Origin of the sequence: Lactobacillus sp. ESL0230 (assembly GCF_003692805.1) — a bacterium.
Taxonomy (GTDB): domain Bacteria; phylum Bacillota; class Bacilli; order Lactobacillales; family Lactobacillaceae; genus Lactobacillus; species Lactobacillus bombicola.
Genome location: NZ_REHI01000006.1, coordinates 519,042 through 576,712 on the forward strand (window position 1 = coordinate 519,042; position 57,671 = coordinate 576,712).

A 57,671-nucleotide genomic window follows, 5' to 3' on the forward strand; every position below is an offset into this window, starting at 1 on the left:
TGATCACCATAGGCTTTAATAACTTCTGAATCCAAATCAATTTGAATTCCATTGGTACCCTTAGCAATCATGATTTGAATATCTGATGATTCCAAGGTGCCTGCTACACCAATTGTTTTAATTTCCATTAATATTTATTCCTTCCTTAATTCTAGCTTGTAGGACTTCTTTTTGACGATAAATAAATTGCATTGTTTGCGGTGGTACAAAGTTTGAAATGGCTGTCAAATTATCTTCCTTAATTAATTGTCGCACACGGGTTGCAGTTATTACTTTTCCGTTAATCTGAAATCGATTAACAATTCTAACATCTACTAAGGGACTTAGCTTATTTGTTAAGCTTTGGTTATAAAAGTTAGTTGTTCTTGAGAATGGTTCCGTCCCTAAGTAACGGCGCTTAATTGCTAACTGAGGTGCAATAAAATTTTTAAAAACTAAAGCATCAATATCTGTTTGGGTTGTAATTAAATCAGCCGAAGATTTTAAAAAGTATGCGGGGAAAGTTGATTGTGAAACCATATAATCACCACCGCTTACTACTAAAACATTTTTCAAATCGCTAGTTCCGCTTTTGACCAACTGCATTCGTTCTTTTGTTTTAAACAAGGAAAGATCAGTCGCTACAACAAATACATAAACTAAGTCATTTTCTTGACTAGCCAGCTGAACTAACTTTCTATGTCCCAAAGTAAATGGGTTGGCATTCATGACAATTGCTGCCACTTGTTTATTAGATTGATCTTCAATTTTAGGTATTGCAGTTATAAAGTCGTTGATATCTGGAGTACCACTTTCTAAAAAGGCAGCATGTTCAGTATGTGCTAATTCGGAAAAACCTAAATGTGAAAAACTAGTAGCATATTTTGCTTTTGTAAATACAAAACTATGAAATACTTTCTGATCAAATAAGTAGTGCTGCAAGGCAGTTACCATCTGATTAAAGCGTGCACCGGGGACGGCGTCTTGATTACACACCGCAATATACTTTAAAACATTGTTTGCAATGCTACCCGTGCCAACCAGCTGACCATTTTCATCAATTAGGGCTAAAGTATGATCAATTGCCGCTATTTCACGCAGGCCAAAATCAGTTATACCCATTTTTAACAAAAAATTTTGCCATTTTTTCTTTGTCGCTGGATTATTCAAATATAAATCCACTACTTTATCCATTAAGTCACTTCCTTTTCAACCAAAAAATTAAGTACTTCTTCATACATAACATTGGGTTGCTCAGCTTGAATAATGTGTCCACATTCAGGAATAATTTTAGCGCTAATTTGAGAATTGAGTTCAGTCATTTTATAAGCAAAATGATAATTAAAGAAAGGGGAATTTTTTCCAGCTAAAACTAACATTGGAATTTTCAAATTAACTAACACATCGCGCCAATCTTGTTCCGCATGATTAATTCGACACAAATAATTACTTTTTGGAAAATAAGGATATTTTTGTGCAAAATGATGTGCTTTTTCAAACATCACATCGTCTATTTGAGCATAAATACCACTACCAAAATCAAGCTTTAAGTAATCAGGAAAGTTAGCCCATGTTAAATCTTTAAAACCAAACTTCCAAGTTGAATCATTAATCATCTTGGGTGGCTGGTCTAAATCAATTAGTGCATTTAATCTATCAGAACCATAGATAGAAATATACGCCCAGAAATTGGCAGCTCCCATTGAATTGCCAATGCCAATAATATGGGATAAATCTAACTTTTGAATTAACTCAGCTAAATCTGCTGCATGCCGACTAATTCGTTGCCCTTGAAAAGTTCTTGCAGACTTACCTTGATTACGTGGATCAATAATAATAATTCTAAATTTTGACTGAAACCGTTCCAATGCTTTTTCCCAAAGTAAAGCAGATCCACCGATACCTGGAATAGCTAATAATGGTTGTTTATCTGCTTGAGTATCATAATAATGAATTCTTATACCATCATTGGTTATTAAATCTGCTTGATGAATCATCTACCACATTCCAATCATTTTCATCCAAAGTGTCCCAATTCCACCAAAAATAACCAAATAAATAATGCCTAAAATAAAGTTATACTTCCACCATTCACCTTGCTTAATATAGCCAGTAGTAGCTAAAATCGAAGCGGGACCGTTGGCATAGTGAGTAGTCGACGCATTAATTGCACCAGTAAATGCTAATAACATTGCAGCTAAGGCCAACGGAGTACCAGTTGCAACAGCTACTGACAAAAACGGTAAGTATAAAGCAGTCATATGGGCAGTACCACTAGCAAAGAAGTAATGCGTATAAAACATTAATACAATTAAAATGGCTAAGACAATACCCCAACTAATGCCATGCAATCCACTTTGAATAGTTTTAGAGAACCAGTCAATAAAGCCAAATGAAATCAACTTACTAGCCATAAAAACCAATATTGAAAGCCAAATTAAAATATTCCATGCTCCAGTTTGATTTAAAGCATCTTTCATTGTCAAAACACCGGTTAAAAGCAGTAATCCGACTGCTAAAAAAGCAATGAAAGTTGAATCTAATTGGGGAATATCAAAAATTCCAGATAAAACCCATAAAATAATAGCCAGTAAAAAAACAATTGACATAATTTTCTCAGGCTTAGTAATCGCTCCCATTTTTTGCAAACGATCGTCAGCCCATTTTTTGGCGTTAGGCGTTTCTTTAACTTCTGGTGGGAAAATTTTATAGATAACTATCGGAATTACAGCAGTGGCAATTAATACTGGAACAATAGCTGCTGTGAACCAGCCAATCCAAGTCATCGTATAACCTTTTTGCGACGCCATCTGTGAAGCCACCATATTAGGCGCCGCACCGGTAATGAACAACGCAGTTGATAAGATGTTGGCATGAAAAGCGGTAAAACTTAAATAAGCTCCGATTTTCTTACGAGAAGAATCATTAGGTAGAGAATCATAATCTTTAGAGATTGATTCGGTAACTGGCCAGACTACTCCACCAGTTCGTGCACTATTGGAAGGGATTAATGCCCCAAGAATTAATTCTAAAACAGTTATTGCATATCCGATACCGATTGAGCGCTTACCAAAGCGTCGAATCATCCAATAAGCAATCCGATTCCCTAACCCCGTCTTACTAATACCATATGCCATAATAAAAGCCATCGCAATCAGCCAAGAAGCTGAATTACTAAATGCACTCAATATTCCGGAAGTAACCACTCCTGTTTTAGGATTTACTTCATCTTTAATTGGGGCTAAACCAGCCAAAACAGTTACAATCAAGCCCAATAATGTTGTCCCCCCAATTGGTAAGGGCTTAGTAATACAACCTATAATTGTCGCCACAAAAACGGCAAACATTTCCCAAGCTTGAACAGACAATCCAGCTGGTCTTAGTGGCGTGCAGCACCACAGAGCAATACCAATTATTAGTGGCAAAATAAAACCTTTATAATTTACTTTTTCTAACGTCTTCATCATTATTCCCTTTTAGTTACGGGCGATAAATATCGTCAATAATTTTATAATCTTTATTCTTTAATTTTTCATCAAGCCAATCTATATTTCCGGTGCCATTATGAAAGCTAGCAGCCTTGGCCTCATCCTCTTGATGAAATTCTTCTACTATAGGTAAAAGTTCTGCTGCTTTTTCGCGAGCAATCTTAACAACACCATCTGCATCCCCTAGCATTAAGTCACCCGGATTAACACTAATATTTCCACAAGAAATTGGAACATTTATTTCGCCTGGGCCCTCTTTATATGGTCCATTTGGTGTTGTACTAACGGCATAAATAGGCAAGTCCCAATTGCGCAAACTATCAATGTCACGTATTGGTCCGTCGACAACAACTCCTGCTACATGTCTTTGGTCACGTAGCCAAGTCATCATTACTTCGCCAATAACAGCTCGAGTATTATCGCCTTCATTATCAATCACAATAATGTCACCTTCATGACAATATTTTAAAGCGGCGTAAATTGTCAAATTATCTCCAGGACGATTATGAACTGTAAAAGCTGGCCCACACATTTCTGCTTTAGGCTTAGACATTAATTTGATTCGCGGAGCCATTGCTCCTCTTCGATTCATACAATCTGCTACATTAGATGATGGTAATTTTTTATATTTTTCAATGAGATTTTTGTCCGGTAGCTCTCTTTTCAAAAATATTCTTTTTCCAACTTGCATACTTATGCCTTCTTTATGCTTAATCTACCTTAATATCGACCAAAATTTCATGCATTTTATCAGCCGAATTAATCATTTTCTTAATTTCGCGATCTGACAAATTTGCTTCAATTACGTGACTAATTCCTGAACCGTCAATTGCAGTTGGCGTTCCTAAATATAATTCATGTTGGATGCCATATTCACCGTTAATTGGTGCTGACAATGGTAAAACAATTGCATGGTTATCTAAAATTGCACTAACAATTTGAGCCAACATCATGGCAATTCCATAGAAAGTAGCGCCCTTATTTTCAATGATTTTGCCACCCTTTTGCCGAATATCAGTTTCAATTTCGCTTAAAACTTGATCATTTATTGCACTGTACTGGCGTAAAGACTTGCCCGCTACCGTTGATTCATCAAAGTTTTCAAATGATGTGTCTCCGTGTTCACCAAGCACCATTGAATTAACACTAGCGATGGGAACACTTAATTTTTGGGCCAACTCTACTTGTAAACGAGCTGAGTCAAGTGAAGTTCCCGTTCCAATAACTTTATTTTTCGGAAAACCAGATAATTTTTGGGTTAAAGTGGTCAAAATGTCTACCGGGTTAGCCGACACAACAAAAATTCCATTAAAGCCAGAAGCTACAACCGGTTCAATGATGCTCTTTAAAATAGCAGCATTCTTATTAACAAGATCTAATCTAGTCTCGCCAGGTTTGCGGGGAATTCCTGCAGTAATTACAACGACATCTGCATCTTTTGCATCAGAATATTCTCCAGGATGAATATTACAGTCACCAACAAAGGGGGTAATATCTTCAAGATCCATAGAATCGCCAACTGGACGTTCTTTAACAACATCGGCAATAATTAATTCATTAACATGTGTCTGTTGTAGTAAGTCATTGGCAAAAGTTGACCCAACTGCCCCATCACCAACGAGTAACACTTTTCTATTCATAGTTGTTTCCTTTCAATTTATGAAAAAATGTAATCCTTTACATATTTAATTATAGAATTGAATTATTCTATTTGCAATATTCAAAATAAATTATTTAAATTTAAATTTTTTAAAATTTAAAAATATTTTTAAAACTTAGATAAATAAAAAAGTTAATTACTTAGTTTACTTAAACCCAGCAATTAACTTTTATTCTTTATTTTTTATTGCGAACAAATTTAGTCATCTGCATTCCTGCTTGACGTCCAAATACGACTGTTTCTGCGACAGAGTTTCCCCCAATTCGGTTATTGCCATGAAGGCCACCAGAAACTTCACCAGCAGCATATAAACCATTAATCACATTTCCATTAGTATCCAAAACTTCAGTCTTAGAATTAATATGGATTCCACCCATTGTATAGTGAATAGCTGGATTAATATGAATGGCAAAAAATGGACCCTGATTAATCGCGCGCTCCATGCCAGTTGTTCTACTATATTCTTTGTCGACTTTGCTATCTACAGCTGTATTCCAAGTTTTAACAGTTGCTTCTAAATTAGAACTAGCAACACCAATTGCTTGAGCAAGATCAGTTAAACTTGTACCGTGTTCAACTAAGCCAATATGATCATAAAACTCTACCGCGGTAAAATTATTGCGAATACTTTGATCAAAAATCAGGTAAGCACCATTTTCATTCAAAGCTGTAATAGCATTAGAAACAATTTTTCGCGTATCCATTTCATTAACAAATCGCTTACCCGATTTATTGACTAAAATTGCACCCTCACCACGTAGGCCTTCGCCAATTAAATACACGTGATCAGTGTCAGTTTGAGCTGTAGGATGAACCTGAATAAGATCCATCTGTTCCAATTGGGCATCAACCTGATTAGCTAGTTTTAGTCCATCTCCAGTTGCGCCTGGTTGGTTTGTTGTCTTGTAATCAACTAAATCTGGGCGGTATTTTTTAATTAATTCCTTTGAAGAACCAAAACCACCAGAAGCAAGTAAAACTGCCTTAGTTTTAACAGTCTTAACCCCATCTGCAGTTTTAATTTCAACGCTATCCACATTTTTATTTTTATCTTGTAATAATTTTATTACCTCAGCATTATTGAACACTGGAATTTTTGCTTGTTGAACTTGTTTTAAGGCATTAGTAATTAAATAATTACCGACTGGTGCCATTGATGCCGGGCGATGAGCTCTTTTTTTACTCATTCCACCAGTAATAGTTAAGTTAGTTAGCTCAATTCCATGGTTTAAAAGCCAGTCAATAGCTGCTGCTGAATGATCGACAAAATAACGCAATAACTCTTGATCATTCATAAGGCCGCCGCCTTTAAGCGTTTCTTGATAGAAATCTTCTTTATCGTCAATAATTCCTTCAGCTAGTTGAACTAAGCTCTCAGATGCATTCATACCTGAAGAAGCGCGCATTGTATTACCACCTAAAGCAGTATTTTTCTCAAAAACTGCAACTTGCAAGCCTAATTCATGGGCTTGAATGGCTGCAGTTAACCCGGCACCACCAGTACCGACAATAACTGCGTCATAATAATTAGCGATTTCAGTACTTTGATTAGGGGTAAAGACAAATTTTGCCATTTAAATTATTCTCCTCTTGTATTTCACTAGTCTTCTGGTTTAGTACGATCAATGTGAGTCATTTGCATGTAATCCATCCATTCATCATACTGCTTTTCTGAAACTTTACCACTCTTAAGGGTAGCTTCTTTTAGAGTAATACCCTCTTGATCAGCCGCCTGTGCAATTTTAGCGGCAGCATGATAACCAATGTGGGGGGATAAAGCTGTAACGGTCATTAATGAATTTTCCAGTAACTCATCCATCTTTTCCGAATTTACAGTCAAGCCAGCAATCATCTTATCAGCAAAACCAGTAATTGTTCCTGTCAAAATATCACAACTATCCAGAAAAGCAGCAATCATCACTGTTTTGTAAACGTTCATCTCAAAATTACCTTGTGCGGCAGTGAAGGTAATCGTAGTATCATTACCAAAAACTTTAGCAGCCGCCATCGTAACTGCCTCTGCTTGAGTAGGATTAACCTTACCGGGCATGATTGATGAACCAGGTTCATTAGCGGGAATATTTAGTTCGTGATATCCAGCGCGCGGACCTGATGCCAAGAAACGAATATCTTGTGCAATTTTAAACATGTCGTCGGCCAAAGTCTTAAGGGCCCCATGAACCACTGCAATACCAGAATGATGTGCCAACCCCCAAAACTTATTTGTTTCAACTTTGAATTCATGCCCATAAATTTTAGATAACTTAGTAGCAATTTTTTCAGTCATGCCTGCTGCTGCATTCAAGCCAGTGCCTACAGCAGTACCGCCGATTGCTAATTCGTAAAGTGTGGGCTTCAATTTCTGAATATAAGTCAGATCATGCTTTAATGCAGAAATATAACCCGATACTTCTTGACCAAAAGTAATTGGAGTTGCATCTTGCAAGTGGGTACGCCCTACTTTAACTGTCTGCCAGTATTTGTCTTGCTTAATTTTTAATTCAGCAATTAAATGTTGCACAGCCGGCTCCAACTTATCAAGGGCCTCAACTGCCACAATATTCATAGCTGTTGGGAAAGTATCATTTGATGACTGGCCGCGATTTACGTCATCGTTGGGTAGAATATTTAAACCAGGATGTAATTTATTAGCTAAATTAGCTACAACCTCATTTACATTCATATTACTCTGAGTGCCTGACCCAGTTTGCAAAACGTGCAATGGAAAATCTTTACGTAAATCAGTGTCATTCAAGGCAAGCAATTGATTGATTGCTTCTTCAATTGCTTCACCTTTTTCTTTTGGCTCATCACCAACTTCAACATTTGACTCTACAGCGGCTTTTTTCAAATTTAAAAAAGCACGGATAATCGCTAAGGGCATTAATTCCCCACTTGGAAAGTTGTGGCGGCTTCTTTCAGTTTGTGGCCCCCATAAAGCATCTTGAGGAATTTTAACTGGTCCAATTGTGTCACTTTCAATACGATATTCTGCTTCGCTCATTGTAATTCTCCTTACTATTAAAAATTATCATGACTTATCTTCATGAATATCATACCTGTTATATTTTTTTATTTCAATATTTAAAAATAATTGCTATTTATTTAAATTTTTAAAAATTCAGCATTGATTGCAACAATAACTGTTGACAGTGACATTAAAATTGCGCCTACCGCTGGCGGTAAAACTAAGCCCCATGGTGCTAAAATTCCAGCAGCTAAGGGTAAGGCAATGATATTATAACCTGCGCCCCACCAGAGATTTTGAATTGTTTTGGTTTGCGTTTTCTGCGCTAAGTCCAAGAAACTAATGATTGCTTCTGGCTCACTATTGACTAAAATCACATCAGCAGAATCAACCGCAACATCAGTCCCAGTCCCAATCGCTACTCCAATATCAGCCTTAGCTAAACTAGGAGCATCATTGATGCCATCGCCCACCATCATAACCTTATTACCTGCAGATTGTAGTTTTTTAACTACCTTTTCTTTATCTTGAGGCAAAAGTTCAGCATAAACTTGGTCAATTCCAAGTTGAAGAGCTATATTATCAGCTACTTTTTGATTGTCACCAGTTAGCATTACTGGGGTGATTTGACGTTCTTTAATTTGCTTAATTAAAGTAAAAGCTGATGCTTTAATCTGATCCCCCACTGCTATATAACCTAAAAGTTGACTATCTTGTATAAGATAACTAATTGTATCTTTATCAGCTGCTAGCTTAGGGAAATTACTGACTTGTTTGCGTGCTGCTTTTTCATTAACTAGTTGATAAGTGTGCTGCTCAATAGTTCCACTGACGCCTGCACCTGTCATGTTCTGACTATTAGTTAATGGCAGTAGGTTTATCTTTTTAGATTGAGCATAATGTAAAATACTTTGAGCTAAAGGATGAGTTGAATCCTGTTCTAGCGATGCCATAATGGTCAAGACTTGGTTAGAATCAAGTTTATTAGTTAAACTAGCATAGTGCCGAACTTGAAACTTTCCTTGAGTTAATGTTCCCGTTTTATCTAGCAATAAATAATTAATTTGGGAACTTAAACTTATTGCATTATGATTGCGAATAAGTAGACCATGTTTAGCACCAAGAGCAGTACTCTTAGCATTTACCAATGGGATAGCCAGTCCCAAGGCATGTGGACAGGCAATTACTAACACGGTCACCATCCGCTCTAATCCACTAGCGATTCCTTGAAAACTAGTCCAAACAATCAAAGCCAAAAGTCCAATTATTAATGCAGCATAAAATAACCAACCTGAAACTTGATCTGCCTTAGTCTGCAATTTCGATTTATCTGCCTGTGAAGACTGAACTAACTTATTGACACTAGCCAGAAAACCAGAATTAGCCGTCTGGGTAACTTTGATAGTCAGTGTACCTGAGCCATTGATTGAACCACCAATTACTCGCTGCCCCTTTTGCTTGGTGATTTGCTTTGCTTCACCGGTAACTAAAGACTCATCAGCAGTACTCGAACCACTGATAATTATGCCATCTAAAGGAATACTTTCACCAGGTTTTACAATGATTGTTGCTTGTTTTTGAACATCGGTAATCTTGATTTCTTCAATTTGATTGCTTGTTTGTACATGTACTTTATCTGGCAATAACTTTGCTAAGTCATGAACTGAACTACTAGCCTTCATCACAGAAGTCATTTCAATCCAATGACCTAAGAGCATAATCAAAATCAAAGTTGCTAATTCCCAAAAAAAGTCCATTACCTTCATTTGACTGTGTACCAAATTATTTTGAATAAAGGCGTATACGCTATAAAGATACGCAGTGACAATCCCTAAGGAAATTAGCGTCATCATCTCTGGCTTTTTTTGCTTTAATTCCGCATAAGCTCCTCGTAAAAATATTTCTCCCCCATACCAAAATAAAATAGTAGCAAAAATAACCACTAGCCAATCTGAACCCGGAAAAGAGAATTGAAATGGCAACTTAAATCCCATTGCTGGCGATAACAATAAAATTGGTAGTGCTAAAATAAAAGACCACCAAAATTTTTGCTTTAAATTTCCCATCTGCATCATCTGACCACCATGCATCATCATCTTATGGTCACTCATCGCTTGCTGAGAATCATTTTTCATTTGCATGTTATCTTTTTGATCTGCTTGCTTTAGGTGCTGTTCATGCCCCATATCCATATTTTTCATATTTGTGTCCTATCCTTTTTGATCAATCCTATCTATAACTAGTTACCTTTAATTTACGTTGCTTGGTAAATGTTGTCAAAGAAGAGGCTCAAATTATAAAAATGTTATTTTTTAGTTTTACCTATTTTGCGTAATTGTCAGGATATAATTTTAATTACGTCTAGATTTGTTTATTAACAATCATATGTGCAAGAAAAATAAGCCAAATAAAAAAGATGAAATATTTTCATCTTTAAATTAATATCTATTTTTGCTAATTTTAAATTTAATTTATGCTATCTGATAGCCTAATCATTTAATCACTATTTTTGTACCATGAACTTGATTAACTCCCAGTAATTGCGCTACTTGATTACAGTTATCAACGGTAATTCCTCCTCCTGGCAAAATCGTTATTTGCCCCTTTGACCAAGTAATCAATTCGCTCAAATGGGCAAGATGAGTTTCAATTGGCTCCGTTAGTGGTCCACCGTGAGTTAAAATCCTTTTCACACCATGATTTGCCAACCAATCTAAGCTTGAATGTTGCTGTGCCAATTGTAGTTGGTCAAATGCCATATGCATAACCACTTCTAAATTCAGTTCCTGAGCTAAAGTAATTAATTTTTGCATCTGTTCGCAATTAAGTACCCCTGACTCTTTCAAACAACCAAAGGTGACCGCATCAGCATCTAACAAGGCAGCTAGTTGCAAATCATTAATCATTATATTTAACTCCGTTTCATTATAGACAAAATCACCACTACGTGGTCTAATCATAACTACAACTGCTACGCCATGTTGGTGCGCATATAATATTGCTTGTTTCATCACACCAAATGATGGTGTAAGTCCACCTTGAGCTAAATCACTGTTAAGTTCAATTCTTGTTGCACCAGCAGCAATCATTTGGGGAATAGCAGTAAAATTTTCAACGCAAGCTTCTTTTAGCATAATTAATCCTTTCAGTTTAGCCTCATTAGATAGGTGAATTTCTCCTAACCTATGAGTGATTAGTTACTTACTCATTAGTTTTATAATTTTTTATTTTAGTATATTAAGTTAAATAAGGCTATTTTTCTGATAAAAAATCTCTAACAAATGTAGTGCAACGAAAAGGTTAGACATTTTATTATTTATCTATCTTGATAATCCGCTAAATTAATTACCTGATCATACTTGTCTAAATCAGCAATTTGATAATGATGAATTACCTCTACGAAGGTTAAATTTGAATGCAATAATATCTGATGAATTGCGGCTGAAGTCGCTTGATCAAGTGAAGCATTGATTTCATCAAGTAATAAAATTGGACGTTTCGATAAAATTGCTCTTGCTAATTCAATTCTCGCTAACTGTCCACCAGATAGCTTGTCGGCATTATCCCCTAATTGATAATCAAATCCTTTTTCTTCTACCATAGTATTTAACTCTAGTTGCTCACAAACTTGTTTAACTTCGGTCACAGGTAATTTTTCACCTAAGGTTAAATTAAACCAAAGTGTATCAGCAAAAATAACTGGTGCTTGACTGGAATATGCAAATAGATTAGATATTTGATCAGCTTTGACTTCTTGATTATCAAGCAAAATATTTGATGCTTTCCCAAATTTATTAGACATCAGAAAATAGAGCAAAGTAGACTTACCACTGCCAGAAGGCCCAATAACTGCTATCTTTTCTCCAGGATTAATAATTAAATTAAGCCCACTGAAAAGTTGCTTTTTATCCCTTACCAGACAGATATTTTGCCAATTGACTTGTTTATGGAAAGTATATTTGGCTGCTGATTCCTTGGTAGCTGCCAGATCTAAATAATAATTAACCTTTTTTACAATATCTTGAGTCGTTGATAAGTGATTGCGCTCTTCCAAAATTTGCATAAGCGGATTAATAAATGAATTTGATAATTGAACAATTGCAAACAGAACACCCATCGTTGTTTGCCCGTGTAATACCATTAGCCCACCTAAATAGGCTGGAATGACAAATGTACCATAAATTCCTACAAAGCCTACAACTGTATGAATATTATTACTCAATAAATTCATCTTACACAGAGCTTGTTCTAATCTTGAAACTTTTGGTAAATTTTCATTAACAGCATTGGCTTGCTTGTGATATAACTTTAATGAATCCGTTCCTGCTAAGATATTTTTTATTTGACTAACATACTTACTATTGGCTTCAGTCCACTGCTTTGAAGCTTTACGTATTGGCTTTTGTAATAAAGCTGAAACTAGTATTGGAAGCGTAGAACCGATTAGAAAAAATACCGTCAAAATCATATTAATATATATTGAATAAATTAATGAAATTACCACCGTCACAAAATAAAAGGTAATATTAATTTCAGCATTAAACCGATTAGTTTCTAATAATTTAAAATCATTGGTTAAAAAACCTAAAGCTGAAGCATTATCTTCTTTAGAAGTTTCTAACATTCCTGCGAGAATTTTAGTTCTCAAAAGGGTATTGACTTCCCTAACAGCATCATTTTTTAAATAATTATAGCCTAACTCGGCTACTAAAACGATTAAGAATAAAATTAGCGCAACTAAAAACATATGAGGTAGCTCATGCAAATTTTTGTCTGCTAATGCATTTGTCATAGTTTCTAACACATAAGCCATCACAATGTTTTGCGTACTAGCAATTATTCCAAGTATTATAAGTGCTGCAAGCTTCCATTTAGTATAATATCTAACAATCATAATTGCTCCTTGCTTAATATTAATAATTGCTTATTAATCATTACTACATAATTAATTTTCGGTATTCACTAGCTCCTACCCATTGCTCAGGAGCAGAAAAAATAAGTTGTTCTAAATTATGGTAAAAATCTTTCCGATAATTAAAAGTACCTTCTTTAAAACTAATAATAGGTTGGTCATTAGAAATTCTTGTAAACATCGACACCTAAGCAATAGATAATTTTCTAATCATATCTTCTAATCTATAAGAATAAATATATCTATTCCCCATAAAGGATAAAGTCCTTCATTTTTTTAGCCAAAATAGCTACTCTAGACGCATGTAAAAAATCATGTCCTGTTGCATCATCACACATTTTTTCTTTTGCAAATTTTATTATATTTTCTATTTTAGTCATTTTTTCTATTTTAGTCATTTTTTTTATCTCTTAAAATTATTGTTGTACAAAATATCAAAACTATTATCGATAAAAAGAACAAAACTTTAAAGTTAATCTTTAGGCCAGCTAATGTTCCATTTATAAAATTAAAATAATCGTTTTGTGTAAATGTTAAAATTGAGGCTGCTATTGCTGTTCCCATTGCTCCAGAATATGATTGTGCAGTCATATAGATTACATTGCCGTCATTGGTCGATTGAATAGGTAAATTTGCTAAGCTTCTTGTCATAATATTACTATACGACAAACCCAATCCAAACATAAAAATTGAATAAATTATAATCAGATTAATTGGTGCAACTGATATAATATTTGCTAATAGAAAAGAGACGCAAATAAGTCCTTCTCCTAACAAGATTGGAAAATTATGATTTAATTTATCATAAATTATTCCAGCAACTGCTGACATTATGGCATCAATTACTGCTGCTGGTAATACAAGCAAGCCCGTTTTTGCCGTTGATAAATGAAATATTATTTCTAAAACATTCGGCATTAAATATGACATGCTTAATGACATTAACTGTAGTAGAAAAAAAGAAATCAGAAATATATCAAATTGTCGATTTTTAAACAAAGATATATCAATAATATAATTTTTATTATTTTTTTCAAAATAAATAAAGAGAATACAACAAATAATAGCAATTAACAATAAAAAAATACGATAATTACTTTTACTTGCTGTACTAACTATTAATAATAGTGTAGTTATTAATAAACCAGTTAACGTAATACCACCACGATAGTCAAAAGAAATACTAAAAACGTTAAATTTTTGCGTAATACTAAATTCACCTAATAACCAAATAACTAATATTATAGGTATTATTAGTATAAATAAAGTTTGCCAACTATAATACTTTAAAACAATTCCACCATAAACTGGACCAATTGCAGGGGCAAAAGCAATTACTAAACTTCCTAGTCCCATAAAAAAGCCTACTTTCTTTTTAGGAGATTGCTCTAAATAATTGAAAACATTAATGGTAAGCCAATACCATCAGCAATTCCTTGGATAATTCGACCACATAGAAGCAAGAAAAAGCTTGAAGTAACTCCTGCTAAAACTGTTCCAATAAAAAAACTAATTATTGCTACTCTAAACAACGTAATTGCACGAAATCGTTTTCTCAAATATGCTCCGAAGGGTATAATTACAGTAGAAACTAACATGTAACCAGTTGTTAACCACTGAACTGTGCTAGCGGGAATTTTAAACTTTACCATTAATTTTGGAAAAGCAATATTAAGCGCTGTTTCAATTACAATACCCAAAAAACTTAGTGTTCCAATTGCGACAATTGACATAATTAATTTTTGATTTTTTTTCAATAAAATCTACTCTCCTTTTTATCACTTATTTTCCACAACATATTGTACTTTAACTATAATAAAAACACAATATGTTGAAGGAGTTATTGCTTTTAGTCTTTAGCATGATTATCAATCCGGTTTCTTTTTCAGCACAAAAAAGCAAAAAAATAAATCAAGTCTTTTCCAAAAGAAGTACTTGATCTATCTTTTTGTCTAAAAATTAAATTTCTTTTACATTTTCTACTATTAATTTAAGCCAGTAGCTTGTTCTTTTCTCGTAAAGTAAACGAAACCACCAAACATAAATACAATACTTAGTGATAGTATTTGCAGTTTACTGTACCATGGTTATATTCGGCTTAAAGGTAGCTGTTGCTATGACAGGTACACCATTTTTAACAACAGGTAATCCAGTACTTGGTCCATTAACTTACCTCTAACAGAATAAGTTTGACCTAGTATTAAATCAGTTACCGTATTTAGCGGTTTAGCTACAACATCCTTAACACACGTTTGAAAAAGAAAAAAAGTTATTGTTTAAACTTAGTTTTCTATTGAACTATAATGGGTATAATTATTATTTCTATTTATGAGGTGAAATACATGAAATTAAGTAAAAAAATCTTTCTTGGATCTATTGCTGGTATTTTAATTTTGGGGGCTGGATTCTCGGTGTCACAACAACTTAAATCTACCCCTATTACTGCAGCAACAACATCTAACAATAACACTCTAAAATTAGTTCATGGTGCATATGTCTATAATAAAAAAGGTAGGCGTCTTAAAAAATATTGTGGCAGCTGGTCTAACACTCACTTACGCAAAGGAACTAATGTACAATATTCCGGCACAATCCAACCAATTGAAAAAGACAGCAAGCAATACTATCTACTAAATGATGACAACTACAATCAATCATGGTTACCTTATAAAAAAATCAAGGGTAAATATTATTACAGCATTGGTCACGGTGGTTACATTAATGCGGCTAACGTTAACGAAATTGACGGTCAACCACTTTAACTTGTGATATATAAATTTTATTTCTCATAATTTTCTTCATAAACAAAAGCTTACAGTATTATATTTATAATTATACTAATAAAATTAAAAAAAGTTAAAATTTTGAAAAGACAAAATAATTATTGACATTTTTTTAAAAGCGCTTTAATATAAAATTTGTGTTTCGAAAACTATATATAGTCATAAAATTTTTGTATATTTTAATTGATGGAAATTATAGCAGTAAAAAATAGCAGTAAAAAGTATATAAATATATATGCTTATTTGGTTATTAAATCATTAAACAGATTAGGAATTTAATATGTTTGAAAACAAATTATCTAATAAGTTGGCTTTTTTTCTTTGTGGTTTGATGCAAATATTTATAGGAATAATATTTCTATTCATTGAAAGCAAAAAGTATCATTTTGTATATTTTATGATTTTTATTTTATGTGCAATTTTATTTTTCTTTGCGTCCTTTTCTCCTAGGATATCATTTAAAAAGAATGCAAAAAAAGATGAAATGACTGCGATAGACATTGGAGATCAAATTTTAGGAATAATTTCCTGTCTTCTTGGGTTAATTACAATAATTATAATAAAAGATCCTTATTCCGGCTTACTTGCAATAGATTTTGGATTCTGTTTATTAATCCTACCTCCAGTTAAGAAATGAATAATTACAAAACTCTTAATCAAGAAGAACTAGTTGACATTACTGGTGGAAACAAGTGGGGTAATAAATGGAATAATGCATTAAGCGGTGCAGCTGCAGGTTTGGGTGCATGCAAATGGCTAGCAGAAGGAATTGGTCCTTGGGGATTAGCCGCATGTGCTGCTGTTGGTGCAGGAATAGGATATATGGGATAATCAATTATAATTAACAAAAAGTACACGTAAAAGTATTTTTGTGTGCTTTTATTGATGTAAAGGTTAAAAATATGTTTGAAAATAAACTAACCAATAGTCAAGCAATGAGAATTTTTGGTTTAGTTCAAATTTTGATTGGAATCATTTTCTTATTTACAGTAAATAAATATATATGCTTTGTTCTTTTTGGAAGTTTTTTAATAATCGGAAGTTTTTTTGAGATTTTTTCTTTTTCTAACCACTGTAAATATACTAAAAAAGTAAAAAAAGAAGATATGACTAGCTATCAAAAAGGATTGCAATTAATAGGAATTGTCTTGTTTTTTAGTGGACTAATTTATTTATTTTTCAATTATAATAATATAAGTGATTCTTTAATTCCCATAGACGCAGGAATTTTATTTATGATTGAACCACCAAATAATTTTAAACATAAGACTAATAAGTAATACAAGCAACTTTATTATAATATGCCTTAATTTATTTATAGTATTAAATATCGAAAGCGCTTTATCAATTTAGGAGTTAAAAATGAAAAAATTAATTAAATATTTAATTATGAGTGCTTTCACTTTACTTTTAGCACTTTCTATCTTTCCTTCACATCAAGTCTCTGCTGAAGAAACAGCATATCCTAATCGTCAAATCGCAGTAGATCGCTATCTTAGAAATATTAAACGAACTAAGCAAATTACTTCAACATGGTCAAAAATTTATAGTCTGTCTAATTAAGAGTTTTAAAAATAATTAAATGTCTATCACGATAGTGATGATCGTCGACCTTGAAGTCAATTGTGACTTAACCATTAGCACTTGTTGGTATAAAAGTCTTAGAATATTCTACTTTTTCACCATATATTAAGAACAGCACTATTTATATCCTATCCATAACAATACCTTGCAAAGTATAGGTTTTTCCAGGAATTGATTCCTTATAAGAAACTGTATCTTGGATAATTTTCCCAGCTGTTGGTTGTAATTACTTACTACTAGTTTATTTATTATTGTTCAATGCTCTCAATTACATCGTTCGGACATACTTCAATAATATGTAAGCCTGTACTTAATTGAAAATTTGTAAGTAAATGAAAAAATAATTTACAATAAGTTTTGGAAATGGATTAAACGACATTTCAATTCTTAAAGCTACTAATTTAACTTTTAAAATGAAAAAAGTAAAGCATTAGTACAAACAAGATTATTAATGAAATAAAAGAACTAAGTAAAAAACATGACTACTCACCATATGCTGATTAATATATTATCAGAGTGACCTAGCCATAAAGATATTAAAAACCGATCTGTCCAATTATTAGGCAGATCGGTTTTGTTCTCTAATTTTTCCCTTTCATTTTAAAATTAAATATTATTAACAAATATATCAGCTGATATTAAACCAAAGACTTACTATCTTCGATTCGCTTATATAATAAAATTAATTTAATGATATTTGCGGAAAATTAATGGCAAATTAATGACAAATTGTGGTATAACATTTTTGATAGATAATCATGATTAGGAGGTATATATCATGAAAAACAAAAAAATGATTGGGACTTTTTTAGCAGCCACATCATTAGCTTTAGGTTTAAGTGTTTCTACTACACAGGTTCATGCCGAAAAATATTATTGGATACGAAACTATTCATACTCTGCTAGACCGTATCATGCCAAAGATCCTCAAGCGAGTGTAGCCGTTTGGAACTGGAATCATACACATAAGTTACATGATTTAATTAATTTTCCCCATACAACTTGGTATGCGACTTCTTCAGTAACCATGCGCCATGGCTCTACTAAGGCTGTCTATTATAAAGTTATTAGTGGCAATAAAAAGCATAGTGGTTATATTTGGCGTGGCTTTTTAACAAAGGGTGCCTATGTTTACTCAGATGATACAGATGGTAGTATAGATGTGCATGATCCAGCTGAGAAATATTACGATCCGGTGCCTCCGGTAACGTATACAGGAAAAAAATATATTGACAGTAGTTTGAATAATCAACTTTCTGCTTTATTCACTGGCGCCGAACCGGATAAGCAAGTACAGTTAGCAGCCGATTTAGCTAATAGAAATGGAGATCATTTATCTACATCACTTCAAAAACTTCAAAATGATATATTAGGTACTGAAAATTCTGCTAACATCATAAAAATTGTTAATAATACGAAATATGAAGGTACTACTGCTGGGTTACTTCAATTTGAAAAAGAGCAAATAAATCAGCAACTAGCTGCGCAAGGCAAGACAATCTCTGATTTTGCGAATTATAAAGTTGGTTCATATGTTTTTCCAAGTAATAATAAAAATTACGGTCGCTTTATTGTGTTCTTAAGCCCAAAAGATGCTGTCTTGCCTAAATTAGGAGATGTTTACTATGATCCGATTGACACAGGGATTGCTATTCCCGCTAATTTAATTGATAATAATTTAAATAATCAAATAGCGGATTTGTTCCCTGGTACAATTAAGGATAGTCAAGTACAATTTGGTGCTAATTTAGCAAGTGTCGCTTTTCAAGAAGGTGATGCTACCAGTGAAAGAGATTATGTATTAGATCATATCGTTGGTAAAGGTAATCATGATAATTACTTTGAATCTGTTGAAAGATATACTGGCTCTCCAGATGGTCTTGTTGAATTTGAAAAAGAGCAGTTAAAGTATAAGTTAGCACTAAGGGGAAAAACATTTTCAGATTTTAAAGGCTATAAGATTGGTGCTTATGTAGTACCGCAAAGTAAAAATGAATTTGAAAGTAGACAATATGGGGAGGTTTTAGTAGTCTTAGTTCCACCGAAGGCAAAACTGCCTGCAGTACCTCCTAAACATACTTTTAACGTAAATGATGTAAATTAAAATTAAAAAATCAATTCTAACGAAACTTAGAATTGATTTTTTTAGTGTATAAGCTATTTTTTAAGATTATTTAAAAAGCAACGGTTACCAAATCTACCCAATACCTTCTTTCATTAACTTTAAGCTCTACTCTTACAGTAGACTCACAGTTGGCATAAACAGAAGTCAATTACATTGTAAATGATAGATATATTTTGCTTCTAGTTTTATCCTTAAAAACATAGCCACTGAATAAAGCAATACTTACTTCATTACGGTTGCTAGTAGTTTCAATTAGATGATGTAATGCTGAGGGGACGATTCTAAGGAGCTTTTTATTAACTTACATTGATAACTATTCTTAGAATCGCGATTCTATATTTAAAGCAAAAATTTTATTAAGCGAATACAAAGCTGTGAGAAATCACATGCTAGTTACAAGATTTATTTCTCACAAAAAAGGGCGCTTTACCTGCGTCCTTCATTCTTTTCTTTATACCTAGCAATATTCATTTTCAAAATTGAAACTGCCATAAGTAACTGCTAACTTCAAGATTTTACATCTGCTGAATATTGAACCTAAAAATATTTAGCAACTATTGCTCCTATATCAGATAAAGATTGTCTTTCACCAATGAGTTTATTATATATACGGCTTAAATTTTCTTGTATGACAAAAGGTGAACCGCTTTCCAAGTCGAAGTAACCTTATCACTTAAGGGCTTAATTATTCCAAACCAGTTACAACTACCCTATTCAATTATTTTGCACTACCCATTCACTTACGTAGTTAGCTATTTTTTCCAAATATTCATTTCTTTTGTTCATACTACTATGATCAATATTACCAAAATTTTTCCATACTCGATTTTTAAATTTAAGCTGCTTAAGTGTACTATTAATAAAAACTTTTTTAATAGCATTGCCACAAAACATCTTCAAATAAAATGTCGGAGAAGTCGAGGTTGTAAGAACTAACGTCTTTTTTATATTGTTAAGGTTTCCTATTAACCCAGTACTGCCTACATTGTAAGCAAAGTCCTTCTTCATTACTTTATCTATGAAGCCTTTTATAATAGCTGGCGTATCATTCCACCATATTGGAAAAATAAATATAACTTTATCTGTATTTTTGATAATTTTCTGGTACTTACTAACTAAAGGATCAATTGTTTTTCCAACACTAAATAAAGATAACTCTTTAGCAGAATATGTTGGATCAAATTTATCATTATATAAATCTATAATTGTATAATCTTCTTTATTATCTCTCATCGCTTTTATAACTTTATTAAGTATTGCATGGTTAAAGCTTTTTGTGTAAGGATGTGCGTATATTATTGTTGTTGTCATTACTTTATCTCTCTTGTCTTAAATTTATTAGATATTCTTGATTGTTTCCAAGCACTTTCCACTTTTTTAAGTTGTTCAACATTCTCTTCAGAAGATTTGTCATCTAAATCTGTGCCCAATACTTCTAAATTTTCATTATCATATAAAATCGTAATATTTTTATCAAAAGATACACCGTCTTTATTGTTTTTCACTTGAAATGTAAACGTATCAAAAAACAAAAGTAAATATTCATTTATAAAAGCACCTCTACTTACCAAAAAAATCCAGCTATTGTAGCTAGACCTACATTAGATGTCTTAGCAAAATAGAATATATTTAAGGTTATAACCAACTAACGCATTAATAAAATTGCTCTATTAAACAATCAAATATCGACTGATGTTCTTAAATTCACATGATTCAATTGTTTTCTATTCATAATACCATTATCAAGGTCAACAGCTTGTATTAGGTTACTTTCCCTATTTTAGATATTTTATTATCTGTTTAAACTATAATTATAATCCTGCTTTTTTTGGTTTAGTAAAAGCTGATACATGAACTTAGAAGTTGTAGATTTTATTTTACTTCTTTATTATTTAAAGTAATATTATCAACTACAGCACCAGGACATAAAGGTTAATTTAAACAAATAATATTTTCTTTTTTAACTTGTAATATTTTATCCTTTACAAGATATACCATATTGGCCAGATATTTCCTTTACTAACGTTGCTTTCCCTATTCCTGAGTCTACAAATGATAATGCACATCCAAAATATTCGGCGATACCCAACTAAGAGCCTTGTATAGTTGAAATTACTTTTGTTTAACCATCTTTTTCATAAACTCCCCCTTTCAATTTGAATATTTAGTCATGAAAAAAGCGCTCCTAATAGTTAAATTAATGTCTAACTATTATGGAGCACTTCAAAGACTGAAATTTTTCAATTAATTACCACATACCAATAACTTTAGTCCATAAAAGACCGCCACCAAGCCAGATAATGTTAAGAATTATTCCGATAATTGCACTAAGCCGCCACCAGTCTTTATTTGAAACATAACCAGTTGATGATAAGAGTGCAGCCGGACCAGCGGAATAACTGGTAGTTGACAAGTATAATGACCCATCTAGCGCCAACATTAATGCGGCCATAATTGGAGGTACACCAGCACCGATCGCAATTGAAAGAAAGCCAGCATATAAGGCTGAAATTTGAGTGGAAACACTAGGAAATAAATAATGTAAATAGAAATAAGCTAAATACAAAATTACTAAAACCCAGACCCAATTCATACCATTTAACATGCTTCCCAAAGTTTTTGAGAACCATGGGAAAAAGCCAAGTTGCATTAATTTTTGTGACATTAACATAATAATTGAAAGCCAAGTCAAAATATTCCATGCAAAGCTTTGACCAAGAATGTCTTTAACATTAATAACACCACAAATTAATAATAAAGCCACGGCAATAAAACTAACTAAAGTAGCATCAATACCAAATTTAGGACCAATTAACCAAAGCGCTACTGCTAAAATAAAAACTACGGCCATAATTTTTTCAGCTAAGGTCATTTTGCCTAGTTCTTTTAACTTATTATCTGCCCAAGCATGCGCATTAGGAGTTTCTTTGATTTTGGGCGGATAAATTTTATACAAAATAAACGGGATAACCAATAAAGAAATGATTCCTGGTACAATTGCTGCTAAGAACCACTGCATCCAAGAAATTTCAATATTTTGCGTCTTCGCAATTCCTAAAGCTACCATGTTTCCAGCCAATCCAGTCAAAAACATCGTTGACGTAACAATATTAACTTCATATTCATTAAAAACCAAGTAAGATCCCATATCTGCTTGGGTTCCCTTTTTTGGGTCTGATCCCATCTCTTTAGAAAGGTTGTCAATAATTGGATACATAATACCATTGACTCTAGCATTATTACTTGGAATTCCAATGGCGAGCACTGTTTCAACCATGGATAAGGCATAAGCCAAACCTAATGTTCGCTTACCAAAAGTTTTAACAAAGAAATAAGCAATTCTTTTTCCTAAACCTGATTTAATAAAACCAGCTGCCATGAACATACACATTGCTACCATCCATGCAGTTGAATTCCCAAAGCCAGCAGTGACTTCTTCCATTTTAAAAATGCCGGTTAAGGTGGCAATTACAATAGCAATAATTGTAGTAGCCATCATAGGCAATGGCTTAGTGATGCACGCCACAATCGTTGCAATAAAAATTGCAAACAAGTGCCATGCCTGAATATTAATAGCTGTTGGTCTGATAGGCGTTAAAAGCCATAACCCTAAGCCTAATACAAGTGGTAAAATCCACTTTTTCCATTCAAATTTATCTAACATTTTCTCTACTTTCTATTTAAAATTAGCGTATTATCAAGTATAAATTAATGCTTTTGCATATTATTAATTGCTTGCTTAACTGCCTCTTTAAAGGCAGCACTAGTCGTACTTGCGCCACTGACTACATCAACATCAGTTGTTTGCTTCTCTAGCATTTCCTTAGTCAATACTGGAATCGCTTTACCACCCAGCGAAGGTGTTTCTTTCTGTTGCAAAGTTTCAATCTGGGTCAGCTGCTTACCATTAGCTGTAACTCTAACCACTATTGGTACATCATTAATCCCGTTTTCACTAATACCAATGCCTTGATTTTCGCCAGCTTCATAATCAGTTGCCAAAGCATGGGCATCGGATTTGAGCTCAGGATTTGCTGAAGCGCCAGTAACCACATCAACTGCAGGTAGCTTACGCTTTACTAAAGCAGCATTTTCACCAGCAATCTTGCCTGAAATTAACAAATCCGCAATGCTATTTGCACCAACATACTTGGTCGCAAATATGTCGCCAAGTTCACCAGCTTCATATAAGTGTGGTATTACGTTATTTTGCAAGTCAAGCACTTCACATTTTTCATTTCGCCGTGCTCCACCATGAGTATGTAAAATATTATGTCTAATTGGAATTGCATAATATGGTCCTGCACCAAAGGCACGCATCGTTTCAAGCTTGCGATTGAGGAACATATCACGTTTTTGTTTTTCAACCAGATAATTAAAATCGGCAACTGCTTCAGTTAGTTTAGGGGCAGCAATCTTTTCCGCTAATTCTGTAAGCGAATCTGCTTTGACTGCATACGAAATTAATTGCTTAATCTGATCGGCTTGAGCTGAATCATCATTGGCTAACTGATGATATTGTTTTTCATCCATTACAATGTGCGGATGATTCTGATTAGGAAGCATAATCCAGTTGCCATGATTATACTTGTAACCATGACGATCTTCTTCGTCTTCACGGTAATAACGAGTACCATCATCACCGGCAACAAAAATGCTCCCATTAAACAAGCTCTTCCAATTAATCATATACGCAAATTTTTCACGTGGCTTACCTTCATTTAAGGAAAAACCATGTGAATCGTAATTAGACATATGCCATAATCTTGCTCCAGCTTCAATTGCTAAATCGATTCCTTTACCCTGATTATAAAGTGTACCGATTGGCGCTAATGATCCCTGGCCCAAAAAAGTTTGCACCATATCTTGGTTATTCTCAAAGCCACCACAAGCTAAAACAACCCCGTTGCGAGCTGCAACATTACGCTTGATTCCGCTGTGTTTAATTTGTACTCCTAAAATAGTCTTAGTTTCTGGATCCTGAATCAAATGCTCTGCTGGACTTGAGAACCAAATATCTATTTGATCAAGACGTTCATATACTTTTTTACGTAATAATTTCCAAAATCCACCATTATACATTCCTGTAGTCATACTTTGCGAACGCATAGTTTCAGCATGATTATATTCAGGATATTCACCTTTAGGTCGGCGTCCTGTATATTGAGCTTCAATATCAAAGTATTTTTTAGCATATTCCTTCATTTGCAAAACATTGTTTACAAAAGTATCCAAGTCTTTAGGATCATACTTAAAAGGATAATAAGTTTGCTTATAATATTCGCGCAAGTCATCGAAGTTATCACTCCATGCAAAAGCCCCACCTGCATAACGGGTATTGCCTCCTTCATGACCTTCTGGAGCCGCATCAATTAATAGAACTTTAGCCTTATTATCAGCAGCAAATCTTGCAGCTCCAGCCCCAGCTCCACCAAAACCTACGACAATTACATCATAGACTGCATCCCATTTTTGAGTTGAATCATAGATCAAATTAATTACCATCACTTTCTTAAGAAATATTTACTACATGCAATATAGTCTGTCTTTTAAATTTAGTCTAATTAAATTTTTTCTCCAAAAAGGGCAGACAACATGAGCTATATGCTACTCTATCTAGTGTTCTTGCATTTTTATTTAAAATTTAATATAATTTAAACAGATACATTTATAAATTTTTTTTATTTAATTTAAGGTAAGCATATGAATGAAAAAGACTTATTATATTTTTGTAAGCTTGTTGAAACGGGAAATTATACAGCAACTGCTTCTTTTTTTGATGTAACCCAACCAACGATTTCAATGGCCGTAAAACGATTAGCTGAAAAATTTGATGATCCGTTGATCATACAAAAAAATCGTAAAAGTAAAATAATACTAACCGACGCTGGTGATTTGTTATACCAAAAAGCTAAAATTTTACTTCAAGATATTGCTAGTATCAATTATGATGTTAAACATGCCAGCGATAAAAAAATTCGTTTAGCCTTTTCTGGCGAAGCCGGTAGTTTATATATAGCAGACATTGTCCAACAATTTCATCAAGCAAACATTACTAATTTAATCGAAACTCATATTGAACGTTCTGCAGATGCTTTTGCAGACTTAACAAATGGGAATGTTGATGTAGCAATTTACTCTTGGATGGTACCCATTAATGATCCGGAATATTTTATTCATAACTTACAAAAAACAGAATTAGTAATAATCACTGGTACAAACGATCAATGGAAGGATGTACACGAGATTAGGGCTAAAGACTTGCGTAACCGTAAATTTATTGCGCGAGCACGTGGCTTTTTAACTCGTGAATGTCTTGAAGAGGAAGCAAAATTAGGTGATTTCACCCCTAATATTATTTACACTGCACCGACAATGAAATTAATGATTGATTTGGTTAAGCGCAATGTAGGTATTGCCCTGGCGATGGAAAGTAGTATTCAGGATGAACAGGGAATTCATATTATTCACCTACGACCTGGACAAAAACTTTGGGCTTATATGCAAATTGCAATGCGTAAAAGTTTTGTCCCTAATAAGTATCAACGTCAAGGAATTGAAATTTTACGTAATTTTGATCCTAAAAAATAAAAAGGTAGTCAATCATTTATGGTTGACTACCTTTTTTACTATAATAAATATTTATTCAGCTAAAACTTCTGCACTTTTTGAATCCAAATCAGCCCATTTAATAAATTGATTCTCTGATATACCAACAAGTTTAATTCCCTTAACTTTCTTAGTTGAAAATACCACTACTTTTTTACCTTTTTTTACATAATAACGAGGATCCCTTACTCCTTTTGCATTATAGACAAAAGCATTTCGCTTAACTCTGTATCTGACTGCCTTTAAAATTTTCACATTAGCTGGTTTGATAAATTGATTCTCTTTATTATTAAAGCCAATTAGGGGTTTACCATTTACAGTAGTAAAACTACTAATACCAACAATTAAACCTTTCTTCAACTTTTTATTCTTTACTCTTTTACCGTGCTTATCATAAACATAAGAATTTCGGGTTAATCTAACCGTTTTGCCCATTAAAGAAATAGCATTAGTATTACCATTAGGCTTTTCTGGAGATTTCGGAGTCTCGGTAGCTGTTTTATTACTACTATTATCAGTTTTATTCGCATCTGACACTGGTGTCTTAGAAGAATTACTTGCTTCTAATTCTGTTTTACTGACCACTGGACTATTCGCCTCAGCTGCTGATACTGGTATACTAGCACTTAAGCCAATAAGGGCAGATGCTGTACCGACAAAACTAATTAATATTTTTTTATTCATACTTAAACCTCGTCCATATTTTTAAACTGAATTAAACATATTATACAACTTTCTTTTTATAATAACTTGAAATATGAACAAACAAGTCTCATCTTTTAAATATTGTAAATTTTTCTTAAAAGAGAATAATAATGAAACAAAAATTTACCGAAACAATTGAAATTTTTAGTAAAAAAATTGTCATAGAACTAAGACCATTAACAATTAATAAAAAAGCTGAATTTTTCAAAATCATTGCTTAACTTCAATGATTACCCGCAAGAAATGTATTTTTGGCTTCGAACTGGGTAAATTTCACCTACTAGTTTGCATCGAATTATCTATTTGGATCCAGATATTTTAGTAATTAATTAAGCCCTTATGGCGCATTTTAAATAAAAAAATATTTGCTGTAGCAAGTGCATGAGGGCTTAACAGACATTATGAGTTCACTCAATAGTATTAGACTGGGAACAAAGAATGGCTATTTTAATTCTGGTGTTATGGTAATGGATTTAGATAAAATGAGCGAAAAAATTAGTTTGAGTGCTACATCTTCTACAATTAAAAAATATCATGACATTTTAATTTTACCAGACCAAGATATTTTAAATTATCTGTACGGGCAAAATATCTTAAAAATCCCAGAAATTAATTGGCACCATGATGCACGTGCATATTCAGCTTATTTAGCAAAAAGAAAATCACACACGTTTCAAAGTACTTTACCTTAATTATCAGCAAATGGTTAAAAGAATACTTGCGGACCAAAATTATTATAAGATTTAGCTTTTTTCTATTGAAGGACTAGCTAACTGTGCTAAAATAATAAAAGTTGTCAAAGGGTAAGTGAGACAATACTTTACAGAGTTTACGTATAGTTTATTGCGAACTTGCTTTGACTAGTAATAAATTTTATAGAAAAGAGAAGGAAATATGGCTTCAATTAATAAATCTGAGCTTACTAAAGAAGTTTCAGCGAAGACAGAACTTAAGCAGAAAGATGCTGAAAAGGTTATCGATGCCTTAATTGAATCAATTAAGGAGAACTTGGCTAAAGGCGAAAAAGTACAAATTATCGGCTTTGGTTCATTTGAAGTTCGTGACCGGGCAGAAAGAAAAGGTAGAAATCCTCAAACAGGTAAGACTTTAACTATTCCAGCAACTAAGGTACCTGCATTTAAGCCTGGCAAGGCATTAAAAGATGCAGTTAAATAAGTTTATAAAAAAAGCAACGATTAAAATCGCTGCTTTTTTTATAAATTTTATCTATTTTGATGATTTAATTTCTTGGCAAAAAAGTCACCTACCACTTGTACAATAAAAATCATAATTACTATTAGTACAGTAGCTATAAATGTGACATCATTATCATAACGAGTATAGCCATAAGAAATAGCTGTATTGCCAATTCCACCTGCGCCAATTGCTCCAGCCATCGCCGTTAACCCAATTAAACTAATGACTGTTACAGTTGATACTCGAATTAATTCTGAGCGTGCTTCTTTCAAATAAACAGTAAAAATGATATCCCAAATAGTTGCCCCGAGACTTTGTGCAGCTTCAATTTTACCATGGCTGACACTTTCTAATGCTACTTGTACTTGACGAGCATAAAAAGGAAAAACACCCAAAGTTAAAGGGACAAGAGCTGCTCTAATTCCAATCTTGGTTCCTACGATTTTCTCAGTAACTGGCTCAATAAAGGCAAGTAAAATGATAAATGGGACTGCACGAAATATTGATACCACCTTATCACAAAAATTAAACCAAAAATGGTTAGGCCGGATACCGTTGCTATTAGTTAATACCAAGACAATACCAAAAATGATGCCTAAAAGTCCCCCAAAAATAGCCGACCAAAAAGTCATATAAAGTGTTTGACCAATACTAGTCCCCCAGCCAGTATCACCTAACCAGCCTAAATTTACAACATTTGGAAAAATCTTGCTGAACCAACTAACCATACAAATTCCCCTTCTCATCTAATCTAGTAACTGTTACTTTTGCTTCTTTAAGAAATTTAAGCGTTGCTTCTTGCTTAGTTGGATTACCTTTAACTAAAACCAGCAATGTGCCAATTGGTTCCCCATCAAGAAGTTCTACATTACCATATAACATACTGGCTTCAACGCCTATTTCGCGATATAGGTCAATCACGATTGTTTTAGTAACGTTCGCCATACTATAGACAAGTTGATATATTACTTCATTATCTTTTAATTCGGCTAATTTTAAGGACTTCAAGGTATTAATTACTGCACCTGAACCGCCAACAAAACTTTTTGCTAAGTCAGATTGCGGCCTAAGCACTATGTCATGCAAATTCCCTTGCTCAACAATTTCACCCAACTGCATTAATGCGACTCGATCACAAATTTGTTTTACTGCTGCCATTTCATGGGTAATCAGTACAATCGTTAAATTTAATTCTTGTTGCAATTTTTTTAATAAAGATAAAATTTGTTGAGTATTTTGAGGATCAAGCGCACTAGTAGCTTCATCCGAAATCAAAATATCGGGTTCATTAGCTAGCGCCCTTGCAATAGCTACACGTTGTTGTTGACCACCTGAAAGCTGAATTGGATAAAAATTTGCTTTATCTTTTAAATCAACTAATTCTAATAATTGTAGTGCTTTGGCATTAATTTCTTTTTCTTTCAGTCCAGAGTGTTTTAAGGCAAAAGCCACATTTTCAATAACTGTAATTTCATTTAATAAATTAAAGTTTTGAAAAATCATGCCGATTTTTCTACGAGCAATTTGTAAATTTTTATTAGTAATAATTTGCTGACCATCTTTGATAAATTCTGTACCATTAACTTTAATTGTACCCGCTGTTGGCTTTTGTAATAGGTTAATCGTTCTTACCAGAGTTGATTTACCCGCTCCAGAAAAGCCAACAATGCCAAAAATTGTCCCCTTTTCGATTGATAAATTAACATCATGAACAGCATGAACCGTTTTATCAGTATGATTAGCAAAATCGACATTTACATGTTTTAATTCAATAATTGCCATTAAATTTATCTCCGTTTATTAAAACTTAACATCCCAAGCTGGTATTGTTGCATCACCGTAATATTTTTTAATTAATGCTTTAGTTTCAGCAGTTTGATAAGCCTTAACTACCGCTTGATAATCTTTATTATTTTCTTCTCCTTTACGTGTGCAGATGATATTAACCCATTGCAAGGAATCCTTATTTACTGGTTCAACAAAAATAGTTTCCTTTTTACCAAGACCGGCTGGACTAGCAAAGTCATTATTAACAACTGCTGCATCTACGGAACTAACTACCCGACCACATTGATCAGCACTGACTTCCTTGATTTTTAGCTTCTTAGGATTTTTAACAATATCAGCAATTGTAACCAAGGCCTTGCCTGGACGTAATTTAATGAAACCAGCATTTTTTAAAACAAACAAAGCACGAGATTCATTAGTTGCATCATTAGGAACCGCAATTGTTGCACCACTAGGCAACTGACTTAATTGGTGATACTTTTTTGAATATAGTCTAATTGGATTAATTTCAGTTCTACCAATTGCAACTACACCGTTATGATTTGCCTTATTCCATGCCTTTAAAAAAGCATAATGTTGGAAAGCATTTAAATCAATATCGCCATCCTTAACTGCACTATTGGGTTGATTATAATCAGTGAAACTTTTAATTTTAATAGTTACACCATACTTTTTCTTTGCTAAAGCAGCTGCGTGGTCCCAAATGTCCTGCTTAGCTTTAGTCGAACTCACAATTCCAACTGTAACTACATGACTTTTTTTATTGTTAGTAGTCTTATTTTGACTAAAACTAAACCAACCAGCAATACCAATTATTGCTATAGCAATTAATCCAATAATAATATTTTTATTTTTTTTTGTCATTTTACAACCTCCAAAATTAAACAAGCAAAAAAGCACTCGTCCTTAGCAAAAGGACGAGTGCTTCGCGTTACCACCTTAATTTCATTTATTACTCACGTAATAAACCTCATTAGCTATCAAACAATAGCTTGCAAATATAACGGATGCAACACCGCTACTAGCTAAATATCACCAGCAGACATCATTTCAAGCCCATATTCACTAGCTTTTACTAACTGAGTTTCACCAAACCTCAGCTCTCTTTATTAGTAACTGGCATAATTACTCTGCTTTTCAAGATGTATTAATTATTTAATTGTTTATTAATTTAGCACTTAAAATTAATCTTGTCAACCAAAATTTAATTTTATTTTTAAAGATTAATAATTATAAATAATTTCTAGCAAGGGGGGCTTTACAGACTTAAAAGGCAAATTATTAATCTTTTTTGCGCTTTAACCATAAAAGACCAACTGCAGATAATAGCAATGCTCCTCCTACAGAAAGTAATACCATATTACTCTGCTTTTTTGCTCCAGTTTTAGGTAACACAGTAGTTATAGGATCTTTTAGTTTATCTGTGTTAGTCAGCTTATTCGGTTTGGTTGGCTCCTCTGGTTTAGTCGGCTTGTCTGGTTTGGTTGGCTCTTCCGGCTTAGTCGGCTTATCTGGGTTGGTTGGCTTGTCTGGCTTAGTCGGCTTATCTGGTTTAGTCGGCTTATCTGGGTTGGTTGGCTCCTCTGGTTTAGTCGGCTTGTCTGGTTTGGTTGGCTCCTCTGGTTTAGTCGGCTTATCTGGGTTGGTTGGCTCTTCCGGCTTAGTCGGTTTGTCCGGTTTGTCCGGATCCTCTGGTTTAGTCGGCTTATCTGGGTTGGTTGGCTCCTCTGGTTTAGTCGGCTTATCTGGCTTGGTTGGCTCCTCTGGCTTAGTCGGCTTATCTGGGTTGGTTGGCTCCTCTGGTTTAGTCGGCTTGTCTGGCTTGGTTGGCTCTTCCGGCTTAGTCGGCTTATCTGGGTTGGTTGGCTCCTCTGGTTTAGTCGGCTTGTCTGGGTTGGTTGGCTCCTCTGGCTTAGTCGGCTTATCTGGGTTGGTTGGCTCCTCTGGTTTAGTCGGCTTGTCTGGATTTGTTGGCTCTTCCGGCTTAGTCGGCTTATCTGGGTTGGTTGGCTCCTCTGGTTTAGTCGGCTTGTCTGGGTTGGTTGGATCACTTATTACATTCTTACTGTAAATATAGGTAACAGACTGCGGCGTCTCGGTAAAATAGCCATTAACTGAACCTTTAGCCTCTTTAAAAGTATAATCAGGAATTAGCTTTGCTGATGTGTAATATACATCACCAATTTTCCCCTTCAAAACTTCATCAGCTGCAATTTTGGTCCCAGTCTCATCTACATATTGAACAAGCACTTGCGCCTTAGCATAAACAAAGGTAACAATCTTGTTCTTTCTATCTTCAAATCGGCCACTTGTATCACCAACTATTTCTTTTAATATATAGCCCGGAACATTAATTCTTGAAACATCAGTGTATTGCTCATCGATTAACCCCCTTCTAACCTGATCCGGCGCCAGAATATTACCATCTTCATCTCGATATTGAGTAGTCACACTACCAAAACGAATATAGGTATCAGCATCTTTTCCCGCTTGGTATTCGTCTGACATCTCCCATGGAAACCAAATATTAGAACCCTTAGCATTGGTTAAAGTTCCCCCAGCTAGATTTACCCAGCGACAGTCTGGTGGTTGACCATGGAAACCATCTTCAAAACTAATCGAGCCACCTATATAACTATTTTTTATATCACAATTTTTATTTAATACTAAAATTTTTAACTTATCCGTTCCTACTAGCATTGCAACAGTATTTTGATCAGCGGAACCAATAGGTGGTTGATTAAAGCGCGGGATACTTCTCATATCAAAATGGCTTAAGTCTAATTTTTCAATATTTGCACAACCGGAAAACATTCCCCCCATATCAGTTACTTTAGCTGTATTAAATTTATCTAAGTTTAAACTAGACAAATTAGTACACTCGCTAAACATACAATGCATATTAGTTACATTTGCCGTATCAAAATTACTGACATCTAACTTCGTAAGCTCCGTACACCCAGAAAACATGCACGTCATATCCGTAACCTTGCTAGTATCAAAGCCACTAACATCTAGGTTAGTCAATTTAGAACGTCGAACGAAACCTCCACTAATATGCGTCATATAAAACATCATTCTCATGCTAGTAACTTTGGAAGTATTAAATCGACTAACATCTATCGTTTTTGCATTATAGCAATATTCAAACATCGAAGACATATCTGTAACATTAGCAGTATTAAACCTGCTAACATCAATATATTCAAGGCTATAACAACCTCTAAACATATTTTGCATATTGGTCACTTCAGTAGTGTCGAGATTATCTAAACCATCTATCTGAATCAAATTGTGTAAATTGTCAAACATGGAGCAAGCAGAACCAATAATTTTTAGTTTTCCAGTTATTTTGATTTGCTTAATCTCAATTTGCTTAAATCTATCGAATATTCGTTCTGGATCATTTAAAATTTTGGGAGAAGTTTCTGTACCCCCAGGAATAGTCAAAACTTTTGAAACATCATCGTAGGTCACTGATATTCCATTCCAAAGGTAATTAATAAGGGAACGTTTAGGATTAGAAATTTCTCTAGGAAGATTAGCTTGCTTTATTTTTTTTTCAGTATTTAAATCATTTGTCTTAGTTATGTCTTGCCCATAATCTGTATTATCAGGCATATCGATACGATTAATTATATCTTCTGAAATATTTTCTTCTTGTAATTGATTATCATAATCATCAGCCTTATTTAAATTACTTTTATTGCTATTATTCGTTTGCACATTTTTTTGTTCTTGATTTTCAATAATATCATCAGCTTTAGCTGTCTTACTATTTGTTAAAAGAAATATACCTAGTGTTGCAGCAGTCGCACTAGTCAATACAATTTTTTTGCCTTGTTTATTTACATAACGTCTATTCACTTTGAGCCTCCAGCCGTTAAATAACATTTATTATTTAATTATCACTATTTTTAAGTAAATAGTCAACTTCTAACAATTAAAATAATAGTCAATTGGCTAACCACTAAACAGTGACGCCGATTTAGATTCAAAACTAAAATAAAAGAGTTATGTTAATTAATGCCCAAATCAATTTATTAATTCAAAACATGTTTTTTCAAGTTAATCTTGCTATAGTAGTTATTGACATAAATAATTATGAGGAGCAATGAAAACATGTCAAAAAATGCTGATAAACTTATCGAAGAAAAATTCAATAAACTAAAAATAGCTGAGGCCGATTTAGTACGTGATTTACAAACCGTAATTAGTCATCCTGAAGAAGAAAATAAACTTAGTAAGCAAATTTTCCAAAATCATCAAGCGTGGCTTAAAATTATTATGCCAAATTATTCTCCAGAAATTCATCTAAGTATTGTTAATAGTTATCAACGCGATAAACGTTATCGTTCGTACTATGATGATAAAGCTGGTAAGGGAGCAACCGAAATTTTAATCAAAAGTGTCAAAAAATATTTAACTAAATAAAGGCAGTCCCATTAATAATGGGACTGCCTTTTAAGATAGCTATAGTTTCACGCAAAAAATATTTTCAACATACTAGTGATTTTCTTAGTGTCATTTACTTCTCTTAAGAAATTTTTATTCTTTTTAAATTACAAAATTGAAGTAGCAGACTATTTTGCTTATGATTCTTCGATTAGCTAATTTTTTAATGGAACCAATGCGTATGCTTATCAGTAAACGCTAATAAGTCATTACTCAAATACAAAATGTAAGTAAAAAATAAAGTTAAATTAGCATCTCCTTGAAAGGCCGTTACTCCCCAAAGAACAACAGATAAGATACCTTGAATTGTCCAAAAGTAATACTGCTCCCGAAACCGCAAGGTACACAAAAGTGAACCAGTTAAGCCAATTGCACCTGCAACTGCATCAATTAAAGGTCTCGGACTAATGAAAACTTTTGTATCCATTAAATATAGCAATCCAGTAGTTACTACAAAAAAGAAAAACGTTAACAGCCATTTAGAAGCATTCAATCCGCGAATATGTTTTGCGGCATCTTTATTCCAAGCTGGCAATAATAAGACTGGCAAATCTAACAGAAAAATATATGATGCTTGCAAAACAATGTTGGCATAATTTTTAGCTGTAATTGATATTATGATGTAAATAATTGAAGATAGTAACCCTAATACCCCGTTGATTGCTTTAGCATTAGTGATTGCTAACGTACAAGTAAAACCCATAATTGCCGCGATCATTGTTACAAATGTAATTAAATTAATTGGAGCAGAGATTGTTGTACCAATAATCACACCAATTCCGAGCATTAAGAGCATATAAGTTTTAAAACTCCAACCTTGCATTTGGTTAACGTACCAATTTATTTTAAATACATTTGTATTTGGTTCAAATTTCATGTATTATCCTACCTTTTCTTAAAAGTCATTGGTTAAAAAACACGTTCTCAATCATAACATTCTTGAACAGATAGAAACAAGAGTTTAACCAAAAGTTAATAACAAATAGAGCTATAAACTATATTTTTTGTTCATAGGCTAATTTTTCTTTTTCATAAGTAAGTAATTTATCGTCAAAATGGTCAATTTTATAGTTTAAATAATTTATTGTTTTTTGAAGCTGGGCTTGTTGTTGCTCTAATTGCTCACGTTGCTTAATTAGTAAATTCAACCGTTTTTGCGCTGTTTCTTTTTGACGATAATTGAATAGGAATACTTTTAGTTGGGATACAGGCATCCCCGCATTACGTAAAACTTTAATATAAAAAATCCAATTTTGATCTATTTCGCTATATTGGCGATAGCCGTGGTTATCGCGCTTAATTGCTGGCAGTAAACCCACTTTTTCCCAATAGCGTAACGTATCTTTTGATAAGACAAACTTTTTACTAATTTCATTAATACTCACAAACTACCCCTTTTTATCTACTTTTTGTATCATATCATAAATACGTTGTACCGCAGCTGGATCTTGATGATTGAAGAATTGACTTTTCTTTTGATCTAAAGAATTAATTAATGTAACTTCTTTAGCTGTTAATTCAAAGTCAAAAATATTACTGTTTTCAATTATTCTTTTTTTATGAACAGATTTCGGAATAACCACAATTTTTCTTTGAATTAGCCATCGTAGAATAACCTGACTGACTGATTTATGATATTGCAGACCAATTTTAGTCAACAAAGAACTACTAAAAAGTTCATTTTTTCCTTCAGCAAAAGGAGCCCAAGCTTCTGGCTGAATCTTTTTTTCTTTTAAAAATTTAACTGCCTTGGATTGTTGCATCCATGGATTGATCTCAATTTGATTAACAGCTGGTTTTATTTCATTATATAACGTTAAATCTAAAATACGATCTGGCTCAAAATTTGAAACTCCAATTGCCCTAATTATACCTGATTCATATGCTTCTTCCATTGCACGCCAGGAACCATAGACATCACCGTATGGCTGATGAATTAAATATAAATCAAGGTACTGCAATTGTAATTTATTTAACGACTCTTTAATTGCTCTTCTAGTTGCTTCATATCCTGTATCGGATACCCAAAGCTTAGTGGTAATAAATAAATTTTCCCGTGATACCTTACTATTTTTAATTGCTCGTCCGACTGCTGCTTCATTCCCATAAGAACTTGCGGTATCAATCAGGCGATAGCCTGCTTCAAGTGCTGACAAGACAGATTTTTCCACCATTTCTGCATCAGTAATTTGAAAAACTCCAAAGCCTAAAAGTGGCATTTCAACTCCATTATTTAATTTAACTTTTTCCATGTCTTTATTCCTCAATATCTTTTTAATCATACTTTTTAGGTATTATAAGCCTTGGTGTGTGGACTAAGGCAAGCTAATATTTTTAATTACTAATATCAAATTACTAGTTCATATAATGTTGCTTTAAAAATAGATTATGTCAAACTTATTTAATATCTACCTGCAACAGTAACTTTTTAGATAATTTTCCATAATAAATACAATAGTTAGATTAAGTGAGCGTTAAAATAAGAAAAGCCCGAAAAGAAATAATCTTGCGGGCTTTTTAATATCAAGGAATTATAGATAAGAAGTTGCTTCCAGATGAAACGATGACTTTTACAGTAGAACATTTATCTTATTAACACGCTTTCTGCTTACTCTTTTTCTAGTTTCTGTTAATTCCTCCATAAAACCCAAGTTAAGAACACCTTTTTATTTTTAAAAGTTTTCTTATAATTATATTTATGATTTTCAATTATAATACTTTATAATTGATAATACTTTGAATTACCATGGCAATAATTAGACTTATTATTACAGTTTTAATTATTATTTTTGGTCTCAAATCGATTTTTGTTTTAATTGTCCAATTATCCTTTGATTTTTTAAATTCATAAATTTTGTTCATTGTTATTTTTCTTTTCATAGTACACTAATTTATATACAACAGCAACCAAACTCTTCTCTGTTGTTATCATCTATAAATATTTATAAGCTTTTTACCATATAGTTGCAATTAAACTCACTTTTTTCCCAAAAATGGGAAATACTTTAGTCTAGTTCCAATAATCAACGCAATTCTTTTATCGTCAATGCTATTTTCTATTAGGTTTTCGCTTAGTCGCAGCATTATTTAGCCAACTTACCCTCGCCTAAATTTACTAATAGTAGAAAAATAGATACTTGATTGCATAATTTTTAGCTTACATAAAAAACTACTAAGAGAGACCATTCTCTTAGTAGCTATGTTCAAATTTATCAATAAGGAAATCGATAAATAGAAATAAATCTCTAGTTGAACAATTACAGTTTAACATAAGTCGCAACTTAAAGATAGGAAATTATAGGGCAATTGTTAATACCAAAATAAACTATACTTAAAAAGTCGCTTTATTATTCAAAACAGTGCATTTTTAATTTTTTACCGTTTGTAATCGTTGATATTATAGGCTTTTTAAAAGCATTTAAGGAGATTAAAGTGATTAATTTATAATTAATAATGGTTAATTACAAAGTTGGCAAACATCTCTATGCTTTTAATTCAGTCCTACGTTGTTCAACCTATTCTAAAATATTTTCTAAGTCTTCTTTTGTAGCTAAATTAAGGATAAAGTTTTTAGCTGTAGACCACTTATTTATATATGATTTTATTTTTTTGTTTTTTCGTCCCACTTTTTATTAGCACGTTTCTTTGCTTCACTTAGAGTCATAATAATTCACCAATTGCAAATAATATTATTGCTATAATAATTGCCAAAAATGCAGATGTATAATATTTCTTTTCTTTATCACTCATGTTATTATTTAGATGACAAAGTAGTGAGGACTTATCCTCACTACTCAGTTATTTCAAAAATGCTTTTACAAGACTTCTGATAAGCCTTAGTAACTCAACTACTGGGGCTGACCAAGCTGCTATTGCTGTATATTTAGCGATTTTAGCTTGAGTTTCTTGTTGAAGCATTTTTTTCTTTGCCACCTATTTCTCACCTCTTTACATATTAGATAGCGTACATTGTAAATAATATCTGACAATTAATTTATATTTTTATACATGAAAAATAAGCACTCCAAGAATTATCCCCAGAGTGCTTATTTAATATTTTGTAAAAAAGCGCTTTTTTAAAGTTTTCATTGATTATTTTACTTCATAATTTACCAAAACTAGACTTTTTAACAAATTAAAATTAAACATAATTTTACGCATAAAAAGACGCCACCCACGTTACTTCCTGAATGGCTTTTATTTTTCAATGTAAAAATAACTCGACCAATTAAAGATAGTAAGAGCGCTGACCATTATAACACATCGAAAAATCAAAACTTTATTTTTAATACTATTGACTTTTATACGTAAATTACGTATAAAAGTTATATAAAGTTGAGAAGGGAGGAATAACAGATATGACAATGAAACCATAACAAATGGTAAAATTGTTGATGAAAAACGGTTTTGTGAAAAAACGCAAGAATGGAACCTCACATTTAATAATGTATAACAAAAATAAAAATATCTCAGTTCCAGTTCCCATTCATGGCGGCAAAGAATCACGCAAGACGCAATTCTGAAGGAAGCAGGCTTAAAATAAGCCTTCTTTGCTATATATGTTATCCTTTAAAAAATAGAGGTGTAAAAAATTATGCAAGAAAAAGATCTATTAACATATCCAGTAGTTATTTGGGCTGCTGAAAAAGGCTATAATGTTTTTGTTCCAGATTTAGGGGAAAAAGGTCTAGCGACACAAGGAACCAGCTTAGATAATGCTATCTATATGGCAGGCGATTTAATTGGCTGTATGTTGGCTGATACCACCAACTATCCGAAAGCAACACCGCTTAATGAAGTTGACATTCCTGCCGAGGCTAAAAAAGCAATCACAACACTTGTACCTGTCAATATTAAAGATTATAGAAAACGGGCATCAAAGACAGTCAGAAAAACAGTATCCTTACCAGAATATTTGGTGGATTTAGGAAAAAAAGAAAAAATCAATTTTTCTAAAATTTTAACTGAAGCATTAGAAAGCAGATTACTATAACTAGACCAGTACCAACTTTACATAATGTGCATTATCAAAAATAGCTAAAAAACACTACTAAGTCAAGGCTAATAATTGCCCATGATAAAACTTTGTGAAATTATCATGTTTCACACTTAATAATCCTAATTTTATAGGGTTCTTTTTTTCGTCCAAAATACAATTTCACAAAGTATACCAATTGCATAAATTCCTTGTTGTGCTACAATACGTATATAGGCGTATTGTTTATTTGCGAATAAAAAATAATTATGCACGTTAAAGGAGGAAAAATATGACGGAACATAGCGCCAAAGAAATCATTAACTTAATTAAGAAAAAAGGATATGAAGAGCATCATACAACTGGTGACCACCATATCTATAAGAATAAATCCGGAAAAATGATTTCTATTCCCTACACTCACTTGAAAGATAGTATTAGCATTGGGACGTATAAATCAATCGTCAGAATGCTTGATAGTAAGTAATTACTTAAAAGACAGTCATAACTGTTTTTTTATTGACTTATATGCGTACTAATGCGTATAATATTGTTAATAGAAAATAAAAAGAGAGGTAAAATTAAAATGTATAAAGGGACAAAATACTACAAAGAAAAATTTTATACATATCCTGCGGTACTAGATGATTCTGAAAATGAAAAAGGTACATATACTGTAACGTTTCCAGATGTGCCAGGTGCTATCGGAGAGGGAAAAGGTATTTCTGAAGCTATTGCCAGTGGTAAAGAGGGCTTAGAATCTATTTTGATTGCTTCAAATGAGCCATATACTAATAGTCCAATTGAAAAAGTAAAAAAAGACAATCCTAATAAAATTGTCACATATATTTTGGCCGATATGGAAGAAGCTAGAGAAATCACTAAACCAGCGACTGTTAAAAAGAATACAACTATCCCAAGAGATTTAGCCATTAAAGGTGAAAAAGCAGGAGTTAACTTTTCAAAGTTATTAACTGATGCTTTACGCGTTAAATTAAGTTAAAAAAGCGGGTGGCTTTTTTAATTTATCAAGGATTTTTTGCAAAAAAAATCAAAAAGATGTATAATGCTTTTACTCCGATGTTTTCGGTCTTAACTTTATAAAAAAAGATGCCTAGATTAATTTCTAGGCGTCTTTTTTTATAAAGTTTAATTCATCAATAATGTCTGGTCATAGCATCCAAAATGTCTGGTCATAGCATCCAACAATTTTGTTCTTTATCGAACTCTAAAGTGCCGTATTTCTCTTCGTCTACATATTTAAGTTCTCCTTTGTTTTCTTAACTTTATATCTATAATATTGTCAACAGAAATTTATATTTTTTTCCGTTTTTCTGCAATTATTTTTTCTAATTCGTCTAAATCCTCGCTGGTAGCAAAGCGACGAATGAAACTCTTGGCTTGTGACCTGTAGACTAAATATTTTTTTCGGTCTTTATTCTTCTCGTCCCACTTTTTATTAGCACGTTTCTTTGCTTCACTTAAAGTCATAATAATTCACCAATTTCAAATAATATTATTCCAAGCAAGATAGCAAAAAGTGGAGCTTAGCTCCACATCTTTTGGTTATTTACAAAAGGCTTTAGCAATTTTTTCATTTGATTCTTGTTGAAGTCTTTTTTGCTTCTTTGACATCTATTTCTCACCCCCTTACATATTATATAACGCACTACATAACGTGTACTGTCAACTATTTTTTTAAAAAAAGCCACCCTAGTTTTACCTAGAGTGACTTCAAAAAGGAATTAAATCATGTGATAAAAATTTAATTCATATTCCATTCGTATATAAGTATACATCAACTATTTAGTTAATGCAATATTTAGCCCGCTAAAACCTTTGGTCAAATCCTTAGCAAACTTGGCTTTTGATATGCCAATTTTAGGCAAGTATTGCCAAGGGTCGGTATGGTCTGTATTACTGTAGCCATGTTGCACAAGCCAAGAGTGAGTTTTGATTCCACGATATGAGTTAGTGTCTAGAGCTAATGGTATGCCATACTTTTTAGCTGACCATCTTAACCAATTTACATAATGTTTGTAGGCTTTAATAGCACGCTTGTGGTCAGTAAATTCACACAACTCAATCTGTACAGGAGCCAAACTATTGGCAGGACTACCTGCTCCCCATGCTACATATCCAAGCTCTCCCACTTGATATATGCTTTTATCGTCAATCACTAAGTGTACGTAAGTCTGGCTAGTGTTAATACCGTTTTTCATGTTTCTAGCAATCGCCCCAGCCTCGCCATTTGGTGTTGCTGTAGAGTGAGCAATAATGAATCTCGGTGTAGCTAACTGGCTACTACCTTCAGAATCACTTAAAGCGTAGTTAAAATTTCTTTTCATTATTTAGCCTCCTTAGCAATTTTTTCTGGCTTACTAGCATTAATTTTTGCTACTTCTTTTTCAGCGAATGCTCTTATCATAGCTTCTACTTCGGGAGTAATTACAACTTTATTTTGTCTTAAAATGTCGCAAACACTAGTAATCACAATATCCATCTTCTTGGTACCTTCACCGCCAGTAGTTTCTGCTTCGTGAACAAAGGCAGCTGCCAAATTAGGGATTTGGGCAATCCATTTATTTTTAATGGTGTGCTTTTGGCTATAAATTTTAACTGCTACGTAAGCCACAATAGCAACAATAAAAAGGCTATAGTAGCCTAAATCAAACATATCTTTAACACTCATAATTATTTCCTTTCAACAAAAAAGCACCGACTATGGTGCTTAAACTTATTTTTTTAATTCATTAATTTCGGTGTTTAATACAAAAATTTTGTTTTTAAATGTCTCTATTTCCGTCTCTGCCTCAAGTCTACGGTCATGCTCTAGCTGATACTCTTTTTTATAGTTGTCCCTTTCCTCTTTTAAATCTTTAATATCCGTATGTAGATTATCAATTATATCGTCATATTCTTCTTTTTTTGATTTATGAATTACTGCAAAAAAAGTGGCTACTGCGCCAAGCAGTCCACCCAGTACCTGGATCAGATTGCTAATGTCATGCACAAAACCACCTCTTTAACTTTCATATAAACAGTGTAAGCAAATAAACGATACAACTACATCACCAATAATTGTGTGCGCCATTCGAAACTCGCCCGCATAGAAGGCGTGACCAAGTTGGATTAGCGCCAATATCCACATGAGCCATGTACCAAGTAACAATAAAGTTAACCTCCACCTTCTTTTTTCGTTATTTTTGATTGCATTAATCACAATTAAAACGCCCAAAAAAATAACGCCTAAGTCTAGACGCTGGTCATTCATAGCACTAGCCCAAGCTGGTGGCCAGAAAAAGTAGTTACGGTCTACTAGTAACGCAAAACCAATGACAACAATTGCTCCTCCAGCTAAAAGTTGGTCGAAATTTCTATTCAATTTTAGCCACATAGTCCTCACCTGTTATTTCTTTATAATCACTAGAATTTAAAACACCAGTACCTACAAGCATCTGTATATCAGTACTGGTGTATGTTTGGCTATTAAATTCGGCTTGCGCTAACTCTCTAAATAAATCATGCATTTGTGGTAGTACCTCCGTTTGTTGTATCAGTAGGTTTAGATAGCTTTTGATTCATCAAAGCCATTAATTTAAGCATATCTCCTTGTTGCTTTTGCATGTCTTTTTGATCCTGTTCGATAGTAGTCAATGATTGAGTAGTATTGCTTTGGTCTTTATTGACTTTTTCTAGTTGTTTTGCTTGAGTTTCAATTTTATCTTGTAAATTAGCGATTATCTGTGTTTTGCTATTGGGGTCATTTTCAACCCAACCATTAGTTTTTAAGTCCCATATTGGGTCAACCATTGACTCATCAGGTTTTTCAGCGTGCCAACGCCAAGGTAGTTCACCTTCAATTTTTTCAGGCACTTGCATTTCCATATGATGCATTCTGACATCCGAGCTAGTCGGGTCACTGTAATAATATATTTCCATTATTTAATTCTCCTTTAATTTAAAATTTGAACGTCACAATATCTGACCCATCTGTCAGTATTGCCATAAATCTTGTCTGCCTTTAACCACAACCCATACCAAGACACGTTAGTGTCGTCATTAGGCAACTTTAAGTCTTGACTAGCTGAAGCATAGTACCAGCCTGTAATGGTAGCCGTTACCGCACCATACTCTTTTAAAGCTTGAATTGAATTCATATAGCCCCAATTACATGTAGTATCATTAAAACTCATTTCATATAGATGATCGCATACACTACCAAAATGGGGTTTGCCTGCTGTTAAGGTCAGTTTTTTACCAATTAATCCATCATAGTTTTTTATAAAAACGTCTCCATTTAGAGCAAGTGTTTTTACATCTTTGCCATTTAGTAACATTATTTTCCCTTCCTATATAAGTACTAAAACATTAGGATGTGACTTTGAGTAGGCAACGCCACTGGCATAATCAGAAGCACTATATGTTTGCAGGCTACTGTTAACCTTAGTTTGCAGGTAGTCTATCCCGCTAGACAACACTGATATATCTGACCTATAGTCTTCAATCGCTGGCACCCACGTCATATCTGGGGGTGTATCTGCATCTTGCCACTGACTAGCTTTCATACAACTATATTTACCAGTGTAACTACTGTTGCTAGTAAGCAAAACAGTAACCCAAGGACAATTAGGAGGTGTTGTGAAGGTTACACTTACCCTGCCCTTAGTTCCAGCTGTAACAATAGGGCTATCCACCAGCCCCCCGCCGTTATTTACCTGCAATTTACAGCCTGCTGCACCACTAGAAAAGGCAGAGTAATCTAAGTCGACAGCAACGGTATATTTCGTGTTCGATTTCGTGTCAAAGTGCATTACATCATTAGCGGCATTAGGTGGTATATCTTTAGGCTGTTCACTGGAACCTTTGAGTAAATTTGCTGCATACATTGGCACTGATACATTGCCATTTGTAGGGGACTTACCGTTAATCTTCTTAACGCCAGTGTCTGCAGCATTCGTTAGCAAGCATTTAAAAGTATCTTGGTATGTGGTAGTACCAAAGCCGATACATCTAAAAGCATACGTTGTGTCCGTGTCGTTGGGCATGTCGTACAGTACTAAAAACTGTGTATTATAGTAGTCATTGTAGCATTTTTGAATTAAGAATCCTTTTGCACCAGCAAAGGCAGAAGATGGTAAAGCGGTAAGAGCATCAGCTCGTTTTGAAGTGGTTAGGTTGGTGCCATTAAGGCGATATATACCTGGCTTAGTTACAGTGTCAAGGTCAAACGTTGACGTTGTAACCGTGAAGTCTGGATTATCTAAGCTTGGCAGAGTTACATTGCCACTACTATCTGGGGCTTGACCATTAACCGTTTTAAGCTTACCTGCGTCAGCTAGTTTTTCACTAATTTCAATTTTGTTGTAAACCTCAGTTTTTTTATAGTAATTTTCCAAATCACTTAAATGGGCGAATTTGGTAAAGTCAACATTATTAATTTTGCCAATAGCTGCATTAGCTGTATCAATTGCTTTTTTTAATTCAGTTTGTCTATTTTCATCATTCTGCAGCTCTGTTTTTAAACTACTTAGTTGACTTTGAAAATCATTAATTGTGTTAATTTTCCAAGCATTATAATCATTTTGAATGCTGGCCAATTTATCACTAAAGCTTTTATTAGCAGCATTAATTGTTGCAATTTTGTCTTTGTTAAAATCTGCTTTTAATTGGTCTGCTTGTGCTTTCCAATCATTTTGCAAGTTCGTGATTGCTTGCTTTTGACGAGTTAATTCAGCGTCCCAATCGGATTTTAATTTATTAAACAAATCTACAGTTGTCTGAATTTTATTATTGCCATCACTAACTGCTTGATTAATATCTTTTTTGAATTGGTCAATTAAAGCACTAGTGTTTTCTTCAGTTCGTTGGATTACGGCTTGATAATGCGTTTCGAATGCTTTTAAAGATGATACATAGTTATCGTTATTAATATGGATTGATTCGTCTTGAATTACTTCAATATCAAAGCTCTTAGTAGTATCGATAAACGTGCCATCTTTACTACTAATATCAAACCATGCTACACCGCTTGCTGCATAGACAGCTTCACACAATGTATATGTAAATCGCCCAGCTTTTGCATCAGTTACTTTAATACGCTCTGATTCACTGTCACTAACAATTTTGCCGCCCTCTTTATCTTCAGAAAAAGTTATTATTTTATCAGTTAAATCGTATGCACTGTTGTTAGCATCTAAAACAATAACCGACAACACTTGACCACGTTCTCCTTGTCCAATTTTACGAATGTGGTCGCTAACAATACTAGCCGTTTTGTTTGTTGGTAGCACTATCTGCGCTAGACTCATACTTTCCCACCTTCTCTCTTAAATTATTTACTGTTTCTTGCAATTGCGAATTGCGCTGATTTAGTTGTTCATTTTCTGTTTGCAAAATTGCTACTTGCATACTTAAGCTACCTATCTGTAGCGCCATATTACTTGCTAAATGCTCGAATTCTTTGTTCATTATAAAAAATCAAATCCTTTCTTACCGCCTACCCAATGACGAGCGACCCAATCTTGAATTGACGAATATCCATCTGCATTTTTTAAAAAAGTACCATTACCATCATAAATGTGCCCACGACTCAAGTTTAAGCCGTTAATTAAACTGCCGTCACTGCTAGAAGATAGTTTTGTGTTTAGCACTCCGTCGCGTATCATCCAGATATTTTTACTATTAATCACAACGGCGTCACTGCCATTGGCTACGACCACACCATGTGTCCCTGAAATAATGCTACTAATGCTAGAAGGTAGGGCGTCATTGATAGTTCCAACAGTTAATGTGGTGCCTCCAACAACAGTCTTTAAGGCACCATTAACTAGTAGCGATTCAGCGTTTAAAGATTGAATAGTGCCGGCATTAATATATTGAGCATTGACCCAACCTCTTGAATCGATAGCACTTCGTGTTTCTCCATTTGGCCCAAAAAAGCCTAATCCATGGTTATTAAAAATAAGTGACCCTTCACTATTTACAGCTCTAATTTCAACTGGGTCTTTATAAGTTTGATTCCCATTAGCATCAATAAATTGCAAAACAGCCGTACCACCTGATTCTATCCACGACTTAGTCTCCTCCATTTGCTCATGGTAGTCTTGCAGGGCTTTATCGAACTTTTGTTGTTCAACCATTAAATTGCCAGTTTTTTCATCAATAAGTCTGATACTTTTACCGATTTCCATTTCAGCTTCTTTTCGGGCATTACCTTCTAGCTTTAAAGCTTTAGCAACTGCATCAGTTAATCCATAAGCTCTTTTTATTTGTCCATTAGTTCGGCTGAATTTTTCATTCGATTTGCTCTCAATTTCTTGTTGCATCAAGTGCTGGTAAGTTTCAGGAGGCTTTCCTAACTGTATCTGGGTATAATGATGACTTAAACAGTCGAATTGAACTCCATAAACTTCAGCAGTTTCTTGTAAGTCGTACGGTTGAAAGCGAACATAAAGATTGTCGTATAAACTCAATTGAGTCCAATCGGCATTAATCCCCGACATTTCTTGATAGTTAACTGTGGTTGATACATCGATATGGCCATAACGATATTGTTTTAAGTAATTTTGACCAAGTTGTGTTAACTGACTGATATCCGCATCAGTGGCAACAAAAGACCCATCAGGCTGTTGTCCTGACAGGTCTTGGTCATCATGCTTAAAATTGCTACTTAAATCAACTGTGTTTACTTTATCGACATTAGGGTCAATACCAAATCCATCTGCATATAAAGGACCAATTTTTACTGTGACTTCTTTTTGTGATTGGTCAACACTCGCATCATAGTCATCACTACTATTGCTGTCATCATCTGGAGCGTGTAAGGTTGAGTCAGTTAAATTATCTTCTGGTATCCACCCTGTCCTACCTTTATATGTTACTTCAATATAAGTTTTACCATCACCGCCTTGGGCTTGATGACCAGTTATCTTAAAATCACCATTTACTGAACTAGCCCCAGCTGGAATCGACCAGTTAGATGCGTTCCGACTATCAGGGGTATCATAAATTTCTACCTTAGAATCATCTTTGAGTTTTTGATTTAAAATTTCGTCCCATGATTTAGGCTTGTAACTACCATTTCTGTGATAATCAATTGAGCCCGAACTAATCCAACCATACTTAGTATGATGGTAAGTTTTGCCACCTTGAACTATAGTTTGGTCAATGGTTGCTCGTCCTTTATGAACTTTAACTTTTACATTTTTTTCTTTGGGCTCATGATAAGACTTGTTAGGTACCTTGTGTCTATTTTTACCTTTACCGACCCAGCGATAGGGACTTTTGACTTTACTTGTAGTCACCACTTTTTCAGTTGTTGGCACCATTTCGTTCTTTTTAGCGTCCCATTGGTATTTAGTAGAGCCTTCTTTAATTTCGCCATAGCCGTTATTAGTGTATTTTTTATAAGACCCATCTTGAGTTAGAGATAAGTGCGGACCAAAAAGCCATTCGTGACTACCAATTCTGTACCACAAATCGCCATTTTGATTACGCTCTGCCATATCATATTTAACAACGGTACCATTTTTATATGTGGTACCTGTACGATAATGGTCAGCGCCAATTTCTGGCGAATAGTAGCCATGAATCACGCCGCCAACTTGATAAGCAACAACAGCTGTACCAGTCATTCTTACTCTTGTTCCAGCTCCTGATTCATCATATATGCTATTAGATACAACTGTGCCGTCACCTGTAACATCATTAACTAGATAATCACCACTTTTATCAAAGCTTATCCAGTTAGCATTAATCCAACCACCACCTTTTAGTGGATACCAATCATCTCCATTAACTGTGTTAATCTGGTATTTCCCGTCTGGTGTCATATCGCCATTGTGGACTAACTTACCTAAAAATATTTTGTCGCCATTTTTAATTGAATTGATTAGCTTTTGTCCTTCGACAGGCGAATCATAAATATTTACAAAGCCACCTGCCATGTAAACAGTTGCCCGACTAGAATATTCTGTATCCCAGCTATTCCAATCGGTGTTATCTGCGGTTGCAATTGCCTGCCCAGGTGTATAAGTGGCAACAAAGACTGCTCCAGTCCACATATTTTCAATGTTACGGTCTTGTGTGATTGATTGAATATTTTTACCGTAATCAACGATTATGCCGGTGTCTGCACCAGCTTTTTTAGAATGATGAATATCGAAGTTATCAAATTCCAATTCGCCGCCAAAAATCCCCAGAACTGATTGAACTGCAGTGTCGCCTTCAGCGTCAGGGCTAATCAATAAAGTTCCTGCTTGCTGACCTTTCTCGATATTGATATTACTGATAGTTGTTACGTCACTATCAAAATTAAACTCTTTCTGTGGAAGCATGGAATTAATAATTTGATTCATCAAATCTTGTGCTGACGCAGAATTAAATTGTATGGCATCTGGTACTGTTGCATCATTTAAAGTCGCTGAAATATGATTTGCGTCAATAACTAACTGGTCAAACTCTTTCTGGATATGAACTATTTTAAAAAGTTGATGAACGAATTTGTAGTTAATATCAGCCAAAATATATGTGTTTTCGGCTAACTTTTTAGCATGTACACCATCTTTAGGATAAGTTAACTGTAAAGTCGGAAATTGATTATAATTCCACGTTACTTGACAGCTGACAGCGTCGCTTAAAGTTAAACCGGGAGTTGTTAAATCACTAGTAACACTAGAATACCAATGCGGATAATCTAGCAGATAATCATATTCAGCGTAGTTTGTCTGTGGTAATTGACCGATTATAATTTTTGCCATTAAGCTAATCGCCTCCATCGTGGCATATACTCAGCACGGGTAATCACTCCATCTGCTGCTTTGATTGAAATTCTATTTTCGCCAACCGGCAGTTCGGGTGGTAATAGATTCGGAAAGTGAGTCTGATTATTATAAAGCGTACCTTTAGCATCATAGGTGTCTCCTGTGTCACCATTAAGCCAAAATTCGCCGTTCATATTATCAAACTGATAATTTAAATCGTTAACATTTAAGACAAAAGAGCCATTAGCAACAAAGTGCCAGTTGGGTATGGCAACCCTTGTTTCAGAATTAAAAACCACACCATTTTCGGGTAAGTCAATGTAATTAATACCATTAACGCGGTATAAATAGGGTTCACAATAAAAAGTCAATTGACCAGTAGCTAAGTTTGGACAATTTTCATCTGAAGTAAACTGCGGCATTGTTTGTACAATCGCGTTGTAAGCATACTCTGGATCAATTTCAAACTGTAAATACTGATACTGCCTTTTACCATTAACTTCAGGAGCAATTAGCCAATCAACCAACTCTCTTTCCCACTCAAATTGTGTGTAATTTAATGGTCTTTCAACTATACAATTAAATGTTTCGGTCACATTTTGATATGAACCGTTATCTTGAATAAAATCGCCTGAACGTCCTTTGATATGTGTTAAGTCAATATCTGGTACAGCATGTACTGGGTCAAAAGGATATTTTATTAAAATCCCTAAATCCGTTGAAGACTTATTATTAAAAATTAAGCCTGAAAAACCGTTAGAAATTGCCACTTAACCCCCTCCTTTGCTTAATTTGAGCAGCACGTTGGTCTTCTTTGTAAAACGGCTCGACTGTTTGCCACAAAGTTCTACCTTCGGGCGTAGTTAATGTAATATTTGCTGAATTATCTTTAGTAGCAATTCGCTCTAGCAACTGCAAAACAGAGTGTCTAAACTCATGCTCTTCTTCAGCTTCTTTTGTATCAATTATAGGCTGATTTTTAAAGCCACTTTGGGCAGATAGGATACCAACTGCTTTACCGATTAGTTCCCACGCCCGTGTGGCTTTAGTTGGAACTAAAGGGACAATCATTTCAGGCTTGTTACCCTCAGAAATGTGAGCTAGTTTTTCGGTTATTGATAAACCACCATTAGCATATGCACCACCTGCAACACGTGAAAAAGCAGCGCTATTACTGCCATATGCGTGCTTCATATAATTAATAGCAGCATAAAGGTTGTCATAACCGTTCCAGATATTGGCATGTGCGTTTTGCTTGTACAGGTCAAAGGTTGGTGGTACTACTTGTGCTAGTCCTTTAGATGGTATTCCAGCTTTAGCATTAGAGTCCCAAGTGTTAATTGCCTTAGGATTACCGTTTGATTCTCGGGCGATTACTCTCAGCCATGATTGTACTTGAAATGGTGTAGCATTAAACCCATTAGCCTTTAATGCTTTTATAACTGTTGCTTTCCAGCGGGCTACACCATCTCCAGCAGGGTCTGCCATATGTTCGCCAAACTGTTCAGCAATTTTACTAATAGTTTTCCAAAAACCGCTACCTACTTGGACTTTGATTTTTTTCTCTAAAGCAGAATTAGTTTTAACTTTTGGTGTACTATCTTCTTTTAAACCTTTAACTCTAGCAAAAAGTGGTGAACCTTTGCCAACCACACTGCTTAGAGTATTCATATGTATTCCTTGGCTAGGAGATTCTGCTGAAAAATATTTATTTCCGCCAGCATAAACGCCAACGTGTTCGCTGCCTCCAGGACCCCAGAAAACTAAATCGCCTGAGTGAGCTTGAGCCTTGGATATGTGTTGACTTGCAGCATACTGTGCTCCAGAGAAGTGGTCATAGTTAATCCCAAAAGCCTTTTTCAGAGCATATTTAACTAGTCCAGAACAGTCAAATAGCTCTGGACCTTCTGAACCCCAATGGTAAGCATGACCTTCTCCATACTTTTTGACGGCATCAAGCAAAGCAGACGGAGAACCCCCGTCATTAATTTTGTTATCAGCCATTTTCCACAGCCGACTCCACCAATCAACGGATTGCTTGCCCATTTTTTTAAGTGAGCCTTCAACCAAGGCCTTCATAGCACCCTTAGCTGAATCTGTTAGTTTAAAGATATTATCTAAGGTCTTAATTGGTTGCTTGTTATAAGCTTTAGCTTGGTCATATAACTTTTTAAGATACCCTGTACCACTCGCAAATGGAACTAGCCCAAGCATTTTTGTTTCAGTAGCGTTTAAAACTTCATCGCCAGGGTGTAAAAGAGCCGGCACATTAATACCGTTAACTATGCCTAGTTGACCAGTACTTGGTCGATAGATAGCTTCGCGATTACCAGTTTCCGGCGAATCGTGCCCGTCATTGAGGACAGCCATAGTAGGTTGGGTAATAGCTTTTCTTTGGCTACCAAAGAATCCTGTACCTGTAGCAAGGTGAATTTTACTAATGACGTTGCTATTACCACCAAACGATTTAATGACATTATTAACGCCAGAAGTTGCGCTATTGATTGTGGCAATCATCTTACTCATGCCATTTTTAGCATAACTAGGAATTGCACTTTCAAAAACTTTTTTGAAATCTCTCTTTAAATAGTCAAGCCAAGAATTAAAGTGAGCATTATACTTTTTAGCACCACTTTCAAAAGTATTTATTAAATGCTTTAAACCGTCAGCTTGATTATCTTTAGATTTAGTCATTGACTTATCTACTTTTTTAGGAGCATTATCCCAAAGGTCAGCCCAATCCTTGTTATAAGTCTTTTTAAATTCTTTAAGTGACTTTTCTAAGCTTTTAAATGCATCTTCTAGTTGAACAACAAAAGTTTGTTTTTTACCTTGTTTAGTAAAGGCTTTGTTAGCTTTGTTAATTTGGTCAGCAATTTGTTTGCCGAACTTATTTTTCTTTAGTGTATTACTTAAGGATTTTATAGATGACTCAAGCTTTTTTACCTTAGAAGTAACTTTTGCCATTGCCTTAAATCCAGTAGTTACAGGCTTAATATATTTGCCTATTTTTTGAATATCTTTAGCAACATCATTTAGTGGCTTTTTAAGCGATTTGAGTTCACTGATAAAGCTTGAGCTTTTTTTGCCTTTGACTTGTGGTTTAACTAGTGACTTAGTTAACTGACTAATATATTTTGAAATATCTTTAGCATCAGCTTTAAGTGATTTACGTAATTTATCTAATCCTTTGGCCATGTTCTCGAAAGGATTATTCTTTTTATTAGTAAATTGCTTAGATATTTTGCCGATTTCTTTAAAATCTTTAGTTGTATCACTTAATTTTTTGTTTAAATGATAAATTTTAGTATCAAGATTATCGAAAGCCTTAGCTACAGATTGAACTTTTTCATAAATACCGGATTTTTTACTACCAAAACTCTTGTTTAAATCTTTTAGACCACCTATAATGCCTTTTTTGCTTTTACTTAAAGCTTTTTCCAGTTTAGGCAAATCACTGGTTAGTTCTTTAAAGGCATCAACTTTAGCCATTGATTTTGCAAAGGTTGCAAGATACTTAAAAGCATCTCCAATTGGCTTAATATCTTTAGATAAACGCCCCCAAGTTTTTTCATGTTTGGACAACGCACTACTTACACTATTTAGCTCTTTGGACGGATCATTTTTCTTAATGGTGCTTTTAACTGCACCTAAGTTTTTAGCATAATTCTTGAGTGCTTTAGACATTGACTTAACATTAGCGATAGATTTTTTAGATACATCCATAGCTGATGCCATAACTTTTTCATCAGTAGCACTTAATTTAGAAGATTTTTTCTTTTTCCCAGAATCATCATTCCAAAAATTGGACCAGCCTTTAGCGATTCCTTTTCTAGCATTTTCCATATTTTGGGCGTTTCTAGGAAGGATTAAAGTTCCTAATTGTGACCAAAAATTATTAGATTTACCACCAGCTTTTGGATTACTAATTCCAGCCGCAAAACTATTCCAATTTCGATTAAGCCCACCTAAAAAATCTTTATTAAACCATTTGCCAAAGCTATTAAATCCTGCTTTTAATTGCTTCCACAGTGCAGGTAATTTACCACCAAACGAAGTACCTAATGAAGCTCCTAAAGTAGCACCTGCAGCAGTTCCAATTCCTGGAACCACTGAACCTAATGCGGCACCAATACCTCCTCCAAGTACAGCACCGACTGTCTTACCTTTTGCTTGTTGCCTTTTTTTACCTGGTCCGCTTGTAAGTCCTTTAAAAATATCAACTGCATCAAATGCTAAAGCAGCAACTCCAGCCACTTTACCAAATCCATTTTTAGCAATTGGTAAAAATCTACTTATTAAACCTTTACCACTACTAGTACCGATTTCTTCAGCTGCTTTTGAGGCTGGACGAAAAATTTTAGCCCATTTAGTTTTGCCAAGTAATCTGGCATCGCCAATTTTACCCACTAGTTTGCGAGCCCAGCCAAGACCTGCTCCAGAACCAGATTCTTCAGCGATTTTTGTACCATTCTGAAAGAGAGCCCTAAATTTGACTTTGCCTTTTGAGTTAAGAATGTTTTTAGAAACACCAGTTACGTATTTCTCAGCATCTTTGGCACCAACTTTTTCAATTGCAGCTGTTCCTAATTCAGCACCAATTGAACTACCATTATCTGCTTTATTTAAAGCACTTTTAAGTGCAGCATTCTCTTTTAGAAGTTTGTTAGTTACTGCAAGCGATTCATTATATAAGTCTTGATTCCTTTTACCTAACAAAGTTCCAGAAAATAAATCCGAAAGAGTACGTTTTACTGAAACAATACCTTTTAAAAGTTTATAGCCGGCAAAAGCTTCTAGCATTTTTTTACCGATATTTGAAACCACTTCAATGTGATTACCTTTGCCAAGCCAATTAATTAAATCAGCAACCTTATTAGCAATGGTACCAATCCCATTGGCTATTTTTTCAATGCCTTTCATGGTCGAAGGTCGGTTAAATACTTTAACCATTGCGGTAGAGGCTTTAGACAAAGCCGGCATCATAGCTGTACCTATATCAATCTGAACTGCTTCCATGGCTTCATGAAATTGCTTTTGTTGATTTTTAGTAGCTTTCATGTTTTTGTTAGCTAACTTGCCAACATAGTTATTTTTATAAGCGCCAGCAACTTGCTTATTAACTCTTTCAAGCTCTTTAGTATTAGTTGCTAAAATTGCAGCTGCATTCTGTCCTGTTGTACCAAAAACGTTATGGAAAAAGTTTGACCGGTCAGCTTTTGGAACATGATCAGCAATCTCTTGAAAAATTTTAGCAATTGGCTTTAGTTTACCGGACTTAGTTTTAAAGTCATCAACCGATAAACCGTATTTTCGAAGCGCATCAGCTCCATTTTTAGATGGAGTTTGCAAACTAATCAAAATTTTTCTTAGCCCAGTACCAGCTTGCTGAGCTTCAAGTCCAGAGTTGGATAAGACACCCATAGCACTAGCTGTTTCAGTCAATGACACACCAGCTGTTTTAGCAGAAGTACCAACATAGTTCATACCTACTCCAAGAGATTTGAAATCTGTTGAAGTAGCATCAGCAGCCATCGCTAACTTGTTAGCAACAATTCTAGTATTACGTAACATGCCAGTGGTAGATTTTGTCCGCATACCGAAAGCTTCAAGCACTGAAGTGGTAACCTGCATGGTGTCGGCAAAATCGTCACCAGATGCTTTAGATGCTTGTAAAATAGCTTTCATAGCACCTAATGACTGCTTACCATCATAACCACGTTTGATTAACTCTTGATAACCCTTAGCAATACTATCTTGACTTTGTGCATATTGGATAGAGTACTTACGTCCATCTTTTTGCATTTCAGCAACTTCTTTAGTTACATCTCTAGCTTTTTCGCCCGATGTAATCAACAAGTTTGTGTTTTCGGTCAGCGATTTTTGTAAATTACTAGCTTTTTCAGCACCTTTCCATGCAAACGCACCGGTAGCCGCAATACCAGCTGAAGCTGCAATAGCAGTATTTTTGAAATTGGATATTGTTGATTTTAAAGAATCGCTAAGCTTATGAGTGTTTTGTCTTAAAGTTGTTATCGCTTTGTCAGCAACCGCAATACCTGTTGGGTGAAATTTATTAAATTCTGCCCGAACATCTTTTTGCTTGTTTCTAAGTTCAGCAAGTGATAATCCAGTCCTATTAACACGATTTTCTTGTATCCGATAAGCGTCACTAGTTTTACCGGACTCATTTTCAATACGCTTTAATTCCGCTTCTTGCTTTTTAAACTGTTCCGTTAAATTTGCAATTCCAGACCGATATGAATTAAGTTTAGCTTGACTAGACCCAAAAAGATTATGTTCTTCTTTTAATCTGGAAATATAAATCCTAGAAGATTCAGATGATTCTTTATAATCTCTTTGAAGCTTGGCTAACCCAGACTCATAGTAATTTAACGACTGTTTAGCTTTACTTTGTTGAGTAGTCAATGAAGTTAATCTGATTTCAGCCTTTTTTAGCTGACCTTCAGTTTTAGCAATTTGTTCGCCGTATTTACCATACTCAACTTTGCCCTCTTTAGTTGACCTATCAACATTTTTTTGAGCTTCTACTAACTGCTTTTGCTCTCTGGATAAACCGCTAATGTACTCTTTTTGCTTTTCAATGGTAGTTTTTAAGCCGTCATACTTTGCTTTAGCAGCTTCGGTAGTTTTACCAACCGAATTCATTTCCGCGCGTTGTGCTTTCCACGCTGATATGGTATTAGTTACGGCTTGCTTTAATTCCCTTAAAGTTCTTACAGGTTGACTGCCATTTAAGGTCATATCAACCGACATTTCGCCAACAGGAATTTTTCCTGACATTCAATTACCTCCTTTCTATTTATCCATATTATCTGCAACGTCCCATAAAGTTTTGGGACGCTTATCTCGTGGACGTGCGTTCATGATTTCAATAAGCCGCGGGTAATCAGTATTTTCGAAAGTCTCTGGGGTCATATGCGCCCATATAATCATCTGTTGCTCGGTATAATCAAAATCTTCAATCATTTGCTCATATGCCCGCACTGGGTCATCATCACTAAGATTCTGTGTTTTCGCTTTTGTCGGCGTCCCAACCTAGCACTTTAGCCATGATTTTTTCAGCAAACTCTCTAACATCATTAAAATCCGCTTCTTCATCAATTTTTTTGAACTGTTCGTCTGATAAATTTAAGATATCTCTTAAAAATTCACCGTATGTAGTAATAGCTTTGTTAGTCGCATCGAGTAATTCCAAAATGGAATCAGCGTTATCATCTTTTAGATTAGAAACTGCCATATTTACCTTAGCAAACTCTTTTTGTGCAACTAAGCAACGACGCATATTTTTACCTGTAGTTGGGATTTCAAAAGTTTTTAAATGTAATTTTTTACCGCTAATTTTTACTGACATAAATTAATTCCTTTCGTGCCTACCTCTCCCGCCCTGCTTATTCAATTAATTAGTTATTGGGTGTCCCATTAGCATCAGAAGCTTGCTTGTTTTGAGCAGTGTCATCGCTAGTAATCTGCCCCGTTATAAACTTAATCATTTTAGTAAAATTGAACCCTACTTCGTCTGAATAGAATTTTTCATAAAGCAGTAAATCGCTTGGGCGTGAACTTGCGGATAGTGTTAAAGCATCATGTACCACGTTTTCATTTTCCGTGTCAGTGCCTAAATTCAATTCTCCCGGCGCAAAAATTCCGTACGGGAAAGCCACATATAAATCGATTCCTTTGTTTTTGTTAAAAGTGTGCGCAATCACGCCACCTTTTGTTGGATTTGACCTACCTTTACGAGCATAACCACCTAATTCATCTTTAACTAAACCAGTTAATTGATCATAGATGACGTGCGGAATATCGTTAGCGCCCAAAGAAATAGATGGCTGTTCTGTACCACTATTAACTTCAGCGATTGCATTCGAACCATAAACGCGAGTTACAGTTGGCGCAATACCAGTAATATTTGCTTGAGTAGCACCTTTTGATGAATCCAAATCAATTTTAAATAACCCTGGTAATTCAGCGTGCGTAACTGGGTCAAAAACCTTACCTTTATCGCCATCATATGTAAATCCACCCTTAGAAGGGTCAGTTTTTAGTTTGTTGTCCTTGTCTAAAGTGAAAACGATAATATCGTCTAAACCTGTAACTTCCATTAATCTCTCCTTGTAAAAAATAAATCTATTTCAATCCGATTCTGGTCATCAACATAATGGCCAGAGTCGGAATTTCTTTGCCATTTTTGGCGTATAAAAAAAGACGTTATCGATTTTTCGAAAGCGTCCGCATCAACTGTATTTGACGGATAACAGATTTTAACCTGTATCTGCTTAACTAATTGATTGTATACATTACTACCATGCTCTGTTGGCACCTGCATAACTTCAGATACTGCAATTAGCGTCTTTTTCTCAACTAAAGAACTCGCTGGAATGTAAAAAGCATAAGCTCGACCCAAGTCAGCTATGCCTGCATTATTTAACTCAGCGGCTATAGTTCCAGCTAGTGTCATAAACCGGTCACCTTCTTAAACGCTTGTGCCTCAGCCTTTAAAACTTCAGACTTAGCGTCTAATTCAGCACCTTCCATAAAATGCATATTTTTAACTTCTTTGGGACTCATACCAGCTGTGCCGTTATTGACAAAGCGCGCAACCATAGCTTGATATTTACTATCAAAGCCAACTAAAGTATTACCAGAAGCCACCCC

The 57,671-nt window shown here is 34.2% G+C and carries 60 protein-coding genes, 1 pseudogene and 1 other annotated feature (2 of these 62 cut by a window edge); of the genes and pseudogenes, 14 read left to right on the forward strand and 47 right to left on the reverse strand.

Features of this window, described 5'->3' with window-relative positions; genetic code table 11:
• The 15 genes from citD to F5ESL0230_RS08630 all read right to left on the reverse strand — a co-directional run.
• Nucleotides 1–128, reverse strand: partial view of a citrate lyase acyl carrier protein gene (gene citD, locus F5ESL0230_RS04190; RefSeq protein ID WP_122021714.1) — the 5' portion only. The gene continues 166 nt to the left of window position 1, outside the view; the window shows 128 of its 294 coding nt (coding positions 1–128); the start codon lies at nucleotides 126–128; its stop codon lies off the left edge, out of view.
• The gene (gene citC, locus F5ESL0230_RS04195; protein WP_122021715.1) at nucleotides 118–1,173 is read right to left on the reverse strand and encodes a [citrate (pro-3S)-lyase] ligase; all 1,056 of its coding nucleotides are present in this window, start codon (nucleotides 1,171–1,173) and stop codon (nucleotides 118–120) included. Before citC ends, citD begins: the two co-directional genes overlap by 11 nt.
• Nucleotides 1,173–1,976, reverse strand: coding sequence for an alpha/beta fold hydrolase (locus F5ESL0230_RS04200; RefSeq protein WP_122021716.1), 804 nt, complete (start codon nucleotides 1,974–1,976; stop codon nucleotides 1,173–1,175). Before F5ESL0230_RS04200 ends, citC begins: the two co-directional genes overlap by 1 nt.
• Entirely contained in the window at nucleotides 1,977–3,443 is a 1,467-nt protein-coding gene (locus F5ESL0230_RS04205) for a DASS family sodium-coupled anion symporter (RefSeq protein WP_122021717.1), read from the reverse strand. It abuts the gene before it with no gap.
• 16 nt (nucleotides 3,444–3,459) lie between these two features.
• Complete coding sequence (locus tag F5ESL0230_RS04210) at nucleotides 3,460–4,158, reverse strand: RraA family protein (RefSeq protein ID WP_122021718.1); 699 nt, start codon at nucleotides 4,156–4,158, stop codon at nucleotides 3,460–3,462.
• A 19-nt stretch (nucleotides 4,159–4,177) separates the two neighbouring features.
• Nucleotides 4,178–5,107, reverse strand: a complete 930-nt coding sequence (locus F5ESL0230_RS04215) for an L-lactate dehydrogenase (protein WP_122021719.1) — start codon at nucleotides 5,105–5,107, stop codon at nucleotides 4,178–4,180.
• 196 nt (nucleotides 5,108–5,303) lie between these two features.
• A complete protein-coding gene (locus F5ESL0230_RS04220; RefSeq protein ID WP_090092052.1) occupies nucleotides 5,304–6,701 on the reverse strand; it encodes a flavocytochrome c in 1,398 nt (465 codons plus the stop codon).
• Nucleotides 6,702–6,727: 26 nt separating this feature from the next.
• A complete protein-coding gene (locus F5ESL0230_RS04225) occupies nucleotides 6,728–8,131 on the reverse strand; it encodes a class II fumarate hydratase (RefSeq protein ID WP_122021720.1) in 1,404 nt (467 codons plus the stop codon).
• A 101-nt stretch (nucleotides 8,132–8,232) separates the two neighbouring features.
• The gene (locus F5ESL0230_RS04230; protein ID WP_233551642.1) at nucleotides 8,233–10,296 is read right to left on the reverse strand and encodes a copper-translocating P-type ATPase; all 2,064 of its coding nucleotides are present in this window, start codon (nucleotides 10,294–10,296) and stop codon (nucleotides 8,233–8,235) included.
• A gap of 291 nt (nucleotides 10,297–10,587) precedes the next feature.
• The gene (locus F5ESL0230_RS04235) at nucleotides 10,588–11,229 is read right to left on the reverse strand and encodes a copper homeostasis protein CutC (RefSeq protein ID WP_122021721.1); all 642 of its coding nucleotides are present in this window, start codon (nucleotides 11,227–11,229) and stop codon (nucleotides 10,588–10,590) included.
• A 182-nt stretch (nucleotides 11,230–11,411) separates the two neighbouring features.
• Nucleotides 11,412–12,989 (reverse strand): ABC transporter ATP-binding protein, encoded by a 1,578-nt coding sequence (locus F5ESL0230_RS04240; RefSeq protein WP_122021722.1) that lies wholly within the window; start codon nucleotides 12,987–12,989, stop codon nucleotides 11,412–11,414.
• 43 nt (nucleotides 12,990–13,032) lie between these two features.
• Nucleotides 13,033–13,188: a hypothetical protein gene (locus tag F5ESL0230_RS08385; RefSeq protein ID WP_158592383.1), complete on the reverse strand. Its 156-nt coding sequence runs from the start codon at nucleotides 13,186–13,188 to the stop codon at nucleotides 13,033–13,035.
• A 61-nt stretch (nucleotides 13,189–13,249) separates the two neighbouring features.
• Nucleotides 13,250–13,405: a hypothetical protein gene (locus F5ESL0230_RS08390; protein ID WP_158593054.1), complete on the reverse strand. Its 156-nt coding sequence runs from the start codon at nucleotides 13,403–13,405 to the stop codon at nucleotides 13,250–13,252.
• The gene (locus tag F5ESL0230_RS04245) at nucleotides 13,398–14,363 is read right to left on the reverse strand and encodes an MFS transporter (RefSeq protein WP_255409269.1); all 966 of its coding nucleotides are present in this window, start codon (nucleotides 14,361–14,363) and stop codon (nucleotides 13,398–13,400) included. Before F5ESL0230_RS04245 ends, F5ESL0230_RS08390 begins: the two co-directional genes overlap by 8 nt.
• 32 nt (nucleotides 14,364–14,395) lie before the next feature.
• On the reverse strand, nucleotides 14,396–14,764 hold the full coding sequence (locus F5ESL0230_RS08630; RefSeq protein ID WP_255409270.1) for an MFS transporter: 369 nt from the start codon (nucleotides 14,762–14,764) through the stop codon (nucleotides 14,396–14,398).
• A gap of 585 nt (nucleotides 14,765–15,349) precedes the next feature.
• On the opposite strand from F5ESL0230_RS08630, the gene F5ESL0230_RS04250 reads away from it, so the two are divergent.
• The 5 genes from F5ESL0230_RS04250 (at nucleotide 15,350) to F5ESL0230_RS04270 (ending at nucleotide 17,353) form a co-directional block, all read left to right on the forward strand.
• Nucleotides 15,350–15,769, forward strand: coding sequence for an SLAP domain-containing protein (locus F5ESL0230_RS04250; RefSeq protein WP_158593055.1), 420 nt, complete (start codon nucleotides 15,350–15,352; stop codon nucleotides 15,767–15,769).
• A 301-nt stretch (nucleotides 15,770–16,070) separates the two neighbouring features.
• Nucleotides 16,071–16,427 carry a hypothetical protein gene (locus F5ESL0230_RS04255; protein WP_122021724.1) on the forward strand — a complete coding sequence of 119 codons (357 nt, stop codon included), beginning with the start codon at nucleotides 16,071–16,073 and terminating at the stop codon, nucleotides 16,425–16,427.
• Nucleotides 16,424–16,621, forward strand: coding sequence for a Blp family class II bacteriocin (locus tag F5ESL0230_RS04260; protein WP_122021725.1), 198 nt, complete (start codon nucleotides 16,424–16,426; stop codon nucleotides 16,619–16,621). The genes F5ESL0230_RS04255 and F5ESL0230_RS04260 overlap by 4 nt, the downstream gene beginning before the upstream one ends.
• 71 nt (nucleotides 16,622–16,692) lie before the next feature.
• A complete protein-coding gene (locus F5ESL0230_RS04265; RefSeq protein WP_122021726.1) occupies nucleotides 16,693–17,070 on the forward strand; it encodes a hypothetical protein in 378 nt (125 codons plus the stop codon).
• 82 nt (nucleotides 17,071–17,152) lie between these two features.
• Nucleotides 17,153–17,353 carry a hypothetical protein gene (locus F5ESL0230_RS04270; protein WP_122021727.1) on the forward strand — a complete coding sequence of 67 codons (201 nt, stop codon included), beginning with the start codon at nucleotides 17,153–17,155 and terminating at the stop codon, nucleotides 17,351–17,353.
• 142 nt (nucleotides 17,354–17,495) lie between these two features.
• Here F5ESL0230_RS04270 and F5ESL0230_RS08700 read toward each other — a convergent pair.
• Nucleotides 17,496–17,585, reverse strand: a pseudogene (locus tag F5ESL0230_RS08700) (VaFE repeat-containing surface-anchored protein); the annotation flags it as partial.
• A gap of 567 nt (nucleotides 17,586–18,152) precedes the next feature.
• Between F5ESL0230_RS08700 and F5ESL0230_RS04275 the strand changes: the two are divergent.
• Entirely contained in the window at nucleotides 18,153–19,478 is a 1,326-nt protein-coding gene (locus F5ESL0230_RS04275) for a hypothetical protein (RefSeq protein WP_090092075.1), read from the forward strand.
• 735 nt (nucleotides 19,479–20,213) lie between these two features.
• Here F5ESL0230_RS04275 and F5ESL0230_RS04280 read toward each other — a convergent pair.
• The 4 genes from F5ESL0230_RS04280 to F5ESL0230_RS04295 form a co-directional block, all read right to left on the reverse strand.
• Nucleotides 20,214–20,810: an NAD(P)H-dependent oxidoreductase gene (locus tag F5ESL0230_RS04280; protein ID WP_122021728.1), complete on the reverse strand. Its 597-nt coding sequence runs from the start codon at nucleotides 20,808–20,810 to the stop codon at nucleotides 20,214–20,216.
• The gene (locus tag F5ESL0230_RS04285) at nucleotides 20,810–21,070 is read right to left on the reverse strand and encodes a hypothetical protein (protein ID WP_122021729.1); all 261 of its coding nucleotides are present in this window, start codon (nucleotides 21,068–21,070) and stop codon (nucleotides 20,810–20,812) included. Before F5ESL0230_RS04285 ends, F5ESL0230_RS04280 begins: the two co-directional genes overlap by 1 nt.
• A 677-nt stretch (nucleotides 21,071–21,747) precedes the next feature.
• Nucleotides 21,748–23,163, reverse strand: a complete 1,416-nt coding sequence (locus F5ESL0230_RS04290; RefSeq protein WP_122021730.1) for a DASS family sodium-coupled anion symporter — start codon at nucleotides 23,161–23,163, stop codon at nucleotides 21,748–21,750.
• Between the two features lie 44 nt (nucleotides 23,164–23,207).
• Entirely contained in the window at nucleotides 23,208–25,004 is a 1,797-nt protein-coding gene (locus F5ESL0230_RS04295; protein WP_369931587.1) for an FAD-binding protein, read from the reverse strand.
• Between the two features lie 198 nt (nucleotides 25,005–25,202).
• Here F5ESL0230_RS04295 and F5ESL0230_RS04300 point away from each other — a divergent pair, with 198 nt between their 5' ends.
• Nucleotides 25,203–26,090 (forward strand): LysR family transcriptional regulator, encoded by an 888-nt coding sequence (locus tag F5ESL0230_RS04300; RefSeq protein ID WP_122021731.1) that lies wholly within the window; start codon nucleotides 25,203–25,205, stop codon nucleotides 26,088–26,090.
• A gap of 51 nt (nucleotides 26,091–26,141) precedes the next feature.
• Here F5ESL0230_RS04300 and F5ESL0230_RS04305 read toward each other — a convergent pair whose 3' ends face one another.
• On the reverse strand, nucleotides 26,142–26,792 hold the full coding sequence (locus F5ESL0230_RS04305) for an SLAP domain-containing protein (protein WP_122021732.1): 651 nt from the start codon (nucleotides 26,790–26,792) through the stop codon (nucleotides 26,142–26,144).
• Between the two features lie 422 nt (nucleotides 26,793–27,214).
• Here F5ESL0230_RS04305 and F5ESL0230_RS04310 point away from each other — a divergent pair, with 422 nt between their 5' ends.
• Nucleotides 27,215–27,505 (forward strand): glycosyltransferase, encoded by a 291-nt coding sequence (locus tag F5ESL0230_RS04310; RefSeq protein ID WP_122021733.1) that lies wholly within the window; start codon nucleotides 27,215–27,217, stop codon nucleotides 27,503–27,505.
• A 202-nt stretch (nucleotides 27,506–27,707) separates the two neighbouring features.
• Nucleotides 27,708–27,989 (forward strand): HU family DNA-binding protein, encoded by a 282-nt coding sequence (locus tag F5ESL0230_RS04315; RefSeq protein ID WP_090092084.1) that lies wholly within the window; start codon nucleotides 27,708–27,710, stop codon nucleotides 27,987–27,989.
• 47 nt (nucleotides 27,990–28,036) lie between these two features.
• On the opposite strand, the gene F5ESL0230_RS04320 is transcribed toward F5ESL0230_RS04315, so the two are convergent.
• The 4 genes from F5ESL0230_RS04320 to F5ESL0230_RS04335 all read right to left on the reverse strand — a co-directional run bounded on the left by F5ESL0230_RS04320 (nucleotide 28,037) and on the right by F5ESL0230_RS04335 (nucleotide 33,665).
• Nucleotides 28,037–28,738: a methionine ABC transporter permease gene (locus F5ESL0230_RS04320; RefSeq protein ID WP_122021734.1), complete on the reverse strand. Its 702-nt coding sequence runs from the start codon at nucleotides 28,736–28,738 to the stop codon at nucleotides 28,037–28,039.
• Nucleotides 28,731–29,792: a methionine ABC transporter ATP-binding protein gene (locus F5ESL0230_RS04325; protein WP_122021735.1), complete on the reverse strand. Its 1,062-nt coding sequence runs from the start codon at nucleotides 29,790–29,792 to the stop codon at nucleotides 28,731–28,733. The genes F5ESL0230_RS04320 and F5ESL0230_RS04325 overlap by 8 nt, the downstream gene beginning before the upstream one ends.
• Before the next feature lie 18 nt (nucleotides 29,793–29,810).
• Nucleotides 29,811–30,662, reverse strand: coding sequence for a MetQ/NlpA family ABC transporter substrate-binding protein (locus F5ESL0230_RS04330; RefSeq protein WP_122021736.1), 852 nt, complete (start codon nucleotides 30,660–30,662; stop codon nucleotides 29,811–29,813).
• A 46-nt stretch (nucleotides 30,663–30,708) separates the two neighbouring features.
• Nucleotides 30,709–30,948: a binding site (T-box leader), on the reverse strand.
• A gap of 131 nt (nucleotides 30,949–31,079) precedes the next feature.
• The gene (locus F5ESL0230_RS04335; protein WP_158593056.1) at nucleotides 31,080–33,665 is read right to left on the reverse strand and encodes a BspA family leucine-rich repeat surface protein; all 2,586 of its coding nucleotides are present in this window, start codon (nucleotides 33,663–33,665) and stop codon (nucleotides 31,080–31,082) included.
• Nucleotides 33,666–33,920: 255 nt separating this feature from the next.
• Between F5ESL0230_RS04335 and F5ESL0230_RS04340 the strand changes: the two genes are divergently transcribed.
• On the forward strand, nucleotides 33,921–34,232 hold the full coding sequence (locus F5ESL0230_RS04340; RefSeq protein WP_158592388.1) for a TipAS antibiotic-recognition domain-containing protein: 312 nt from the start codon (nucleotides 33,921–33,923) through the stop codon (nucleotides 34,230–34,232).
• A gap of 184 nt (nucleotides 34,233–34,416) precedes the next feature.
• Here F5ESL0230_RS04340 and pnuC read toward each other — a convergent pair whose 3' ends face one another.
• The 4 genes from pnuC to F5ESL0230_RS08635 all read right to left on the reverse strand — a co-directional run bounded on the left by pnuC (nucleotide 34,417) and on the right by F5ESL0230_RS08635 (nucleotide 38,186).
• A complete protein-coding gene (gene pnuC, locus F5ESL0230_RS04345; RefSeq protein ID WP_122021739.1) occupies nucleotides 34,417–35,130 on the reverse strand; it encodes a nicotinamide riboside transporter PnuC in 714 nt (237 codons plus the stop codon).
• Nucleotides 35,131–35,248: 118 nt separating this feature from the next.
• On the reverse strand, nucleotides 35,249–35,638 hold the full coding sequence (locus F5ESL0230_RS04350) for a MerR family transcriptional regulator (protein ID WP_122021740.1): 390 nt from the start codon (nucleotides 35,636–35,638) through the stop codon (nucleotides 35,249–35,251).
• Between the two features lie 3 nt (nucleotides 35,639–35,641).
• On the reverse strand, nucleotides 35,642–36,505 hold the full coding sequence (locus F5ESL0230_RS04355) for an aldo/keto reductase (RefSeq protein WP_122021741.1): 864 nt from the start codon (nucleotides 36,503–36,505) through the stop codon (nucleotides 35,642–35,644).
• Nucleotides 36,506–38,051: 1,546 nt separating this feature from the next.
• Complete coding sequence (locus F5ESL0230_RS08635; RefSeq protein WP_255409271.1) at nucleotides 38,052–38,186, reverse strand: hypothetical protein; 135 nt, start codon at nucleotides 38,184–38,186, stop codon at nucleotides 38,052–38,054.
• Between the two features lie 446 nt (nucleotides 38,187–38,632).
• Here F5ESL0230_RS08635 and F5ESL0230_RS04360 point away from each other — a divergent pair, with 446 nt between their 5' ends.
• From F5ESL0230_RS04360 to F5ESL0230_RS04375, 4 genes are all read left to right on the forward strand, one after another.
• Nucleotides 38,633–38,776: a type II toxin-antitoxin system HicA family toxin gene (locus F5ESL0230_RS04360; RefSeq protein ID WP_369931588.1), complete on the forward strand. Its 144-nt coding sequence runs from the start codon at nucleotides 38,633–38,635 to the stop codon at nucleotides 38,774–38,776.
• 71 nt (nucleotides 38,777–38,847) lie between these two features.
• Entirely contained in the window at nucleotides 38,848–39,246 is a 399-nt protein-coding gene (locus F5ESL0230_RS04365) for a type II toxin-antitoxin system HicB family antitoxin (RefSeq protein WP_090092122.1), read from the forward strand.
• A 274-nt stretch (nucleotides 39,247–39,520) separates the two neighbouring features.
• Nucleotides 39,521–39,715, forward strand: coding sequence for a type II toxin-antitoxin system HicA family toxin (locus F5ESL0230_RS04370; protein WP_090092124.1), 195 nt, complete (start codon nucleotides 39,521–39,523; stop codon nucleotides 39,713–39,715).
• Between the two features lie 99 nt (nucleotides 39,716–39,814).
• Nucleotides 39,815–40,231 (forward strand): type II toxin-antitoxin system HicB family antitoxin, encoded by a 417-nt coding sequence (locus F5ESL0230_RS04375; protein WP_118906835.1) that lies wholly within the window; start codon nucleotides 39,815–39,817, stop codon nucleotides 40,229–40,231.
• 311 nt (nucleotides 40,232–40,542) lie between these two features.
• Here F5ESL0230_RS04375 and F5ESL0230_RS04380 read toward each other — a convergent pair whose 3' ends face one another.
• The 18 genes from F5ESL0230_RS04380 to F5ESL0230_RS04465 form a co-directional block, all read right to left on the reverse strand.
• Nucleotides 40,543–40,722, reverse strand: coding sequence for a hypothetical protein (locus F5ESL0230_RS04380; protein ID WP_122021742.1), 180 nt, complete (start codon nucleotides 40,720–40,722; stop codon nucleotides 40,543–40,545).
• A gap of 308 nt (nucleotides 40,723–41,030) precedes the next feature.
• Complete coding sequence (locus F5ESL0230_RS04385) at nucleotides 41,031–41,576, reverse strand: peptidoglycan recognition family protein (RefSeq protein ID WP_122021743.1); 546 nt, start codon at nucleotides 41,574–41,576, stop codon at nucleotides 41,031–41,033.
• Nucleotides 41,576–41,920: a phage holin, LLH family gene (locus tag F5ESL0230_RS04390; protein WP_122021744.1), complete on the reverse strand. Its 345-nt coding sequence runs from the start codon at nucleotides 41,918–41,920 to the stop codon at nucleotides 41,576–41,578. Before F5ESL0230_RS04390 ends, F5ESL0230_RS04385 begins: the two co-directional genes overlap by 1 nt.
• A gap of 45 nt (nucleotides 41,921–41,965) precedes the next feature.
• Nucleotides 41,966–42,241 carry a hypothetical protein gene (locus F5ESL0230_RS04395; RefSeq protein WP_122021745.1) on the reverse strand — a complete coding sequence of 92 codons (276 nt, stop codon included), beginning with the start codon at nucleotides 42,239–42,241 and terminating at the stop codon, nucleotides 41,966–41,968.
• Nucleotides 42,242–42,253: 12 nt separating this feature from the next.
• Nucleotides 42,254–42,613 (reverse strand): hypothetical protein, encoded by a 360-nt coding sequence (locus F5ESL0230_RS04400; RefSeq protein ID WP_147440867.1) that lies wholly within the window; start codon nucleotides 42,611–42,613, stop codon nucleotides 42,254–42,256.
• Nucleotides 42,606–42,758 carry an XkdX family protein gene (locus tag F5ESL0230_RS04405; RefSeq protein WP_122021747.1) on the reverse strand — a complete coding sequence of 51 codons (153 nt, stop codon included), beginning with the start codon at nucleotides 42,756–42,758 and terminating at the stop codon, nucleotides 42,606–42,608. Before F5ESL0230_RS04405 ends, F5ESL0230_RS04400 begins: the two co-directional genes overlap by 8 nt.
• Entirely contained in the window at nucleotides 42,751–43,170 is a 420-nt protein-coding gene (locus F5ESL0230_RS04410) for a hypothetical protein (RefSeq protein WP_122021748.1), read from the reverse strand. Before F5ESL0230_RS04410 ends, F5ESL0230_RS04405 begins: the two co-directional genes overlap by 8 nt.
• A 14-nt stretch (nucleotides 43,171–43,184) precedes the next feature.
• On the reverse strand, nucleotides 43,185–43,568 hold the full coding sequence (locus tag F5ESL0230_RS04415; RefSeq protein WP_122021749.1) for a hypothetical protein: 384 nt from the start codon (nucleotides 43,566–43,568) through the stop codon (nucleotides 43,185–43,187).
• Nucleotides 43,569–43,580: 12 nt separating this feature from the next.
• Nucleotides 43,581–45,539, reverse strand: coding sequence for a BppU family phage baseplate upper protein (locus tag F5ESL0230_RS04420; RefSeq protein WP_122021750.1), 1,959 nt, complete (start codon nucleotides 45,537–45,539; stop codon nucleotides 43,581–43,583).
• Nucleotides 45,496–45,699: a hypothetical protein gene (locus F5ESL0230_RS04425; protein ID WP_122021751.1), complete on the reverse strand. Its 204-nt coding sequence runs from the start codon at nucleotides 45,697–45,699 to the stop codon at nucleotides 45,496–45,498. Before F5ESL0230_RS04425 ends, F5ESL0230_RS04420 begins: the two co-directional genes overlap by 44 nt.
• Nucleotides 45,699–48,989, reverse strand: a complete 3,291-nt coding sequence (locus F5ESL0230_RS04430; RefSeq protein ID WP_158593057.1) for a phage tail spike protein — start codon at nucleotides 48,987–48,989, stop codon at nucleotides 45,699–45,701. The genes F5ESL0230_RS04425 and F5ESL0230_RS04430 overlap by 1 nt, the downstream gene beginning before the upstream one ends.
• A complete protein-coding gene (locus F5ESL0230_RS04435; RefSeq protein ID WP_233551643.1) occupies nucleotides 48,989–49,762 on the reverse strand; it encodes a phage tail protein in 774 nt (257 codons plus the stop codon). Before F5ESL0230_RS04435 ends, F5ESL0230_RS04430 begins: the two co-directional genes overlap by 1 nt.
• The gene (locus F5ESL0230_RS04440; protein WP_122021753.1) at nucleotides 49,749–55,796 is read right to left on the reverse strand and encodes a phage tail tape measure protein; all 6,048 of its coding nucleotides are present in this window, start codon (nucleotides 55,794–55,796) and stop codon (nucleotides 49,749–49,751) included. Before F5ESL0230_RS04440 ends, F5ESL0230_RS04435 begins: the two co-directional genes overlap by 14 nt.
• Before the next feature lie 15 nt (nucleotides 55,797–55,811).
• The gene (locus F5ESL0230_RS08485; RefSeq protein WP_199692497.1) at nucleotides 55,812–55,982 is read right to left on the reverse strand and encodes a hypothetical protein; all 171 of its coding nucleotides are present in this window, start codon (nucleotides 55,980–55,982) and stop codon (nucleotides 55,812–55,814) included.
• Between the two features lie 31 nt (nucleotides 55,983–56,013).
• Nucleotides 56,014–56,367, reverse strand: coding sequence for a phage tail tube assembly chaperone (locus tag F5ESL0230_RS04450; RefSeq protein ID WP_122021755.1), 354 nt, complete (start codon nucleotides 56,365–56,367; stop codon nucleotides 56,014–56,016).
• A gap of 49 nt (nucleotides 56,368–56,416) precedes the next feature.
• A complete protein-coding gene (locus tag F5ESL0230_RS04455; protein WP_122021756.1) occupies nucleotides 56,417–57,118 on the reverse strand; it encodes a phage tail protein in 702 nt (233 codons plus the stop codon).
• Complete coding sequence (locus tag F5ESL0230_RS04460; RefSeq protein WP_122021757.1) at nucleotides 57,118–57,474, reverse strand: DUF806 family protein; 357 nt, start codon at nucleotides 57,472–57,474, stop codon at nucleotides 57,118–57,120. The genes F5ESL0230_RS04455 and F5ESL0230_RS04460 overlap by 1 nt, the downstream gene beginning before the upstream one ends.
• Nucleotides 57,471–57,671, reverse strand: partial view of an HK97 gp10 family phage protein gene (locus tag F5ESL0230_RS04465; RefSeq protein WP_158593058.1) — the 3' portion only. 270 nt of this gene lie beyond the right edge of the window; the window shows 201 of its 471 coding nt (coding positions 271–471); its start codon lies off the right edge, out of view; its stop codon occupies nucleotides 57,471–57,473. The genes F5ESL0230_RS04460 and F5ESL0230_RS04465 overlap by 4 nt, the downstream gene beginning before the upstream one ends.

Bases quoted from the DNA above. Each gene is read 5' to 3' on its own strand.
- citC (WP_122021715.1), bottom strand. From the start codon at position 1,173: ATGGATAAAGTAGTGGATTTATATTTGAATAATCCAGCGACAAAGAAA.
- F5ESL0230_RS04200 (WP_122021716.1), bottom strand. From the start codon at position 1,976: ATGATTCATCAAGCAGATTTAATAACCAATGATGGTATAAGAATTCAT.
- F5ESL0230_RS04205 (WP_122021717.1), bottom strand. From the start codon at position 3,443: ATGAAGACGTTAGAAAAAGTAAATTATAAAGGTTTTATTTTGCCACTA.
- F5ESL0230_RS04210 (WP_122021718.1), bottom strand. From the start codon at position 4,158: ATGCAAGTTGGAAAAAGAATATTTTTGAAAAGAGAGCTACCGGACAAA.
- F5ESL0230_RS04215 (WP_122021719.1), bottom strand. From the start codon at position 5,107: ATGAATAGAAAAGTGTTACTCGTTGGTGATGGGGCAGTTGGGTCAACT.
- F5ESL0230_RS04220 (WP_090092052.1), bottom strand. From the start codon at position 6,701: ATGGCAAAATTTGTCTTTACCCCTAATCAAAGTACTGAAATCGCTAAT.
- F5ESL0230_RS04225 (WP_122021720.1), bottom strand. From the start codon at position 8,131: ATGAGCGAAGCAGAATATCGTATTGAAAGTGACACAATTGGACCAGTT.
- F5ESL0230_RS04230 (WP_233551642.1), bottom strand. From the start codon at position 10,296: ATGAAAAATATGGATATGGGGCATGAACAGCACCTAAAGCAAGCAGAT.
- F5ESL0230_RS04235 (WP_122021721.1), bottom strand. From the start codon at position 11,229: ATGCTAAAAGAAGCTTGCGTTGAAAATTTTACTGCTATTCCCCAAATG.
- F5ESL0230_RS04240 (WP_122021722.1), bottom strand. From the start codon at position 12,989: ATGATTGTTAGATATTATACTAAATGGAAGCTTGCAGCACTTATAATA.
- F5ESL0230_RS08385 (WP_158592383.1), bottom strand. From the start codon at position 13,188: ATGTTTACAAGAATTTCTAATGACCAACCTATTATTAGTTTTAAAGAA.
- F5ESL0230_RS08390 (WP_158593054.1), bottom strand. From the start codon at position 13,405: ATGACTAAAATAGAAAAAATGACTAAAATAGAAAATATAATAAAATTT.
- F5ESL0230_RS04245 (WP_255409269.1), bottom strand. From the start codon at position 14,363: ATGGGACTAGGAAGTTTAGTAATTGCTTTTGCCCCTGCAATTGGTCCA.
- F5ESL0230_RS04250 (WP_158593055.1), top strand. From the start codon at position 15,350: ATGAAATTAAGTAAAAAAATCTTTCTTGGATCTATTGCTGGTATTTTA.
- F5ESL0230_RS04255 (WP_122021724.1), top strand. From the start codon at position 16,071: ATGTTTGAAAACAAATTATCTAATAAGTTGGCTTTTTTTCTTTGTGGT.
- F5ESL0230_RS04260 (WP_122021725.1), top strand. From the start codon at position 16,424: ATGAATAATTACAAAACTCTTAATCAAGAAGAACTAGTTGACATTACT.
- F5ESL0230_RS04265 (WP_122021726.1), top strand. From the start codon at position 16,693: ATGTTTGAAAATAAACTAACCAATAGTCAAGCAATGAGAATTTTTGGT.
- F5ESL0230_RS04270 (WP_122021727.1), top strand. From the start codon at position 17,153: ATGAAAAAATTAATTAAATATTTAATTATGAGTGCTTTCACTTTACTT.
- F5ESL0230_RS04275 (WP_090092075.1), top strand. From the start codon at position 18,153: ATGAAAAACAAAAAAATGATTGGGACTTTTTTAGCAGCCACATCATTA.
- F5ESL0230_RS04280 (WP_122021728.1), bottom strand. From the start codon at position 20,810: ATGACAACAACAATAATATACGCACATCCTTACACAAAAAGCTTTAAC.
- F5ESL0230_RS04290 (WP_122021730.1), bottom strand. From the start codon at position 23,163: ATGTTAGATAAATTTGAATGGAAAAAGTGGATTTTACCACTTGTATTA.
- F5ESL0230_RS04295 (WP_369931587.1), bottom strand. From the start codon at position 25,004: ATGGTAATTAATTTGATCTATGATTCAACTCAAAAATGGGATGCAGTC.
- F5ESL0230_RS04300 (WP_122021731.1), top strand. From the start codon at position 25,203: ATGAATGAAAAAGACTTATTATATTTTTGTAAGCTTGTTGAAACGGGA.
- F5ESL0230_RS04305 (WP_122021732.1), bottom strand. From the start codon at position 26,792: ATGAATAAAAAAATATTAATTAGTTTTGTCGGTACAGCATCTGCCCTT.
- F5ESL0230_RS04310 (WP_122021733.1), top strand. From the start codon at position 27,215: ATGAGTTCACTCAATAGTATTAGACTGGGAACAAAGAATGGCTATTTT.
- F5ESL0230_RS04315 (WP_090092084.1), top strand. From the start codon at position 27,708: ATGGCTTCAATTAATAAATCTGAGCTTACTAAAGAAGTTTCAGCGAAG.
- F5ESL0230_RS04320 (WP_122021734.1), bottom strand. From the start codon at position 28,738: ATGGTTAGTTGGTTCAGCAAGATTTTTCCAAATGTTGTAAATTTAGGC.
- F5ESL0230_RS04325 (WP_122021735.1), bottom strand. From the start codon at position 29,792: ATGGCAATTATTGAATTAAAACATGTAAATGTCGATTTTGCTAATCAT.
- F5ESL0230_RS04330 (WP_122021736.1), bottom strand. From the start codon at position 30,662: ATGACAAAAAAAAATAAAAATATTATTATTGGATTAATTGCTATAGCA.
- F5ESL0230_RS04340 (WP_158592388.1), top strand. From the start codon at position 33,921: ATGTCAAAAAATGCTGATAAACTTATCGAAGAAAAATTCAATAAACTA.
- pnuC (WP_122021739.1), bottom strand. From the start codon at position 35,130: ATGAAATTTGAACCAAATACAAATGTATTTAAAATAAATTGGTACGTT.
- F5ESL0230_RS04355 (WP_122021741.1), bottom strand. From the start codon at position 36,505: ATGGAAAAAGTTAAATTAAATAATGGAGTTGAAATGCCACTTTTAGGC.
- F5ESL0230_RS04360 (WP_369931588.1), top strand. From the start codon at position 38,633: ATGGTAAAATTGTTGATGAAAAACGGTTTTGTGAAAAAACGCAAGAAT.
- F5ESL0230_RS04365 (WP_090092122.1), top strand. From the start codon at position 38,848: ATGCAAGAAAAAGATCTATTAACATATCCAGTAGTTATTTGGGCTGCT.
- F5ESL0230_RS04370 (WP_090092124.1), top strand. From the start codon at position 39,521: ATGACGGAACATAGCGCCAAAGAAATCATTAACTTAATTAAGAAAAAA.
- F5ESL0230_RS04375 (WP_118906835.1), top strand. From the start codon at position 39,815: ATGTATAAAGGGACAAAATACTACAAAGAAAAATTTTATACATATCCT.
- F5ESL0230_RS04385 (WP_122021743.1), bottom strand. From the start codon at position 41,576: ATGAAAAGAAATTTTAACTACGCTTTAAGTGATTCTGAAGGTAGTAGC.
- F5ESL0230_RS04390 (WP_122021744.1), bottom strand. From the start codon at position 41,920: ATGAGTGTTAAAGATATGTTTGATTTAGGCTACTATAGCCTTTTTATT.
- F5ESL0230_RS04405 (WP_122021747.1), bottom strand. From the start codon at position 42,758: ATGCATGATTTATTTAGAGAGTTAGCGCAAGCCGAATTTAATAGCCAA.
- F5ESL0230_RS04410 (WP_122021748.1), bottom strand. From the start codon at position 43,170: ATGGAAATATATTATTACAGTGACCCGACTAGCTCGGATGTCAGAATG.
- F5ESL0230_RS04415 (WP_122021749.1), bottom strand. From the start codon at position 43,568: ATGTTACTAAATGGCAAAGATGTAAAAACACTTGCTCTAAATGGAGAC.
- F5ESL0230_RS04420 (WP_122021750.1), bottom strand. From the start codon at position 45,539: ATGAGTCTAGCGCAGATAGTGCTACCAACAAACAAAACGGCTAGTATT.
- F5ESL0230_RS04425 (WP_122021751.1), bottom strand. From the start codon at position 45,699: ATGAACAAAGAATTCGAGCATTTAGCAAGTAATATGGCGCTACAGATA.
- F5ESL0230_RS04430 (WP_158593057.1), bottom strand. From the start codon at position 48,989: ATGGCAAAAATTATAATCGGTCAATTACCACAGACAAACTACGCTGAA.
- F5ESL0230_RS04440 (WP_122021753.1), bottom strand. From the start codon at position 55,796: ATGTCAGGAAAAATTCCTGTTGGCGAAATGTCGGTTGATATGACCTTA.
- F5ESL0230_RS08485 (WP_199692497.1), bottom strand. From the start codon at position 55,982: ATGATTGAAGATTTTGATTATACCGAGCAACAGATGATTATATGGGCG.
- F5ESL0230_RS04450 (WP_122021755.1), bottom strand. From the start codon at position 56,367: ATGTCAGTAAAAATTAGCGGTAAAAAATTACATTTAAAAACTTTTGAA.
- F5ESL0230_RS04455 (WP_122021756.1), bottom strand. From the start codon at position 57,118: ATGGAAGTTACAGGTTTAGACGATATTATCGTTTTCACTTTAGACAAG.
- F5ESL0230_RS04460 (WP_122021757.1), bottom strand. From the start codon at position 57,474: ATGACACTAGCTGGAACTATAGCCGCTGAGTTAAATAATGCAGGCATA.